Origin of the sequence: Bradyrhizobium sp. NC92 (genome assembly GCF_025200865.1) — a bacterium.
Taxonomy (GTDB): domain Bacteria; phylum Pseudomonadota; class Alphaproteobacteria; order Rhizobiales; family Xanthobacteraceae; genus Bradyrhizobium.
In genome coordinates, this window is sequence record NZ_CP104171.1 from 8,064,195 (window position 1) to 8,120,230 (window position 56,036).

A 56,036-nucleotide genomic window follows, 5' to 3' on the forward strand; every position below is an offset into this window, starting at 1 on the left:
CATGGAAGGCGCCTTCGAAGGTGATGATGCGATAACGCTCCGGATGGCCCTTGGAGAAGTGATGATGGCGGACGAGCTTGACCACACCTTCCAGCGCCTCGGCGCCGGAATTGCAGAAGAATACGAAGTCCGCGAAGCTCTCATTGCAGAGGCGGCTTGCGAGCTTCTCGCCATCGGGGCTCTGGAACAGGTTCGACATGTGCCAGAGCTTCGTCGCCTGCTCCTGCAACGCCTTGACCAGCGCGGGATGAACGTGGCCGAGCGCATTCACCGCCACGCCCGAGGTGAAATCGAGATAGCGATCACCATTGGTCGCGATCAGCCAGCAGCCTTCGCCGCGCTCGAAACCGAGGTCGGCCCTGGCGAAGACGGGGAGCAAATGCGGCGCGGCGCTGTTAGTCATGACGTCACTTGAATGTTGCGGACGGTGTGAGGCACGCATTGCGCAACGCACCATTGACCGGCCCCGGAAAACGAAACGTGCCGCCTTTTAAGGGCGGCACGTGGCACTATCTTATGCCTGGAAAGACGGGTGTCAATGCCGCCCGGAAAGCCTCGCGAAACGCTGAATCCGTAGTCTTGCGGTGCCGATTTTGCGGGTTTTTCACCACGGAACATGTGGAAGCGAGTCGGCGGACTCTTGCGCGGGAGTCACGCCATATTGTAGCGTTTGGACTGTCAGATACGACATCTCGTGCAGCAGTTCTGATCCCAAAAGTCCTCATGTACCGGCGTAAACGTTCGGGCGTCTTGAGCGCGCCCGGCGAGCCTTAAGGGATTCTGGCGGCACGGGTTTTTCAAGGCTTTAGGCAATCGCGGCGAAGGCTCCAGGATGGCAGGCGCGCTGCGAGGGAAAGGGTGCAATGACGGTTTTGACCTGGTCCGATGATCGCGTCGAGCAGCTGAAGAAGCTCTGGGAGGCCGGACTTTCGGCCAGCCAGATCGCGGCGGAGCTCGGCAATGTGACCCGCAATGCCGTGATCGGCAAGGTGCACCGGCTCGGCCTGTCCGGCCGCGCCAAGAGCCCTTCATCGGCAGCACCGCGGCCGCGCAAGGCACGGCCCGCGCAGCACATGATGCGCGTGACGCGACCCGTTGCGCGCGGCAACACCGCGCTGGCGCAGGCCTTCGAGGTCGAGGTGGAAGCCGAGCCGGTTACCTACGACAACGTGGTGCCGATGAGCCAGCGCCTGTCGCTGCTGGAATTGAACGAGGCGACCTGCCACTGGCCGGTCGGCGATCCCTCGAGCCCGGATTTCTTCTTCTGCGGCGGCAAGGCGCTCTCCGGCCTGCCCTATTGCGCCCAGCATTCGCGCGTGGCCTATCAGCCCGCAGCGGACCGCCGTCGCGCACCGGCGAAGCCGAGCACGCGCTGAGCTTGCGGAATTAGTTGGCTGCACATACGGCAGCCGTCACACGATGACGGCTGAACTCACTCGGTGCCATCCCGCGAAGGCGGGGATCCATAACCACAGGGCGCAATTGCTGCGCGAGATGGTCACGCCGGGTCTTCGCCAAACAAAGTCCTTGGGTTGATCGCGACGAGCGCAAGCGCTCGCGCTGAGATCCCGGGCTCGCGCTGGGCGCGCCCCGGGATGACGGTTGAGGGTGTAGCCGCAGCTCACCACACCAACAGCTCGCAGATCTTACGTCTGCTCGGCCTTCGCGAAGCGATCATCCAGCGCGTAGCCGGCGCCGCGGACGGTGCGGATCGGGTCCTGCTCGCGGCCGAGATTGAGCAGCTTGCGCAGGCGGCCGATATGGACGTCGACGGTACGCTCATCGATATAGATGTCGCGGCCCCAGACGCTATCGAGCAGCTGCTCGCGCGAGAACACGCGGCCGGGATGCTCCAGGAAGAACTCCAGCAGGCGATATTCGGTCGGGCCGAGATCGATCGGCCGGCCCGAGCGCGCCACGCGGCGCTTGTCGCGGTCGAGCTCGATGTCGCCATAGGCGAGCACGGTGGCGAGCCGCTCGGGGCTGGCGCGCCTGAGCAGACCCTTCACGCGCGCGAGCAGCTCCGGCACCGAGAACGGCTTGACGATGTAATCGTCGGCGCCGGTTGCGAGGCCCCGTACCCGCTCGCTCTCCTCGCCGCGCGCGGTGAGCATGATGATCGGCAGCTGCTTGGTCTCGGGACGGGTCCGAAGCCGCCGGCACAGCTCGATGCCCGACAGGCCCGGCAGCATCCAGTCGAGCACGATCAGATCGGGAATGTGCTCCTTGAGGCGGGTGTCGGCGTCGTCGCCGCGCATCACCGTCTCGACGTCATAGCCGTCGCCTTCGAGGTTGTAGCGGAGAAGCTCGGTGAGAGCTTCCTCGTCCTCTACCACCATAATGCGTGCGCCCATGTTGTCGTCGCTCCTTAGGTATTCGGCACCGTCGTGGCGAAGGTCGTCATGTCGCCCTTCGGCCGCTTGTCGGTGATCGCCTGGCCCTCGATCATGTAGAACACGGTCTCGGCGATGTTGGTGGCGTGGTCGCCGATCCGCTCGATGTTCTTGGCACAGAACATCAGGTGGATGCAGAACGAGATATTGCGCGGATCCTCCATCATATAGGTGAGGAGCTCGCGGAACAGCGAGGTGCAGATGGCGTCGACTTCCTCGTCGCCCTTCCACACCGCCATCGCCGCCGGCAAATCGTGCGCGGCATAGGCGTCGAGCACGCTCTTGACCTGCTGCTGCACGAGGTCTGTCATGTGCTCCAGGCCGCGGAACAGCTTGAGCGGATGGAAATCCGTCTCCAGCGCCGCGACGCGCTTGCCCATGTTCTTGGCGAGATCGCCGATGCGCTCGAGATCGGTCGCAACGCGCATGGCGCCGACGATCTCGCGCAGGTCGACGGCCATTGGCTGGCGGCGGGCGATGGTGAGCACGGCGCGCTCCTCGATGCGCTTCTGCAGCGCGTCGAGATCGGCGTCGGTGGTGACGACGCGCTGGCCGAGTGCCACGTCGCGGCGGATCAGCGCGTCGACGGAATCGACGATCATGCGCTCGGCGATGCCGCCCATCTCGGCGACCAGGCGAGTGAGCTCCTGAAGATCGCTGTCGAAGGCCTTTACGGTATGTTCAGAACCCATATTCCGTCTCCTCAGCCGAACCGGCCGGTGATGTAATCCTGCGTGCGCCGATCGCTCGGCGACGTGAAGATCTTGCTGGTGTCGTCGAACTCGATCAGCTCGCCGAGATACATGAAGGCGGTCTTGTCGGAGACGCGCGCCGCCTGCTGCATGTTGTGGGTGACGATCGCGATCGTGTAGTTCTCGGACAATTCCTGGATCAGTTCCTCGACCTTGGCGGTCGAGATCGGGTCGAGCGCCGAGCAAGGCTCGTCGAACAGGATCACCTCGGGCCGCACCGCGACGGTGCGGGCGATGCAGAGGCGCTGCTGCTGGCCGCCGGAGAGCGACAGGCCGGAGGCATTGAGCTTGTCCTTGACCTCGTTCCACAGCGCGCCGCCGCGCAGCGCCTTCTCAACACGGCCGTCCATCTCCGACTTCGAGATCTTCTCGTACAGACGAATGCCGAAGGCAATGTTCTCGTAGATTGTCATCGGGAACGGCGTCGGCTTCTGGAACACCATGCCGACCCGGGCCCGCAACAGGTTGAGGTCCAGCTTGGCGTCGAGGATGTTGGTCTGGTCAAGCAGCAGCTGGCCGGTGGCGCGCTGGCCCGGATAGAGGTCGTACATCCGGTTGAAGATGCGCAGCAGGGTCGACTTGCCGCAGCCCGACGGGCCGATGAACGCCGTGACGCGGTTGGTGCCGAGCGTCAGATTGATGTTCTTCAGCGCGTGGTGCTCACCGTAGTAGAAATTCAGGTTGCGCGCGGTGACCTTGGCGGGCGCCTCGGGCAGCGGCTGCGAGCCGGGATGAACGGTCGGCGCGCTGACGGAAACAGACATTTCACTCATTTTGCAGTCCTCTCGGCGCCAAGGATGCGCGCGCCAATGTTCAGGGCAAGCACGGTCAGGGTGATGAGCAGCGCGCCGCTCCAGGCGAGTTGCTTCCAATATTCGTAGGGGCTCTGCACGAAGTTGTTGATGGTGACAGGTAGGTTCGCCATCGTCTTGTTCAGGCCGAGGCTGAAGAACTGGTTCGACAGCGCCGTGAACAACAGCGGTGCGGTCTCGCCCGCGACGCGGGCGGTCGCCAGCAGCACGCCGGTGATGAGGCCGGAACGCGCGGCACGATAGGCGATGCGCTTGATCACCAGCGAGCGCGGCAGACCGAGCGCAGAGGCCGCCTCGCGCAGCGGATTCGGCACCAGCAGCAGCATGTCCTCGGTGGTGCGCACGACGACCGGGATCACGATGACGGCGAGCGCGAGGCTGCCCGCGATCGCCGAGAAGCCGCGCATCGGCACCACCACCGCCCCGTAGATGAACAGGCCGATGATGATCGAGGGCGCCGACAGGAGAATGTCGTTGATGAAACGGATCACCGAGGTCAGCTTGTCGTTGCGACCGTATTCGGCAAGATAGGTACCGGCGAACAGGCCGAGCGGCGCGCCGATGCCGACGCCGATCACGGTCATGATCAGTGAGCCGACGATGGCGTTGAGCAGACCGCCTTCGTTCGATCCGGGCGGCGGCGTGTTCTCGGTGAAGACCTGGAGGTTGAGCCCGGCCAGGCCGTTGTAGAGCAACGTCATCAGGATCAGCGCGAGCCAGGTGACGCCGAACGCAGCGGCTGCGATGCAGAGTCCGCGAATGACGATGTCCCAGCGGCGGCGGCGCGAATAGATCGGGTTCATGGCTTCACTTCCCCGCCTTGGTTTCCAGGCGCAGCAGCATCAACCGGGCGGCCGCGAGCACGAAGAACGTCAGCACGAACAGCAGGAGGCCGAGCAGGATCAGGCCGGACTGGTGCAGGCCGTCGCTCTCGGCGAACTCGGATGCGATCGCGGCCGAGATCGTGGTGCCCGGGGCGAAGATCGACGAGGAGATCCGGAACGAATTGCCGATGATGAAGGTCACCGCCATGGTCTCGCCCAGCGCGCGGCCCAGCGCCAGCATGACGCCGCCGATGATGCCGACGCGGGTGTAGGGGATCACGACGCTGCGGACGACTTCCCAGGTGGTGCAGCCGACGCCATAGGCGGCTTCCTTCAGCACCGGCGGCACCGTCTTGAACACATCGACCGAGATCGAGGTGATGAAGGGCAGCACCATGATGGCGAGGATCAGGGCGGCGTTGAACAGGCTGAGATAGGACGGGGGACCCGCGAAGATCGCGCCCAGCACGGGAACACCGTCGAACACCCTGATCATGAAGGGCTGGAAGGTGTTGGCCAGGAACGGGCCGAGCACGAAGAAGCCCCACATGCCGTAGATGATCGAGGGGATGCCGGCGAGCAGCTCCACCGCCATGCCGATCGGGCGGCGCAGCCATTGCGGGCAGAGCTCGGTGAGGAAGATCGCAATGCCGAGACCGACGGGAATGGCGATCAGCATCGCGATGAAGGAGGTGACGAGCGTGCCATAGATCGGCCCGAGCGCGCCGAGCACCGGCGGATCGGCGGAGGGCGCCCAGCGCTGGGTCCACAGGAAGGAGATGCCGTATTCCTTGATCGCCGGGAACGCACCGACGATCAGCGAGATGATGATGCCGCCGAGGATCAGCAGCACCGAGATCGCGGACAACCGCGTGATCCAGTAGAAGGTGACGTCGCCGAGCTTGAACGCGCTCAAGGCCTTGGCGCGATCATATGGACCGGCAGCATCAATCACATTGCTCTCGACAGCCATCTCAGCCACGCCGATCCCCTGTGCCCGTTTTATATACGCTTGTTGTTGGTGGCGGTCCCGTGCCCCGGATGCGGTGCAGCGCGAAGCGGTGCGCCGCTGATCCGGGGCCTGGTGCTTGTAGGTCCCGGCTCTAGCGGAGCGGCACACTGGACGATGCTTCGCATCGCCAGGGCCGCACCGCGTCCGGGACACGAGAGCTCTACTTAGCTCTTGATCTCGGCAGCCCAGGTCTTCTCGATCAGCTGGACGACGCTGTCCGGCATCGGGATATAATCGAGCTCTTCAGCCGCCTTGCCGCCGTTCTTGAAGGCCCAGCGGAAGAACTTGATGGCTTCCTGCGAGGCCGCCTTGTCGGTGGCGGACTTGTGCATGAGGATGAAGGTCGCCGCCGTGATCGGCCAGGACTTCTCGCCGGGCTGGTCGGTCAGGATGACGTAATAGCCGGGTGCCTTGGCCCAGTCGGCGTTGGAGGCGGCTGCCTGGAAGGCCTCGACGGTCGGCTGCACCGGCTTGCCGGCCTTGTTGACGAGACCGGTGTAGGTCAGCTTGTTCTGCTTGGCATAGGCGTACTCGACGTAACCGATCGAGTTCTTGGTCTGGCTGATGTTGCCCGACACGCCTTCGTTGCCCTTGGCGCCGACGCCGACCGGCCACTCGACCGCGGTGCCCTCGCCGACCTTGCTCTTCCAGTCCGCGCTGGCCTTGGAGAGGTAGTTGGTGAAGTTGAAAGTGGTGCCCGAACCGTCCGAACGGCGGACCACGGTGATCGCCTCCGAGGGCAGCTTCGCGTTCGGATTGAGCTTCTTGATCGCGGCATCGTCCCACTTGGTGATCTTGCCGAGATAGATGTTGGCCAGGGTCTCGCCGTCGAACACCAGCTCGCCGGGCTTCACGCCCTCGAGGTTGACGACAGGGACGATGGCGCCCATCACCATCGGCCACTGGACGAGGCCGTCCTTCTCGAGCTGCTCGGCCTTGAGCGGCGCGTCGCTGGCGCCGAAGGTCACGGTCTTGGCCTGGATCTGCTTGATGCCGCCGCCGGAGCCGATCGACTGATAGTTCAGACCGTTGCCGGTCTCCTTTTTGTAGGCGTCAGCCCACTTCGAATAGATCGGGAACGGGAACGTCGCGCCGGCACCCGTGATGTCGGCAGCAAAGGCTGCCGTCGCCGATGCGGCGACCAAGCCAGCAGCGACGAGAGTTTTGAGGAAATTCATGCTGGTCTCCATACAGGGGAGCGAAGCGCCATCCGCGCCCGATCGCGCTCCCCGTGCCGCCCGTTTAGGAGCGGTCGGCTGTGCTTTTACGAAGGTTTCGTGACAGCTGGATGACACAGTCAACCGACTGAAATCGCTTGATTTTTGGGTCTAAGCCGGCGTCTTGGCCTGGGGAAAACAGGCGGTAAAAGTGGCGCCCTGCCGGGGCACGCTTTCGATCAGAAGCCGACCGCGATGACGGTTAAGAATATGTTTCACCAGCGATAATCCGAGCCCGGTGCCGCCCTGCGAGCGGCTGTCGCCGACATCCACCCGGTAGAAGCGCTCGGTCAGCCGGGGCAGGTGCTCGGGCGCGATGCCAGGGCCGAAATCGCGGACCATGACCCGGATTTCCTGAGTTCCATCAGTGGCCGCGCTCGATGTCAGCGACACGATGACGCGTCCGCCCGAGGCGCCATATTTGAGCGCGTTCTCGATCAGGTTCTCGAACAGGCGGAGCAGTTCCTCCCGGTCGCCCGCGATCATCACCGGCGGCTCCGGCAGGTGGATGTCCACCTCGACCTGACGCTCGCGCGCCAGCGGCTCGAGCCCGTCGGCGACCTGGCGGATGATCGGGACGAGATCGACCAGGGTGTCCGGCCGGACATGGGCCGACAGCTCGACCCGCGACAGCGACAAGAGATCGTCGATCAGGCGCGCCATGCGCGTAGCCTGATTGTGCATGATGCCGAGGAAGCGCTCGCGTGCCTTGGGATCGTCCTTGGCCTGACCCTGGAGCGTATCGATGAAGCCCGACAGCGCCGCCAGCGGCGTGCGCAGCTCATGGCTGGCATTGGCGACGAAATCGGCGCGCATCTCCTCGACCCGGCGTAGCGGCGTCTGGTCGTGGAAGGTCATCAGCATGCATTTGTCGGTGCCGCCGAAGCTGGTCGGCACCGGTACCGGCGTGATGATCAGCTCCATCCAGCGATCGACCGGAACATGATCGAGATAGGTCGCGCGCCGCGGCTCGGTGGTCGCGATGGCCTCGCGCAGCGCGGTGATGATCTCCGGCGAGCGCAGCGCGAACTGGGCGAGCTCGTTCCGGCGCAGCGCCGGCGCGAGCTGGGCGGCCGCGGCATTGAGGTGGACGACGCGGCCGGCGCGGTCGAGCAGCACCGCCGGATCCGGCATGCCGGCAACCACCGCGGCCACCGCCGCGCTCTCGACCGGGTTGATGCGCCTGACGTCGTCGCGGGAGGCGGCGGGATCGTGCAGCCGCCACGGGATCAAGGCGGCCGCCGCGATGCAGAGGAACACGATTGCGGCGTGCAGCGCCGACAATTCGCCGAGCGAGACAACGACGGACAGCGCCAGCGCCGCGGCGATCAGAATGATGGTCGAGTGCCGCAGCCGGTCGGACCAGGGCTGGGCGGAGGGAGAAGAGGGGGCGTCGATCGCCATCGGGGCGGGCTTCTCCTGGGGGCTGTCCTTAAGGACCTGACATCGGTCAGGCGCCGCTGTCGCTGCGCTCTCTCACATAGGCGGCTTCAGGCGCAGGACCGGGGTCCAGCTTGAGCGCCGCCTGTTGCAACCGCTTCGATCGGGCGCCGATGATAACTTCTCGAAACGTCAGCAAGATTACAGATAGGACGAACGGAGACAGATAATAGAGGACGCGGAACAGCAGCATGCCGCCCAGGAGCTCCTCCCGGTCCATCTGCCAGAGGCCGACCAGCATGGCGGCGTCGAACACCCCCAAGCCGCCGGGCGAATGGCTGGCGAAGCCGAGCAGGGTCGCCGAGACGAAGATCACCGCGACCACGACGAAGCCGAGATTGGGCTCGTCCGGGACCAGCACATACATCGCCAGCGCGCAGAAGCCGAGATCGACGATGCCGATCGCGATCTGGAGCAGCGTCAGCGGGCCTCCCGGCAGCACCACGGTCCAGGGGCCGCGGCCGACCACCCGCGGCTGGGTCCAGACCCAGACCACATAGCCGATCAGCGCCACGATGATCATCAGCGCCAGCGTCCGGTTCAGCCAGGCCGGCAGCTGGTCGATCGAGGCCGCCGCCTCCGGATGGTAGGAGATGCCGAGGCCGAGCACGGCGGCATTGCCCAGCCAGAACGTCAGGCCGGCGAGAAAGCAGATCTTTGCGACGTCGATCGCGTTCAGCCCGTAGGCCGAATAGATGCGGTAGCGCACCGCACCGCCAGTGAAGACGGATGCGCCGACATTGTGGCCGATCGAATAGCTGGTGAAGGCCGCGAGCGCGTTGATGCGATAGGGCACGTGGGCATGGCCGATCGCGCGCGTGGCGAAGAGGTCGTAGAAGGTCAGCGTGAAATAGCCCGCAGCGACGAACAGCGCCGCCATCGCAATCTGGCTCGGCTCGGTACTCTTGATCGCTTCGAGGACCTCGTTGAAATCGATGCCCCGCAGCATGTGGTAGAGCACATAGCAAGCGATGCCGATGACCGCGATGCTGATCACAACTCCAAGCTTATGCAGGATTTGCTTCTGGCGCAGAAACGTCGTCACCCTGCGTATGGCTTCCAGCATCTAGACCTCGAACAACGCTTCAACGGCCAGGGTGGCCGGCGGACAGGCGGACGCGCAGGCATTCAACGAACCCGCGCTGCCGGCGCCGGCATCGCGCATGCCCCCCGCCCCTCCACTAGCGCGTTTTCGGCCGAAGTGGAATTCGGCAATTCGAACAAAAACGCGTGCCTTCAATATTTTAGGCAGGGTAGCGGCTCCCGGTGCAGGGGTTGGCGCTTTCGGCGGCAAGGCCTGGCGCGAATCTCCATGGCGATCCTGCGCAGGGGCCATGAAGTTTTGATGATTTCGGCCGCACAATGTTCCGTCACGCCTTAAGCCGACGTCAATCTATGGGGCCCGCCCGTCTGTTGAAAGAGGGGGCAATCCCGGCATCGTTCCCGGATTTTCCGATGCACCGGAAGGTCGCGGGCTCCAGACCGCACTCAAGGCGCGGTCAAATAGCCGCGGCCATAGGCGCCGGCCTGATCCTCGAAGATCGCCATGGCCGTGGTCATCCGCCTGAAGCCCAGGCGTTCGTAAAAGCCTTCCTTGCCCGGCACGGCGTAGAGGATGATCTTGCGATGGCCGCGGCAACGCGCAAGCAGACGTTCGATCATGTCGCGGCCGAGACCCCGCCCCTGATGGTCCGGGTGCACTGCGACATCACAGAGATAGGCGCAGTCGCGGCCATCGGCGAGTACGCGGCCTGCGCCGACGAGGCGCCCCTGCTCATAAGCGAAGGTTCGAAACATGCTGTTGCCAAACACGAGCGCGAGATCGGCCGGTGTCTTGGTGCCGAGCGGTGCGATGCGGTAGAGCGCGGACAGCTCATCCCAGTCGACACCGGCGAGATCGTCGGACCAGACAATCGACATCGCAAAAGCCTCCCCGGCTCAGTCCCGGGCGGCATTGACGGCCGCCACGATTTCGTCGCCGTCAGGAAAATGACCTTTGCTGCGGCTGGCGACAATCCGGTCGCCGAGCTTCACCTGGAAAACGCCGCCCTTGCCGGGGACGAGATCCGATTCCAGCCCCAGCTGCCGGCGCAGCGCCGCGGCCGCCTCCTTGGCGCGCTTCTCGTATCCACACGGCCGGCAATAGATGATGGTCACGTCGGACATCTCATCCTCCTTCAGGCCGCAAGCTGCGGACGCACCGCTTCGATGCCGGCGATCCAGCCGCCGACCGATCGGCCGATCGCATCGGGGTGATCCTCCTGGAGGTAGTGCCGACCGGGCCCGAGGCGGACGAGCGCGCAGTGCTGCAGCGAGGCCGCGAAGGTCTCGGCAAATGCGGGAGTGACGACGGCTCCCGGCTCGCCCGCGAACAGTAGCTTCGGATAGGCGGACGCTTTCAACGACGCATGAGCCGATTGCATCGCGTGATAGACATTGGCGGGCTCGCCGGCGATCGGCAATTCACGCGGGAATGCAAGAACGGGACGACGGCTGTCCGGCGTCGGAAAAGGCTCGCGATAAGGCGTCATCTCGTCTTCGCTCAAACTTCGCATGATGCCGCCGGGCAGCACGCGTTCGACGAAGGCGTTCGCCTCCAGGACCATCGCCTCCCCCTCGCCTTGCGTCCTGAATTTTCGGAAAGTTTCGCGCGCAGCTTCCGTCTGGTGGAAATCCTGCCAGGTCGGCATCGGCCGGATGAACTCCATGAAGGCAAGCCCGCGCACGAACGCCGGCCGACGCGCCGCAAGATGAAATGAAAGGGCCGTGCCCCAGTCCTGCGCAACGAGATAGGCCGAATTGATTCCGAGCTCTTCGATCAACGCGTCGAGATAGCGGACGTGGTCGAAGAAGCGATAGGCGATATCGGGTTTGCCGGACCGGCCGAAGCCGATGAGATCGGGCGCGATGCAATGCGCCACCGGCGCCACCAGCGGCAGGATGTTTCGCCAGATATGGGACGACGTCGGATTGCCGTGAAGAAAGAGCGCGACCGGCGCATCCTTCGCGCCCGTCTCGCGATAAGCCATCGTGCTTCCCAGCACGGAGGCGCTGCGGATCTGAATCTCGGCTTGCTGGCTCATGTCGGCTCCTTGAAGACGGTCTTGAAGGCGATGGTCTTGAATCGCTCGAGCGCGCGGGGCGTGCGGTCGACCTTCATGCGCAGGATCGCACCCTGCCAGGACGCGAGCAGGAAGTCGGCAAGCTCCTCGGGCTCGAATTCGGAATCGATCTCGCCGCTTTCCTGCGCCTCGCTGATGCAGCCCGCGAACGGCATGCGCCACTCGGCAAAAATTTCGGCGAGGCGGGTGCGCAGCAGCTCGCTGCTGCCGGCCGCTTCCAGACTGAGATCGCCGATGAGGCAGCCGCGTCCGTAGCCGTCGGCCTCGAGGCGGCCGGTGATGATGTCGAGATAGCATTTGAGCCGCGCCCGCGGCGTCAGCGAGGCGTCTTCAAGGGCCTCCGCCACCAATCCCTTCGTGATCTCGAAATAGCGATCGAGCACCTCCGAAGCGAACGCTTCCTTGGAGCGAAAATGATTGGTGAAGGACCCCTGCGGGGCGCCCGCCGCGGCGGCGACATCGCGCACGCTGGTGCCGTGATAGCCGGTCCGGAACATGACCTTGAGGCCGGCGTCGAGGATGGCGTCTTTGAGCGAGGGCTTAGGCATGAGCAAATAATACGTACGTACGTATTATTGTCAAGCGCAGCCTTTCCCGACTCTTCATGACCTCGCTGGGGGAGAGAGGGCGCTCGGCGGCGGGGCTTCAGCCTGCCCGCATGCTGCGCGCGACCACGCGATCGCGCAGCCAGGCGCCGATGGTGCAGCCGACCAGGTAACAGGCGAACATGATCAGGCCGAGGTCGAGCCAGTAACCGAAGCGGCCGGGGACCACATGGGCGAGGGAGGCCGCGACCAGGGCGGCGGCAAGCACGGCGAGCCAGCGCGCGGTCACCTTCGAAGTGCCGTTGCCGCGCTGGACCACCGAGATCCAGCCCATGCAGAAGCCCAGCAGCAGCGAGCCGATCAGCCAGCCCAGATGGAACGAGACGAGATAGGGCATCGTCACCTCACCAGAAATTCGATGCGGCGGTTCTGCGCCTTGCCTTCATCGGTGTCGTTGCCGGCGACGGGCTGCGTGCTGCCATGGCCGACCGCGGTGAAACGGCTGGCGGGCAGGCCCGCTCTGACCAGATAGTCGATCACTGCTTGAGCGCGCTTTTCCGAGAGAGCCTGGTTGAAGGAATCCTCGCCATCGGCGTCGGTATGTCCGGCGACCTCGATATTGGTGGTGGGGCAGCGCAGCGCCGTCTCGATGAGACGATCGAGGATGCCGGCCGAATCGGGATCGATGTCCGCGCGCTTGTTGGCGAAGCGGATCTTGCCCTTGGTCAGAAGCTCCGAGAACAATTGCTGGCACACGGTACCGTCGACCGGGCCTGCGGCGGGCTTCACCGTGATCTCCGGCTTGTATTGCCAGTTCTTCGGGAAGTCCTTGCCGAGGCCTGCGCGGATCTCGTTGGCGGCGCCTTCGTAGAGCGCATCGCCCGAGAGCTTCACCTCGCGGTCGGAGACGACGAGCGTTCCAGTCGACAGCCGCGACAGCGCGCCGAGCGCCGCGACGACAGCCGTGTTGAAGGAGCCGGGTGCGCCGATGCTGGCCTTGAGATTGTCGACGACCTTTTCGGTGAAGAACTTTCGCGAGGCGCTGGTGGCAATTGCGGCGTGGACGTTGTTGTCAGGAACGTAGCCGGTGAGCGTCACCGTCGCGGCTACCGGATCCTTGTAGGCCTGGAAGATGTAGGGCGGCGCCTTGATCTCGTTGGCGGCGATCGAAAAGCCCTCGGGCAGGTTCTTCAGCGCAGCCGCGATTGCCTCGCGGCCGCCGAGCTCGCGCGCCATGCCCGACAGGTTGACCTTGGTGTCCGTGATCGTGATCTTGCCGTCCTTCAGCTTGCCGATCTGATCGAGCAGCAGCATCGCGGCGGCCTCGAACCGCGGTGGCGCCCCGCGCGCCAGCCCCATCTGGTCGGCGACCTCGACGCCACCGACTTCCTTTCGGGCCGCCTCGGTCAGCCGACCCTTCATCGACGGCAGCGGCGCGGAGCCCGACAGCGTCACCCGCACCACGTCGCGCTCGGCGTTCCAGACGAAGGGCTTGGCCTCAGGAACGAGGCGGGTCCGATCGTCGACCAGCCGCACGCCGGGCACGGTTTCGACCGCCATCACCGCGTCGCGGCGCCCCTCCTCGGAGAAGGCGTCCGCGGCCAGGCTGACGTCGCGGCCGTCGACCGCGATCCGGGTCTTGTCCAGAACGGTGTCCTTCAGCGCAGCCGAGCTGCGGGCCGACAGATCGGCCTCGACCGGTAAGGTGTTATTCCAGGCCGCAAATCCCCACATGACGGCAAGGGGGATGAGCCCCGGCCACCATTTACCGGCCCACGAGAAAAGCTTCTGCATTCGACGACCCGAACTCTGGAAACGGAGACAAAACAAACCCTTGGCAGGCTGTCAAACCGGAAATGGCACTGTTCCGAAGGCCCGGGTGGGACAATTGGAATAACTTTTTCTTCAAGGGTTCTTCCGTAAGTTGAGGGCGGAATGCCAAAGTCCCCCACCCGGTCATGAAACAACTGCGTAACAACGTCATCCGCGCCGGGCTGGGAGCTCTCTATTTCAGCGGGGCGCACCACCTGTTGCGCCCGCTTTTGTCGGGCGTCGGCGCCATTTTCATGCTGCACCACGTGCGGCCGGCGCGCGAGGCCGCGTTCCAGCCGAACCGGCATCTCGAGGTCACCCCAGAATTCCTGCGCGCCACGCTGTGCCATTTGCGCTCGCGCGACATCGACATCGTCAGCATGGACGAGCTGCATGAGCGGCTGGTGGAAGGCCGGTTCGACCGCCGCTTCGCCGCCTTCACCCTCGACGACGGTTATCGCGACAATCTGCATTACGCCCTGCCGGTGCTGCGCGAATTTGACGCGCCGCTGGCGGTCTATGTCGCAAGCGATTTTGCCGACGGGACCGGGCGATTGTGGTGGACGGCGCTGGAGGCCGTGATCGCCAAGACCGACCAGATCGACGTGCAGATCGGCAATTCCGCGCTGCGGCTCGATGCGACCACGATTGCGGCGAAGCAGGCGGCGTTCGACCGCCTGCACGACTGGCTGCGCGCGCTGCCGGGCGAGCACGATCTTGCGCGCGAGATCGGGGCGCTGTGCACGGCCTACGGCGTCGACATGGAAGCGCTGTGCCGCAGCCTCTGCCTGTCCTGGGCCGAGCTCAAGTCCTTTGCCGCCGATCAGCTGGTCACGATCGGCGCGCACAGCGTCAGCCATTGCAATCTCGCCAAGCAGGCGGAAGACATCGCCGCGCAGGAGATGGCCACGAGCCGCGCGCGGATCGAGCAGGTGCTGGAGCGCCCCGTGCTGCACCTCGCCTATCCCTATGGCGACCGCGACGCCGCGGGCGCGCGCGAATTCGCCCTTGCCGCATCCGCCGGCTTCAAGACCGCGGTGACGACACGGCCCGGCATGCTGTTCGCGGAGAGCGCCGACTACATGACCGCGCTGCCCCGCGTCTCGCTCAACGGCAATTATCAGGACGCGCGTATCCTGCCGGTGCTGACCTCGGGCGCCGCGACCGCGATGTGGAACGGCTTCCGCCGCATCGCGGCGGCGTAGGCCTCATTCTGCGCACGTGAGGACAAGCGCGCCTTCCTTGACTCCCCTTCCCGCTCCGCCCACAACCAGCGGCAACAAAGGGAGGAACACATGTTCAACGATCTGTTCTCGCTCAAAGGCCGCATCGCGCTGGTGACCGGCGGCTCGCGCGGCATCGGCAAGATGATCGCGGCGGGATTTCTCAGCGCCGGCGCGGCGAAGGTCTACATCACCGCGCGCAAGGCCGGACCTTGCGAGGAGACCGCCAAGGAGCTCAGCGCGCAATATGACGGCGAATGCATCGCGCTGCCGATCGACATTTCGAGCATCGAAGGCTGCAACAGGCTCGCCGGCGAGATCATCAGGCTGGAGCCGAGGCTCGACATCCTCGTCAACAATGCCGGCGCGGCCTGGGGCGCCGAGTTCGACGAATTCCCGGAGAGCGGCTGGGACAAGGTGATGAACCTCAACGTCAAGGCGCCGTTCTTCCTGACCAAGGCGCTGGCCGGTCCCTTGCGCGCGGCGGCGAGCGCAGAGCGGCCGGCGAAAGTGATCAACATCGCCTCGATCGACGGCATCTTCGTCAATCCGATGGAGACCTACTCCTACGCCGCGAGCAAGGCCGGGCTGATCCATCTGACCCGGCGCATGGCGGTGAAGCTGATCCCCGACCACGTCGTGGTCACCGCCATCGCGCCGGGGCCGTTCAAATCCGACATGAACCGCGCCGCGCGCGATCACGGCGACGAGGTCGCAACGCGCGTGCCTGCGGGCCGCATCGGCACCGATGAGGACATGGCGGGCGCCGCGATCTATCTCGCCTCGCGCGCCGGCGATTACGTGGTCGGCGCGACCATCGCGGTCGACGGCGGCATCGTCTATGCGAATGCGGGGATCAAGGGTAGCGGGTGGGATAGCTGAAGGAGGCGATCGGTACTCCGCTCTCGCCTCATACTCCGCTGTCATGCCCCGGCTTGACCGGGGCATCCAGTAAGCCGCGGCCTCGCGGCTCTATGACGACAGTCTCTGGAATACTGGATCGCCCGGTCAAGGCCGGGCGATGACAGTGAGTGCGTGGCGGCCATCGCATCTCGCTAGCAGCCGTTACGACTCGATCTTCACGTACTCGAAATCGCCGGGCTTGTTGTCGATGCCGACTTTCGGCGGCGAGATCCAGGAGGCGAACTGGCCGGTCTCGGTGACGGGCTGCATCAATGACGTGATGAAGTCACCGTCGCTGGCCGACGGCAGCCATTCGTCCTTGCGCTTGGCCCAGGTGGCATCGTCGATCAGAATGCCGTCGGGCGTCGCATGCACGTCCTTGAACTCGCCGATGTGGCGATGGAAGGCGACATTGGGCAAGGTCAGCTTGAAATCGTAGCCCGCGGTCGAGATCACCTTGTTCCAGCGCAGCATACCCTTGACGCAATCCTGGCTGTAATCGTCGCGCAGGCGCATGTTGAGCGCGGTCAGCGCCGGCTCGTCAACCAGCTTGACCTCGCCGTTGATCAGCTTGAGCACCGGATAGGTGGAGTTCTTGAGCTGGTGATCGTCGTCGATCTGGGTCTCGTGATAGCGACCCTTGATGCCGGCATTGAAGGCGTTGGCCGCGTTGGTCGAGACTTCCGAGCCGAACAGGTCGAGCGACAGCGTATAGTGCAGGTTCAGCTTCTTCTGGATGGTCGGCAGATCGATGACGCCGAGCGCGCGGACTTTCGCGATGTCGGTAGGATCGGTGATGCCGGCCGCCTTCATCGCATCGCAGGTGCGCTGCACGACGCGGGTGATGCCGGTCTCGCCGACGAACATGTGGTGCGCTTCCTCCGTCAGCATGAAGCGGCAGGTGCGCGACAAGGGATCGAAGCCGGACTGCGCCAGTGAGTGCAGCTGCATCTTGCCGTCGCGGTCGGTGAAATAGGTGAACATGAAGAAGGACAGCCAGTCCGGCGTCGCCTCGTTGAAGGCGCCCAGCATGCGCGGCGCGTCGGCGTCGCCGGAGCGGCGGCGCAAGAGATCGTCGGCTTCCTCGCGGCCGTCGCGGCCGAAATATTTCTGCAGCAGGTAGACCATCGCCCAAAGATGGCGGCCTTCCTCGACATTGACCTGGAACAAATTGCGCATGTCGTAGAGCGAGGGCGCGGTCTTGCCGAGATGGCGCTGCTGCTCGACCGAGGCCGGCTCGGTGTCGCCCTGGATCACGATCAGGCGGCGCAGCATGGCGCGATGCTCGCCCGGGACTTCCTGCCAGGCCGGCTCGCCATAATGCTCGCCGAACGGCACGACGCGGTTCTCTTCCTGCGGCGCAAGGAGAATGCCCCAGCGATATTCGGGCATGCGGACATAGTCGAACTTGGCCCAGCCGCGCGGATCGACCGAGTACGCCGTGCGCAAATAGACCAGCGATTCCTGGAAGCCTTCCGGCCCCATGTCGCTCCACCAATCCATGTAGCCGGGATGCCAGCCTTCCAGCGCTTTCAGCACCTGGCGGTCTTCGGCGAGATTGACGTTGTTGGGAATCTTGGTCGAGTAGTCGACGTTCATGATGTTCATGTTCATGGCCGTGCTCCTTGGTCTGTCCCGTGTCCCGGACGCTGCGCTAGCCGCGAAGCGGTGCGCTGCAGAGCCGGGACCCATTGTCTGGTCGCTCTGGGTCCCGGTTCTGCGCAGCGGCATTGCATGCCGCAGCGCGCCCGGGACACGATCGTCATTAAACCCGCGTCATATCGAATTTCGGCTTCTGGCCGCTGCCGTAGCGGCGTAGCGCGCCTTCCTCGCCGACGGCGTTCGGGCGCTGGAAGATCCAGTTCTGCCAGGCGGTGAGGCGGGCGAAGATCTTTGATTCCATCGTCTCGGGACCGACGAAGCGCAGGCTCGCTTCCATGCCGGTGAGGCTGTCGGGCGAGAAGCTGGCGCGCTCCTCGAGAAACACGCGGACCTCGTCGTCCCAGTCGATGTCGTCGAGCGCGAAGGTGACGAGGCCGAGCTCTTCGGCCTGCTCGGCATCGAGGCTGGTGCCGAGCGTCGCTTCCGCCCGCTCCAGATCGGACGGGTCGGCCTGGAAGCGCGATTGCAGCCGCGTCAGGCCATGGCTCATCGGATACGGGCCGAAATTCATCGCGGACAGCTCGATCGAGGGCGGCGGGCGGTTGTCGCCCTGGCGCGTGCCGATCAACATGTAGGAGCGGTCGGCGGCGAAGACGAGCTCGGCGAGCGTGCCGGCAAAGCAGGAGCCGGGCTCGACCAGCGTCACCAGCGTGCGCGAGGTGACGTCGACGCGCTTGAGCACGCGCTTCCAGTAATGCCTGATCTCGTTGACCAGCCAATGCGCCTTGTTGGCTTCGAGGAAAGCATCGCAGGCCAGCACATGGGCGCGGTCGCCATGGCTCTTGAAGACGAGCATGGCGATCTCGAGCTCGTTGATGCGTAAGTGCAGGATGGCGTCGTCGAGCTCGCGCGCCACCTGCAGCGGCCAGAACGAGGCGCCTTGCGCCATCATGCCGTCGATGTCGGCGGGCGGCGCGGTCTCCGGCGCCTTGATGGAGATGGTGGCGATGCGGGCGGTGCGATCGATGTCGACGGTGACGAGGCCGTAGCGGATGCTGTTTTGGTCGATCAGACGCTTGAGCGGCGTCAGCGCGATGCCCTTGCCGCTGCCCTTGCGGGTCGAGGCCGCCGCAAACTCCTTGGCGCGCTCGGCGATCTTGGCCTCGAGCTTGGAGTTCGGCGCGATCTCGTCGACGAGGCGCCATTGCACGGCGCGCTTGCCCTTCACGCCTTCCTCGATGGTGCAGAAGACATCGGCGTGGTCGCGGCGCACCTTGCGCTTGTCGACCACGCGGGTCAGACCGCCGGTGCCCGGCAGCACCGCGAGCAGCGGCACTTCGGGCAGCGCTACTGCGGACGAGCCGTCGTCGGCGAGGATGATGTGATCGGTCGCGAGCGCCAGCTCATAGCCGCCGCCGGCGGCGGAGCCGTTCACGACCGTGATGAAACGCTGGCCGGAATTCTCCGAAGAATCTTCCATGCCGTTGCGGGTCTCGTTGGTGAACTTGCAGAAGTTTACTTTGTGGGCATGCGTGGAGCCCGCGAGCATGCGGATGTTGGCCCCGGCGCAGAACACGCGGTTCTTGGCCGAGCGCAGCAGGACGACCTTCACCTCGGGATGCTCGAAGCGCAGGCGCTGGACCGCGTCGGCCAGCTCGATGTCGACGCCGAGATCGTAGGAATTGAGCTTGAGCAAATAGCCCTCGAACAGGCCGCCATTCTCGTCGACGTCCATGGTCAGCGTCGCGACGTCGCCCTCGACCGCGAGCTTCCAATGCTTGTAGCGGGACGGTTCGGTCTGGAAATCGATGAATGTCGCGCCGCCTGCGAGGCGCCGATCTTCCCCGGCCATGAGCCACCCTTAAGCTTGGTTATGCATTTCGAGCCTTAGATGCACAATAGTGCATCTTGCCCAGTCAGTCTAGCCCGAATCTCGGACTCACATGCACTTTGCTTCATCTCGATCGCATGCGCCTCATGCGGCCTGAAGCCCTGGATCGTCCCGCAAGGCGGCCTTTGCGAACTGCGTGATGGCATCGAGGGTGGGTCCCGGGACCTCGCGATGGGGGGAATGCGCCGCGCCGGCAAAGACATTCAGGTCGACCGGGCAGTAACATTCCTCCTGCGCGATCTCGGCCTGGCGCAGCGTCCCATACTGATCATCTGCGCCCTGCACGATCATGACGGGCACGCGGATGTAGGCGAGGTATTCGGAGATATCCCAATCGCGGAATTTCGGATCGAGCCAGGCGCCGTTCCAGCCCTGGAAGGCATTGTCGACGTCCTTGTGCCAGCGCGCGAGCTTTGACCTGAGGTCCGTGATCTCGAACGTCGTCTTGATCGCGGCGATGGATTTGATCGAGATGTCCTCGACGATGAAATGTGGCGCGATCAGCACGAGGCCGTTGAGGCGATGATCCTGATGCGCCCCGGCATAGATGGTGGCGATCGAGGCACCATCGGAATGGCCGAGCAGAAGGCCGCGCTTGAACTGAATCGCATCGAGCAGCTTCGGCAGCACGTCCAGCGCCTCGCGGTGCATGTAGTCGAGCGGCCGCGGCAGCGCGACCGGGCTGGACTGGCCATAGCCTGCGCGCGAATAGGCGAAGATGCCCGCGCCCGTGGCCTGCTGGAGCTTCTCCGGGAAATCGCCCCAGAGGCCGACGGAGCCGAGGCCTTCATGCAGCATGACGATGGTAGGGGCGTTGGGGACCAGCGGCGCGAGCCATTTGTATTCGAGGCTGACGCCGCCGATGTCGAGGAAGCCGGTGGGGGTGAGATTGGTCATGGTCGAATTCCCATTCCTAGCCAAATGCCGAGATGCCCACCCTCCCCTGGAGGGGGAGGGTCGATTCACAGCGAGCGCAGCGAGATGTGAAGCGGGGTGGGGTGACAGCCTCTCCGCAGATGCAGTGCCCGTGTGGAGAGATCACCCCACCCCGTCACGCGTCTCGCTACGCTCCATCGCGTGCCGACCCTCCCCCTCCCCTGGAGGGCAAGCAAGCGCCACACGCTCAATGCGCCCCTTCCCGCAGCTTGAACCGCTGGATCTTGCCGGTCGCCGTTTTCGGCAGCGAGTCCACCACGTAGATCCAGCGCGGATATTTCCAGGGGCCGATCTTCTGCTTGACGTGCTCCTTGAGCATCTCCTGCAAATCCGTCGTCTTGGCGCCGGGGCGCAGCACGACGAAGGCCTTGGGCTTTAGGAGTCCTTCCGGATCGGCCTCGGGCACGACGGCAGCTTCCAGCACCGCCGGATGCGTGATCAGCGCGCTCTCCACTTCGAACGGCGAGACCCAGATGCCTGAGACCTTGAACATGTCGTCGGCGCGGCCGCAGAAGGTGTAGCGGCCATCCGCGTCACGGACATATTTGTCGCCGGTGCGGGTCCACGGTCCCTCGAAGGTTCGGCGGCTCTTGTGACGCTGGTTCCAGTAGCCTTCGCCGGCCGAGGGCGCATCGACCAGGAGCTCGCCGACTTCGCCGTCGGCAACATCCTGCCCGGCTTCGTTGACGAGCCGCACCGCATAGCCTGGCACCGGCTTGCCGGACGAACCGTATTTGATATCGCCGGGCGCATTCGACAGAAAAATGTGCAACAGCTCGGTCGAGCCGACGCCGTCGAGAATGTCGACGTTAAAGCGTGCCTTCCAGCTGTTGCCGACCGATTCCGGCAGCGCCTCGCCCGCGGAGGTGCAGATGCGCAACGCCTTGCCGCCGCGCTCGCTCTTCATCGTCTCGTCATTGAGCATCGCCGCGAACAGCGTCGGCACGCCGTAGAAGATCGAGGGATCGTAGCGGTTCATCAGGTCGAACATGCGCGCCGGGGTCGGCCGCTCGCTGTTGAGGATCACGCTGGCGCCGACCGACATCGGAAAGGTCAGCGCATTGCCGAGGCCATAGGCGAAGAACAATTTCGCCGCGGAGAGACACACGTCGCTCTCGCGAATGCCGAGCACCTGTTTTGCGTAGGTGTCGGCGGTCGCCTGCAAATTGGAATGGATGTGGCGCACGCCCTTGGGCATGCCCGTTGATCCCGACGAATACAGCCAGAACGCCGGCTCGTCCGGATGCGTCGCGGCGGTGGTGAACTGGTCGCTCTCGGCGGCCAGCTCTTCGGCAAGCTGCTTGTGGCCGTTCTGCTTGGCGCCGGAGACCACGACATGCTCGAGATCAGGCATGCGGCCGACGACGTCCTTGATGACGGGATAGAGCGCTTCGGACACGAACAGCACGCGCGCGCGGCAGTCGGCGAGGATGTAGGCGTATTGGTCCGCGGTCAGCAGCGTGTTGAGCGGTACCGGCACGATGCCGGCGCGGATCGCGCCCAGGAACACGATCGGGAAATCGACCGTATCGAGCATGATCATCGCCACGCGCTCCTCGCGGCGAACGCCGAGCCGGCGCAGCATGTTGGCGGCGCGCCGGGTCTGTTGCTGGAGCTCGCCATAGGTGAGCCGCGAGACGGTGTCATCGAAGGCGAGCTTGCTGCCCCTGCCCTCCTCGACGTTACGGTCGAGCAGCCAGGTCACCGCGTTGTAGGATCCCTCGCTCACGGACATCTCTCCCGAATTTAGAATTATAATTCATAGAAAGACACCACGGCGGCTTGCTGTCAATGCCAGCAGGCACTATGTTTCATTAAAACGCGCCGCAGGACACCTGTAAAGAAGGCTCATGACCGAAAGTCCCGACGCCGAATCCCGCTTCCTCGAACAGCTCGGCCAGCGTGTGCGCACCATGCGCGCGCTGCGCGGCATGTCGCGCAAAGTGCTCGCCAAGGTATCGGGAATCTCGGAGCGCTACATCGCGCAGCTCGAGAGCGGCAAGGGCAACGTCTCGATCGTGCTGCTGCGCCGCGTCTCCGACGCGATGGGCGCGCATCTCGAAGACCTGCTGCCTAGCGCGGATCCGACGCCGGACTGGCAGATGTTTCGCGACCTCTTGCGCAAGGCGACTCCGAGCCAGATCGCACAAGCAAAAGATCTGCTCACTGGGGGCAGCGCCTCCGCGCCGCGGCGCGCGCCATTCTGCGGCATCGCGCTGATCGGCTTGCGCGGCGCCGGCAAGTCGACACTTGGGCGGATGCTGGCGAAGAAAATCGGCTGGAGCTTTGTCGAGCTCAACAAGGAGGTCGAGCAGCAGAACGGGCTTTCGGTCGCCGAGATCATCGCGCTCTACGGCCAGGAAGGCTTTCGCCGCATGGAGCAGGCGGCGCTGCAACAGCTGCTGGCGCGCAACGAGCTGATGGTGCTGGCAACCGGCGGCGGCATCGTCTCCGAGCCCCTGACCTTCGACAAGGTCCTGAGCTCGTTCTACACGATCTGGCTGAAGGCCGAGCCGGAGGAGCACATGGCGCGCGTGCGCCGCCAGGGCGATCTGCGCCCGATGGCGGATGATCGCTCGGCGATGACAGAGCTGCGCAACATCCTGCTGAGCCGCGAGCCGCTGTATTCGCGCGCGACCGCGGTGGTGGATACGGCGGGGCTGTCGGTCGACGCCGCCGCCGCGCGCCTGATCGATGCGGTGCGCCCGGTGCTGCAGAACGAGGCCCGCAGCTTCGGCCTGCGCAGCGTGGCGCTGTAGAGAATGACCGACACCACCACCGCAATCTCCATGTTCGAGCGGATCGGCGGCCGCGCCACGATCGACGCCCTCGTCGACCGCTTCTACGACCGCATGGACACGCTGCCGGAGGCGAAGATCATCCGCGCCATGCACGCGGACGATCTCGGCCTGATCAGGGACGTGCTGAAGCGCTATCTCACCGAATGGACCGGCGGCCCGCGGCTCTATACCCCCGAGAAAGGCCATCCGCGGCTGCGCCAACGCCATTTCGGCTTTGCCATTGGCGACGCCGAGCGCGACGCCTGGATGAAGTGCATGCGCGGCGCGATGGAGGAGACGATCACCGATGCCGCCGCGCGGCAGGACCTCGACAAGGCGATATCGGGCCTTGCGGATTGGATGCGCAACCGGCCGTGACAGGGCCGCCTTTGGCGCAGTTCGACGGCGTATCACGTACCCTGCACCGGGTCATTTGAGTTCCGCCGCGATCGCCTGCTAAGCTCCAGACATGACCGAGATCCTCCGTGACACCGTGCGCGCGGACGCGAGCACACGCGAGATGGCAGGCGTGCTCTACAAGGCGGTGGAGCGCGAGGCGGACCAAAGGTAGCGTGCGATGGACGCGCCTCCCGATGTCGTTCGTCGACCGCCCTCGCCGCGCCTTGCGCGCCTGGTCTCCAGCATTTCGTTCTACCGCGAGCGCGGCATCGGCCTGGCCGCCTTCCGGCACGCCGCGCCGCTTACACTGCCTCTGCTGGTGAATTTGGGAACGCCCTTCCGTATTGCACTCGGACACCAACCTGACACCGCCGATGCGCGGCCGAGTTTCGCGGCGGGTCTGTTTCCCGGACCGGTCGTTATCGAATCCGACGGACACGCCGAATGCGTTCAGGTCGATTTCACGCCGCTCGGGGCGTATCGTTTCTTCGGAGGAGCCGTGCCCGATCTGACCGCACGGATCGTCGGACTCGACGACATTTGGGGGCGGCACGGTAGCGACCTCCGCGCGAGGGTGGCCGAGGCGACCGGCTGGCAGCGACGATTCGAGATCGTGGAAGACTTCGTGCTTCGCCACGCCGTGCATGAGCCTTCGCCTGAGATCGCTTTCGCGTTGCAGACGCTCTGGCGAGGCGCGGGCGCGGTCAGAATCGCCGACATTGCCTCCGACATCGGCTGGAGCCGCAAGCATCTCACGCGCCGCTTCCACCACGAGATCGGCGTTCCGCCAAAGACGCTGGCCCAGATGCTGCGCTTTCATCGAGCTTGCATCCTGGCCCGGACGGACGGCGCAGGCGGCTGGGCGGCCATTGCCGCGGAGGCCGGCTATGCCGACCAGGCACATCTTGCGCGCGATTTCCGCATCTTCAGCGGAGAGACACCGACCGGATGGGCCGCGCGGCTCGATGTCATCGATCCACGACTGATGCGCGACGGCGGAGGCTAGCGCCACGCGGGGCGAGACACGGGCAGGTCCCATTTGTTCAAGCCGGCTGGCTTGATCCGAACTAGGGTCGGTTTCGCAACAGACAAGGACTTGCACCGGACTTGGAACGAGCTTGGAGAGTGTCATGAACCCGCCGAACGTTTATGAAGCGCCGCGCCTCTTCCACACCATGCGCTGCAAGGATACGGAGGCGATGATCGCCTGGCTGAAGAACGTTCTCGGCTTCACCGAACGCGTGGTGTACCGCAAGGAGGACACGGTCGTTCACGCCGAGCTGGCGTTCGGATCGTCGATCCTCATGCTGGGCGCGCATCGCGACGACGCCTACGGCAGACAGGTTGGCGACATCGGCGGCCGGCGGACGGATGCCGTCTATCTCGCTGTTGATGAGCCCGACGCGCTCTATCAAAAGGTCAAGGCCGCCGGGGCGCAGATCGAGATGGAGCCCTACGCGACCGATTATGGCAGCCGCGATTTCGCCGCGCGCGATCCGGAGGGCGGGCTCTGGAGCTTTGGCACCTATTGGCCCAAAGTCGGCGAGCAGCCGCTTCCCGGCTAGCGGGCGCTCGCGTCGGACAACGCTCGGGCGCCGCTTGAGCCAGCCGCATCCGCGCCGAGAATGCGCGCTGGCCGACCGTTTCCCCGCTAGATCGACCAGTAATTCGGATGCGGGTAGGGCCGCGAGCGGTCGCCCCAGTCGAACGCGTCGCCATCGAACTCGCACGGGCCGCTGCTGAGTTCGTCCAGCGTCTGCTCGATCTGGAACGCCTGCCGTGCCGGATCGTATTTCAGCGCGCTCCACTGCAGCGGATAATGGTGACGTGTACCGAGCAGCCCGCCGGTCTTGATCACGGCATAGGCGACCGTTCCGCTCATCTTGTCGAGCATCAGTCGCTCGATCGTGCCGAGCTTCGTGCCGTCGCGTCCGTAGACGGCGACGTGCTCCACGCGATCACTGGGAACCATGGTGTGTTGCATGGCGTGCTCCCTGGTCTTGTGTGGAGCGCATTATAGCTGAGTAGGGTGGGTTAGCGAAGCGTAACCCACCTCTTTAGTTTCCGCGTGGACGGAAGTGGTGGGTTACGCCTTCGGCTAACCCACCCTACACGCTTACAGCAACTGCGAACGCACCGCCTCCGCACCGTCCCGCAACAGCGGCAGGAAGCGGTCGATCAGCTCCTGCGCCGGCACGCGGTCGACATGCGCGCCCATGTTGATGGCGGCGACGATCACGCCGTCGTAGCGGCGGACGGGGACCGAGATCGAGCGGAAGTGCGGCTCGGCCTCGCGGTCGACCAGCGAATAGCCCTGGGCCCGGTCGGCAGCGATGCGCGCGAGCAGCGCCTTCGGATCGGTCACCGTCTGCGGCGTCAGCGCCTCCCGTTTCATCGTCTTCAGCCGGGCAGCGAGATCGGCGTCGTCGAGTTGGCCGAGCATGGCGCGGCCGACCGAGGTGCAGAAGGACGGCAGGCGGTAGCCGATCTCGAGGCCGCCGGAGAACATGCGCGCCGGACTGCTGCGGGCGATGAACACGACCTCGTCGCGGTCGAGCACGGCCAGCGAGGAGATTTCATTCGCCGCCGTCGCAACGCGATCGAGCACCGGTTGCAGCACCGCGACGAGCTGGTTGGATCGCAAATAGGACGCGGCCAGCGTCAGCACATGCGGCGTCAGCGAGAACAGTTTCCCATCGCCGCTGACGAAGCCGCCGCGCTGGAGCGTGAACAGCATGCGCCGCGCCGTCGCGCGCGGCAGATCGGCAGTGCGGGCGAGATCGCTCAGCGTCATCGGGCCGGCATTTGTGCCGAAGCACTGCAGCAGGCGCAGCCCGCGGTCGAGGGCCTCGACGAAATCCGTTGCGCGCTCGTCAGTCTCAGTCCGCTTCAGCTTGGGCATGTCAGGGGAAAATCCTGCAAAATAGTACTTGCTGGCGCTCCAGCTCATGTCATAATTCGCCCATTCGTTCAATAGGCGAACAGAACGCTTCTCCAGAAAAGGACGCGACCGCCATGATGAGCCAGGAGCAGAACGACCTGATCACCCGCACCGGGCCGAAGGATCCGTGCGGGAAGCTGATGCGGAGCTATTGGCAGCCGGCGGCGCTGGTGGACGAGCTGGAGGGTGCGCGGCCGATCCGTTCGGTGAAACTGCTCGGCGAGAATCTGGTGCTGTTCCGCGACGAGACCGGGCGCTTTGGGCTGATCGACCGCCACTGCGCCCATCGCGGCGCCGACCTCGCCTTCGGACGGCTCGAGCATGGTGGCCTGCGCTGCGCCTTCCATGGCTGGCTGTTCGACGCCACCGGCCAGTGCATCGAGACGCCGGCCGAGCCGAAGGATTCCAAGCTTTGCCAGAACATCCGCCAGCGCTCCTACCCCGTCGTGGAGAAGAGCGGCATCCTCTGGGCCTATCTCGGCGAGGGTAAGCCGCCGGCGTTCCCGGAGCTCGACTGCTTCATTGCACCAAGCAGCCATACCTTCGCGTTCAAGGGCCACATGGCCTGCAACTGGCTGCAGGCGCTGGAGGTCGGCATCGATCCCGCCCACGCCTCCTATCTGCACCGCTTCTTCGAGGACGAGGACACCTCCACCGCCTACGGCAAGCAGTTTCGCGGCGCCTCCGCCGGCAGCGATCTGCCGATGACGAAGATCCTGCGCGAATACGACCGCCCGATCATCAATGTCGAGCACACCGAATATGGCCTGCGCCTGATCGCGCTGCGCGAGATCGACGAGGAGCGCACCCATGTGCGCGTCACCAACCAGCTGTTCCCGCACGGCTTCGTCATCCCCATGAGCACGGAGATGACGATCACGCAGTGGCACGTGCCTGTCGATGACGAGAACTGCTATTGGTACGCGATCTTCACCAGCTATTCGAACCCGGTCGACAAGCAGAAGATGCGCGACCAGCGGCTCGAGCTCTACGAGCTGCCCGACTACAAATCGCGCAAGAACCGAGCTAACGATTACGGTTTCGATCCGCACGAGCAGCAGACCGCGACCTATACCGGCATGGGCAACGACATCAACGTCCACGACCAATGGGCGGTGGAATCGATGGGCGCGATCCAGGATCGTACCAAGGAGCATCTCGGACAGAGCGACAAGGCGATCGTGCAGTATCGCCGCCTGCTGCGGCAGGAGATCGAGAAGGTCTCCGGCGGCGAGAGGCCGATGCTGTTTCTGGACGCGGCCAACGCGCGCAGCATTCAGGGGCCAGCGACGATGGACGGCATCGGACCGACGCGGGGCTGGGAGACCTATTGGATGGAAGTCGACGTCAAGCGCCGCCGCGGCGCGCCATGGACCGCGCCGGTGCCGAAGGAGATCGCGGACAACGTGCACCGGCTGACGGCGGCGGAGTGACGTCTATCCTCGTCATTGCGAGCGAAGCGAAGCAATCCAGTCTGTCACCGCGGATGCATTTCTGGATTGCTTCGTCGCAAGAGCTCCTCGCAATGACGGAGAATGTGGCGCATGCCTCGCGCCTCACGACTGGAGGAGTAGCAAAGTGACTTTCGTCGCGCGACATGCGCTGTGGTCGGATGAGCAGAGGGACGCAGCCCAGCGCATGCGCCGCATCGCCGAGGAGAAGAACCTCGAGGTCATCCGCCTCGCCTTCCCCGACCAGCACGGCATCCTGCGCGGCAAGACCATCGTCGCATCCGAGGCGATCGCCTCGCTGGAGAGCGGCTGCTCCATCACCACCACCATGCTGGCCAAGGATACCTCGCATCGCACGGTATTCCCCGTGTTCACGGCAGGCGGCGGCTTCGGCATGAAGGAGATGGAGGGCGCGGCCGACGTGCTGATGGTGCCTGATCCCACCACGTTTCGCGTGCTGCCGTGGGCGCCCACCACGGGCTGGGTGCTGTGCGACCTTTATTTCAACGACGGCCGTCCCGTGCCTTTCGCGACGCGCGGGCTCTACAAGCGCGTCCTCGGCGAGCTCGGCACGCGCGGCCACGATTTCGTGGCGGGGCTCGAAGTGGAATTCCACATCTTCAGGCTCGACGATCCGCATATGCGCGCGGAAGACGCAGGCCAGCCCGGCACGCCGCCCTCGGTCAGCCTGCTCAGCCACGGCTACCAATATCTCACCGAGCAACGCTTCGATCAGATGGAGCCGGTGCTTGAGATCCTGCGCCGCGACATCGTCGCGCTGGGGCTGCCGTTGCGCTCGGTCGAGGTCGAGTTCGGCCCCAGCCAGTGCGAATTCACGTTCCAGCCGAAGAAGGGCCTGGAGCCCGCCGACAACATGGTGCTGTTCCGCAGCGCGGTGAAGCAGATCGCGCGCCGCCATGGCTATCACGCCACCTTCATGTGCCGGCCGAAGCTGCCGAACGTGTTCGCGAGCGGCTGGCACCTGCATCAGTCGATCGTCTCGCGCGCGAGCGGCGACAATCTGTTCATGGCCCAGGAAGCGGCGAAGGATGGCGGCGAGCCGCTCAGCGCGTTCGGCAAATCCTACCTCGCCGGCCTGCTCGATCACGCCCGCGCCTCGACATTGTTCACCACGCCCACCATCAACGGCTACAAGCGCTATCGCTCCTATTCGCTGGCGCCCGACCGTGCGATCTGGGGCCGCGACAATCGCGGCGTGATGATCCGCGTGCTCGGCGGCGCCGGTGATGCGTCAACGCGCCTGGAGAACCGCATCGGTGAGCCCGCGGCCAATCCCTATCTCTACATGGCCTCGCAGATTCTCTCCGGCCTCGACGGCGTCGACCGCAAGCTCGATCCCGGCCCCTCGGCCGACACGCCCTACGAGACCAAGGCGCCGCCATTGCCGAAAAGCTTGCGCGATGCGGTCTCAGCGCTCAAGGACGACCCGTTCTTCCGCGAGAAGCTCGGGGCGGAGTTCGTCGACTACTACACCCACATCAAGAACGCCGAGATCGACCGCTTCCTGTCGGAAGTGACCGACTGGGAGCATCGCGAATATTTCGAGGTGTTTTGAGCAGGTCGGGCTCGCCGGCGCCGGCGCCTCACTTCAGCCGAATCGTGTCCACCCGACGGCACTGGACGCAAAAATAAACGTGCTCCGCAGGCAGTGTGACTATTCCAGGTAGTGTCGCCAGGAACTTCATCGGGCGCCTGCATTTTGAGCAGATGAGGATCGGCGGATAGTCTTCGCGATCGGAACTCATACAATAACCGGGTCTGAAAGCCGCCCGCACGATACTGCCGCGCCGCGCTCGCTTCATCTCGGGACAACTACCGGCCTCTATCGGAATCCGGTCCGGCCTCGATAGGCGCGCTGCTTCACGCCGGCGTGAGGCGGCTTCTTCCGGAATGTTCCGACGACATCGCGCCGGCCCCGGACGAAGCCATTTTCCTCATCCGGCGAAAAACGCCGGAAAGGCAGGCGGCGTATAACGCCTTCCAATGATCAACAACGGAGTTCGGTCATGTGGAGTCAGCTTTTCAGCCTGATCTATCGCCTGTCCTGCCGGACCACCCTGGTCGAGATCGGCGTGCACCGCCTCGCGCGTTGAGCCCACGGGAATTAGGTAAGATCGATTGACCAGATGACGGGGATTTCCATGCGCAAGCTGATCCTGATCGCTGCGATGTCGCTGCTCGCAAGCCAAGCCCACGCCGGAGGCTCGCGGAGCCTCAGCCTGGCGGCGGCCAATCCGAACCAGCCGGCCACCGAGCAGCCGGCCGCCACGCCGCCGCAGGCGACGCAAGCCTCACCGGCAAACGTCCAGACGCCGGCCGCGCCCGCCGCGACGACACCGACAGCCGCAGCTCCGGCGCAATCAACCACCACGCCGGCGGCAAAGACGACCGAAACGCCAAAGCCGAAACGCCGGCAGCCGTCCGTGGAAGCCCGCGTGATCCGCGAACTGCACCGCCACGGGATCTATTGGTAATCGTCCGGCCGCATCCGCCCGGTAGCTACGCTCACCAGCGATAGCCGAGCGTGGCGATGACGGTGAGCGGCGCACCCCGGTAGCAATAACCGACCTGACAGGTCGTGTAGTGCACATTGAACAGGTTCTTGGCGTTGACCTGGAACTGAAGCCCTTTCAGCTCCTTCGCCGCCTGGCCGAAATCGTATTTCAGCGCCGCGTCGACCAGCGTCACCGAGCTGTTCCTGAACGTGTTCAGATCATCGCCATAGCTCCAGGACATGTAGCGCGCGCCGGCACCGACGCTCAGGCCCGCGAAGGGGCCAGCCAGCGGCAGGGCATAATTCCCCCACAGTGTCACGGTGTGCGGAGGATTGCCGGACGGAAACTTGCCGACCAGCGCGCTGTCGCCGGCCTGCTTGGTGACCATGTCGAGATAGGTGTAGGACGAGGTGATATCGAAACCATTGCCGAGGCTTGCAAGCCCCTGCAATTCGAAGCCGCGGCTTTGAATCTCGCCGCGCTGGATCGTCACGCCCGCGCCCGTCGTCACCAGGCCGCCATCCTGGGTCAGGTCGAACAGCGCGGCGGTGATGAAGCTCCGCGTCCCCAGCGGCTGATACTTCACGCCGATCTCGGTCTGCTTGCCGGTGGTCGGCTTGAAGAAGGCGCCCGACGGATCGACGCCGAGATTGGGAAAGAACGACGTCGAATAGGCGACGTAGGGCGCCACACCGGAATCGAACACATAGGTCAGTCCTGCCCGCCCGCTATAAGCCTGATCGGACTGCGCCTGTCTCGTCAGCGCGAGCAGGTCCTCGTTCGTGGTGCGGACCCAGTCGCTGCGGCCGCTCAGCGTCAGGATCCAGTGGTCGAGCTTGGCCTGATCCTGAATGTAGATGCCGGACTGGGTTTGCCGCTGCGCCGTGGAGGACGAGATCGCGGGATCCGGAATCGATTCCGGCGCATAGACCGGCGCAGCCAGATTGAGATCGGACACGCCGAAGCCGAACCCCTGCTTGTCGGTGAACCTCGACGACGTATAATCGGTGCCGACCAGGAGCGTGTGCTGCACGGGGCCAGTGGAGAGCCTTGCCTCGACCTGGTTGTCCATGATGGCCGATTGCAGCGTGTCGTGGACGTAGCCGGTATAACGCGACACGACATTGCCGACGGGAACACCGAGAAAGCCGACGTAGCGCGTGACCGCGTCGAGATCGACGTAGCGGAATTTCTGGCGAACGGTCACGGCGTTGTTGAACGCGTGCTCGAACAGATAGCCGACCCGCCCCTGCTCCTGATCGAGCGAATTGTAAGACGGGCTGCCCGTGAAGATATCCGTGGTGGTGCCGGTCCCCGCCGAATAAGTGAACATCGAGCCCGGCGTCTTCGATCTCTGATAGGCGCCGAGAAGCGTGAGGGTTGTCGATTGGTCCGGTCGCCAGGTGACGGCGGGAGCGACATAGGTGCGATTGTCCTTGCCCCCCGGCACGAACACGTCGGCGTCTCGCACCACGCCGGTCAGCCGATACGAGAACTGGCCGTTGGGATCGATCGGCCCCGAGACATCGAAATTGCCCTGGACGCGATCGCGGTCGCCGAACAGCGTCTGCACCTCGTGGAACGGCTGGCTGGTCGGCAGCTTGCTTTGCAGATCGATCAGTCCGCCTGGCGAGCCGAGGCCGTAAAGCGCCGAGCTCGGGCCGCGGACCACGGTGATGCTGTCGACCCCATAAGGCTCCGTCTTGAACACGCCAAGGCCGGCGCCGACGAGACGCAGGCCGTCGAGATAGATGCCGTTATAGGTGATGTCGAAGCCGCGGATCGAGATGGCGTCGAAGCGCGGATCGTAGCCTGAGGCATCGATGCGCACGCCCGGCTCATAGCCGACTGCTTCCGTCAGCGTCTGCACGGCGCGGTCGCTGAGCTCCTTGCGCGTCACGACCGAGATCGACTGCGGCGTCTCCAGCAGGGGCGTGTTCGTCTTGGTGCCTGCGGAGCTGCTGTTCGCGACGTAGCTGTTCTCGCTCGACGTCGTGGCGCGACTGCCACCTGCCTCGCGCGCATCCCGGCTTCCGGCTTGCCTGGAGGCGGCATCGCGTTGCGCCGCGACACGACCGCGCTGCGATGGTGAATTGCGCTGGGTAGACGGGGCGCGCGGACGCACCTGGCTCGGCGCCTCCACGGTGACGGGCGGCAATGTCGCGGCCGTTGATCCCGAATTGGTCCCGGAGACCTGTGCGAGGGTCGGCGTCGACTGCAAAACCGCGCCCAGACCGGCCACACCCAGACCAGCCTTCATCACCCGTTCCCAACCGAACGTTTGCCCGTCGCCACGCCTCATCGTCTTCCCCAAGCTCCGTCTTTGGACAACCCGGGAGTAACCAGATCGAGGCGCACGCCGCCTTTGCGACCGCGCAAATCGCCTTTGATTCCACGTGGAGGCTTTCAAGACTGAGGCCTGAGGCCGCGCATCGCGTGCTGCTGTTACTGGCAGCGGCTCGGCGAATGACCGAAGCGCCTGCGAAAGGCCGTCGCGAAGTTCGCCGGATGGGTGTAGCCGACCCGATAGGCCGCCTCGGTGACCGACAAGCGCTGGTGTATCAGAAGGGATCGTGCGGTATCGAGCCGGCGCGCCCTCAGATAATCGATGGCGCTCTCGCCATAGGCGATCTGGAATTTCTGATTGAAAGATCGCCGGCTCAGGCCTGCGTTGCGCGCCAGCTCGTCGATGCTCCAGGGATAGGCAAGGTCGGCGTCCATCCGCTCCTTGACCGATTGCAGCCGCATGCGCTGGAGATCTGTTGCCGGATCAACCGCGATCCGGCCGCACTCACCGAACAAGACATGAACGATGATCTCGGCGGCATGCGCCGACAACAACAATCGCGCCGCGCTTCCGGCGACCGGCGGCGAGAACATTTCCGCCGCGACCGCCCGCACCCGCGCTGATGCGGTCCGCGAGACGATGACCGCACCAGATCTCTCGTCCTTGAACAGCGCCCGAAACGCGGCGCCGAGTCCGAGTTGATCGATGGAAGCTTCGGGCAACGCGAGGCCGATGGCGGGCCGCTTCCCACACCGCACTGAGCGTTTCACGGCGAGGGACTCCCGCACAGCCATCACGCCCATCCGCCTCTCGCCGATTGAGCGCGTCAGAGTGCCGCGGCCAGTGTCGGCTTCATCGAACGCCACCGAGATGAACAGACCCGGCGCCGCGATTGCAGGCCCGCCGGCGTCTGCTCGAAACTCCCCTTTGACGAACACACAGCCCGGATAATCCAGCCATTGGGCGGTCCCTCGCTGTGCGGAACCGATGTCGTCCTGAGGCAACCCGACAATTTGCTCGTAAAAGTCCCGCATCGAATCCACAACGCCGCGCCTTCTTTGACGGCTGACGGCGGCGCGCTCAAGAGCTCAGCGCGCAGTTTGGAGGATTTCGAAATTGGATTTGCTCGAAGGAAGCTTGCGTTGCGCCGGGAGGGCACCGAACGCGTCAGATTCCCAGATATTTGTGCTGCAAGTCCGGCGCGGCCATCAGCTCGTCGGAGATGCCGCTCCACACCGTCTTGCCGCGCTCGATGATGTAGTGGCGATCGCAGATGCGGGCGAGATGATCGACGTTCTTGTCGACGACCAGGATCGACTGACCCCGGCTCTTGAGCAACGACAGGCAGTTCCAGATTTCTTCGCGGATCAGCGGTGCGAGACCCTCGGTCGCTTCGTCCAGGATCAGGAGTTTGGGATTCGTCATCAGCGCGCGGCCGATTGCGAGCATCTGCTGCTCGCCGCCGGAGAGCTGGTTGCCCATGTTGGACGCACGCTCGGCCAGGCGCGGGAACAGCACGTAGATGGCGGCGAGCGTCCAGGGATTATCGCTGTTGAAGCGATCGGCCGCAGCCGCGACCAGGTTTTCGCGCACGGTGAGGTTCGGGAAGATCTGGCGTCCCTCGGGAACGAGACCGACGCCCAGCTTGGCGATTCTGTAGGACGGAAGCTGCCGCACCTCAGCGCCCGCGAAACGAATGGTGCCTGCGTGCGCCGGCGTCAGGCCCATGATGGAGCGGATGGTGGTGGTCTTGCCCATGCCGTTGCGGCCCATCAGCGAGACCATCTCGCCCGGCTTGATCGACAGCGACAGGCCGAACAGCACCTGGGACAGGCCATAACAGGTCTCGATGTCGTCGACGTCGAGCAGCGTGTCAGCCATGATGCGTCACCACGTGCTGATCGCCGAGATAGGCGCGCTTGACGTCTTCGTTGGCCCGGATCGCGGCCGGATCGCCGGAGGCGATGACGCGGCCATAGACCAGCACCGAGATGCGGTCGGCGAGCGCGAACACCGCCGGCATGTCATGCTCGACCAGCACGATCGACACCTCCTTCCGCAGCTCCTGGAGCAGCTTCACCATGCGCTGGGATTCGGTGACACCGAGGCCGGCCATCGGCTCGTCCAGCAGCAGCAGCTTCGGCTTGCTGGCGAGCGCAACGGCAAGCTCGAGCTCGCGACGCTCGCCATGGCTGAGCCTGTTCACCACGACATCGGCCCGATGGCCGAGACCGACGCGGTCGAGCGCGGCGTGTGCGGCATCGCGCAAGGGTCGCTCCTTGCGCGCGTTGGCGAAGAAGCGAAACGAGGTGCCGGCATGCGCCTGCGCCGCCAGCGCGACATTGTCGGCGGCGGTGAAGTCGAGCAGCAGCGAGGTGATCTGGAACGAACGCGCAAGACCGAGCGCGCAGCGGCGATAGGCCGGCAAGTCGGTAATGTCCCGCCCCGCCAGCGAGACGCTACCGGAATGCGGCGCGAGATGTCCGGTGAGCTGGCTGATCAGCGTGGTCTTGCCGGCACCGTTCGGGCCGATGATGGCGTGCAGCTCGCCGGATGCGACGTCGAGCGAGACGTTGTCGGTCGCGATGATGCCGCCGAAGCGGCGCACCAGCTTTTCGACGCGGAGCAAGGGTTCAGCCACGGCCAGCCCTCCCGAGCACGCCCATGATGCCGCCGCGGCCGAACAGCACGATGAGCAGCAGCAGCGGCCCCATGATCAGCGCCCAATATTCGGTGATCTGCGACAGGAACTCCTCCAGCAGCAGGAACACCACCGCACCCATGATCGGGCCGAACAACGTGCCCATACCGCCGAGGATCACCATCACCATGAGGTCGCCGGAGCGGGTCCAGTACATCACGGCCGGGCTGACGAAATCGGTGTTGTTGGCGAGCAGCGCGCCGGCCAAGCCACACATGGTACCCGATATGACGAAGCAGACCAGCTTGTAGCGCTTGGCCGGGAAGCCGATCGCCTGCATGCGCTGCTCGTTGGAGCGCAGGCCCTGCACCACGAGACCGAAGCGCGAATTGACGATGCGCCAGATCAGGAAGACGACGCCGAACAGGCAGGCGAGGCAGAGATAGTAGAACTGCACGCGATTGCCGAGATTGATGAGACCGGAGAAGTCGCTGCGATTGTAGATCGTGAGGCCGTCGTCGCCGCCGTAACGCGCCAGCCCCGAGGCGACGTAATAGGCCATCTGCGCGAAGGCCAGCGTAATCATGATGAAGTAGACGCCGCGGGTGCGAAGCGAGAGCGCGCCGATCACGAGCGCATAGATCGCAGACGCGGCGAGCGCGACCGGAAACTGGATGAAGCCGGAACCTAAGCCTTCCTGCGCGAGCATGCCGACGGCGTAGCCGCCGATGCCGAGATAGGCGGCATGGCCGAAGCTCATCATGCCGCCAAACCCCATGATCAGGTTGAGGCTCGCGGCCGCCAGCGCCAGGATGATGATGCGGGTGAACAGCGTCAGGATGAAGATGTTGCCGGACAGCTGCGAATAGAGCGGCAGCAGCACGAGGCCCGCCAGCATCAGGGCCGTGACGGCCTTGCTCACGCTCAAACCCTTCATCGACGGTTGGCCGGAAACAGCCCCTCCGGCCTTACCACCAGCACGATCGCCATCAGGAGATAGATCAGCATGGAGGACAGCGCGGGTGCGGCGGTGGACGCGGCGGCGCCGCTCAGCACCTGGCGGAGCAGGTTCGGCAGGAAGGCGCGGCCGAGCGTGTCGATCATGCCGACGAAGATCGCGGCGAGGAAGGCGCCGCGGATCGAGCCGATGCCGCCGATGACGATGATGACGAAGGCGAGGATCAGGATGTTCTCGCCCATGCCGATCTGCACGGTGAGGATCGGCGCCTGCATCAGGCCGGCGAGGCCCGCGAGCGCGGCGCCCAGGCCGAACACCAGCGTGTAGAGCAGCTTGATGTTGATGCCGAGCGCACCGATCATCTCGCGGTTGGAGGCGCCGGCGCGGATCAGCATGCCGATGCGGGTGCGCATCACGCCGAGATAGAGCAGGAGCGCGACCAGCAGCGCCACCGCGATGATGGCGAGCCGATAGGCGGGATAATGAATGCCGGGCAGGATTGGCACCGGCACCGTGAGCCAGGCCGGCAGCGGCAACGCCAGGCCCGCCGGGCCCCAGATCAGCCGCACGGCTTCATTGAAGAACAGGATCAGGCCGAAGGTCGCGAGCACGTGGTCGAGATGGTCGCGGCCGTAGAGATGCCGCAGCGCCGTCACCTCCAGCACGATGCCGAGCACGAGCGTGGCTCCCAGCGCCATCAGCGCGCCGAGCAGGAAGCTGCCGGTCCACGCCGCGAAGGTCGCGGCGAAATAGGCGCCCATCATGTAGAGCGAGCCGTGCGCAAGGTTGACGAGATCCATGATCCCGAACACCAGCGTCAGGCCGGCGGCGAGCAGGAACAGCAGCAGGCCGAACTGCAGCCCATTCAAGAATTGTTCGACGACGAGCAGCATCAAGACTCTTTCAGGCGCGCGCAGCGTTGCGCCGATGTTCGAACACAGTCGCCATCAGTGAAAGAGCTCCCCCTGCCTCTTCAAGGCCGAAAAATGGGTAATGGCAGTATCGTTCCTAGGCAAGAGCGATTCGACACCAGACATGCACTTTGTTGCATCTCGGCACATGCGGATTGCACCCGGCAGCACGATCTAGAAAACATTTTAGGCTTAAAACAATTCGGAGCAATAGAGGATTTTAGGCATCCGGCGCTTCTTCGTGCAGCAAAGGGGCGCCGATATGCGCCTTGCAATGCAAAAAGGCTGCCGCCCGCCGTGAGGCAACCTGCCGCACTCAAATGACATCACCCTCTCACCGGCTGGCGATGAGAGGGTGCGATCATGTTGCGCCTAGTGCGACGTCATCTGCCGGGGGAGCTCCTCCGGCTCGGTGAGGACGCTGTTGGCCGTCGATGCCTCCAGGGCCGCCATCCGAAACAGATAGGCGAGCGTCGTCAATCCGGTGTCTTCCGCCATCTGCGCCAGCTCGAGCGCCATGTCGGACATGTAGCCGAGATCCTCGTCCCGGATTTGCGCCATGATCTGGCTGTCCCGCATCACGTTCGACATTTCAGGCGCTCTTTCGTTGCGCGGCAGCATGACCGCGGAGGTTGGCACGGGCGATGCAGTCGATCCGCGGACCGTCCTGCTGGACGATGCTCGTCATCCCAATACGGTCGCGCACGACATCGAGCGACTCCTGGCGCATCTCGATGGTCGCCGCCATGGTCCAGGAATTCTCCACCAGCGCCGGCAATCCCAACGGCGTCACGACAAATCCGATGTCGTGGAACCGCGGCAACCACCACGTCTCCATGACGAGGCAGAGCCGTTCGATGCCCTGATCGAGACAGAATTCCTGCGCGGCCGCCATCAATTGTAAATTGAACTCGCCATCGCGGCGCTCGCGCGTGACGAAGAAGCGCGACCACTCCCAGACCAGCGGGTCCGCAGGGCAACCGCGCACCGCGGCGAGATGCGGGAAAACCTCGCTCATCATCGTCGGCCGGGTGGTCGGATACAGGCGGGAGCCGCCGAGCACACGGCGGTTTTCGAGAGCCAGCAGGTAGACCGCGTCCTCGTTGTCGTAGGTGTCGATCTCGCGGCCATCGGGCTTGCGAAGCGCCTCCCATTTCCGCTCCTCGACGAAAATCTCGTGACGAATTCGGAAATGCTGTTCGAGAACGTCCTCGTATAGGTGCCGATTGACGCAAGAAATCACATGAATCATGAAGTCCCCCATGGCTTGAAATGGGGGCAGCCTCAGCGAAAAAGGAAAAATCGACTATTGGGAAATTTCCCAGTAGGCGAAGATTTCAGGGAGTGATGATTCTGTGGCGGATCGCGATGGCGACCGCATGCGTCCGGTTGACGGCGCCGAGCTTGCGCGCAGCAGTTGCAAGATGCTCTTCGGCGGTGCGTTGCGTGATGTGCAGGATCTCGCCGATTTCCCAGGCAGACTTGCCTTGCGAGGCCCAGGCGATCACCTCGCGCTCGCGGGGGGTAAGACGCGTGGACGGATGCGGCACCGGCTCCAGCAAACGGCGGATGTGATCGAAGCCGTACATCCCGATCAGGTGCAGCGCCGGCTTGCTGCGCGCATTGAGATCGAGGTGGACGCCGCCGAGCGAGACGCCGGCCTCATAGCCAGTCAAGCCGTGGATCGGCACGACGAAGCCGCGCGACATGCGAAAATCGGCTGCGCGCCGCATCACCTCGACCGCACCGGGCTCCAGCTCCGGATCGTACGGCGCTTCGGACCATTCGAAAGGGTTCACCGTCTGCCGGCATTTGCGAACCACGGGATCGACCCGGTCGTAGCTCTTTTCGGTATAGAGGCTGAACCACTCCGCCGGCCACTTCTTGGCAAGCACCATCTGGGAAAAGCGCTGCTCGGGATTCGGCAAGCCCGTCACGATGATATGTTCGAAACCGTAGCGACCGAACGCGGTTGCAAGCGCGTCCATGGCGTCCGAAACCTTGGTATGGGCTGCGAGCCCTTCGATGAAATCGAGCGCCTCCCGGCCATAATCAACGGCGGACATCGTAAGTTTCCTGACCCTCGCCGCTCCCGTATAGCACGTATTCGCAGACTGCCTCAATTCGCTATGGCAGTAGTTTCCCGGTGCTCATCCGTTCTGAAGATTTAAACTACTTGTGGCAGAATTGACGCCACGATACACCTGAAGGCGTCGAAGCGGGAAACCAACGATGGAAGACGAGGATATCGCCCTCAACAGTGTGCTCGGCCTGGAATTGAACCGCGTGTTTTTTGCCGTCCGCGAAACCGCAAACAAGCAGAAGATCATCGAGTTTGCGCGCGAGGTGCTGCAGAGCGAGCGCGCGGAGCTGGCCGGGAGCGTGTTGCCGGAAGGGCCAGCGAGCTAGAGTGCCGTTGCAACAGCCGAAGCAACAGATCGCGCCACGAGAACGCCTCTCCATCTGAACGCGCGGATTTTAGTCGAACACTCTGACCGGGAAGTTGCTTCGTCATCATCCGCAACGAGCCTGCTGCGCTCTTACCCTCCCCTGGAGGGGTCCGGGACGAGCGTAGCTCGCCCGAGGGTCGTCTCATATTGAGCGCAGCGAAATGTGAGACGGGGTGGGGTGACGGTCCCTCCGCGACGAACAGTGCCCGAGTGGAGAGATCACCCCACCCCGCTCGCGCTTCGCGCGATCGACCCTCCCCCTCCAGGGGAGGGTAAAGCACCGCGCCTCCGTCCACATCGACACACACTTGCCGCTGGATGACATCGCATCTCTCGTGAGATGATCGCCGCCACGATCTCTTGTCGATGCCAGGGACATTTCAAGGCCATGATGACGCTGCGCCAGGTCGAAGTGATCCGTGCCGTGATGGTGACGGGCACCATTGGCGGTGCGGCGAAGCTGCTCAACGTCTCGGCGCCGGGGATCAGCCGCCTCGTCAAATACACCGAGCGCTCGCTCGGCATCCGCTTCTTCCAGCGCCAGAATGGGCGCTACTTCCCGACGCCGGAAGCCGAGAACATTTTCGAGCAGATCAACGGCGTCTACAAGAAGGTCGACGACCTCTCCGAGATCATCTCCAAGATCGGCCGCGGCGGCCTCTCGGAATTACGCATCGGCTCGGTGCCGAGCATCTCGCAGGTGATGGTGCCGCGCGCGATCGAGCGCGTCCGCCGCCGCTATCCCGATCTCGGCATCGACATCAACATCCTCAAGCTCGAGGAAGCCATCGACTACCTGATGCTCGGCCGCGGCGAGTGCGTGGCGATGAGCTATCGGCTCGAGCATTCCGGGCTCGACTTCATGCCGCTCGCCTCGGGCGAGCTCTATTGCATCGTGCCGCCGGGCCACGAGCTCTCCGGCCGCAAGCAGGTCTCGGCCGCCGAGATCACGCGCTATCCACTGATCGGCATCGATCCCAACGATCCCTATGGCCGCATCATGGCCGAGATCTTCGCGCGCCATCGGCTCGACTACAACATCACCATCCGCGCACGCTTCGGCACCACGGTCTGCGCGCTGGTGAAGGCGGGGCTCGGCATCGCCATCATCGACCAGTTCACGGTGGCCCATGGCGGCTATCCCGGCATCGAGCTCTTGAAGATCGCCGAGCCGACGCGGTTCGACACCTATGTCGCGGTCAAGCGCGGCACGCCGCTGTCGCTGCACGCCGAATACTTCATCGAGGCGCTGCGCACCGAGATGCGCGCGGTCGAGCCGTCCCGCGGCAGTGGCAAGGCCGCCCCGGCCCGCGGACGAAGGAAGTAACATGATGTTAGGTTTGCAGGACAAAAGGGTAATTGTGTTAGGCGGGGGAAAGACTATCGTCGCAGCTGGAATTGCACAGATTTCCCCGCTAATGGCCGGGGCCGGATGCTCCCAACGAAACGATCGCGAACCATGTCGAAACGCGGATACGCCGCCAGCAAGAAGCTCCTCACCGGCCTGATCGGCGCGCCGATCGCGCATTCCGCGTCCCCCGCCATGCACGAGCGCGCCGCCGAGGCGCTCGGCCTGCGGGGCCATTACCAGCTCATCGAGGTCGCCGGCGCCGATGCGGCCGGGCTGCGCATGATGCTGGAGGGCGTCCGGCGGCTCGGCTTTGCCGGCGTCAATGTCACCTACCCCTATAAGGAAGCGGTCGTGCCGCTGCTCGACGCACTGGCGCCAGGCGCGGCCAGCATGGGCGCGGTCAACACCGTCGTCGTCCGGGATGGCCGGCTGACCGGCCACAACACCGACACCACGGGTTTTGCGCGGGCGGTGATGCCGTTGCTGGCGTCGTCCGGCAACGCCGTCGCCGTGATCGGCGCCGGCGGCGTCGGCAAGGCCATCGCGTTTGCGCTGGCGAGCCTGAAAGTAGCCGACATCCGCATTTTCGACAGCGAGCCGGCGCGCGCCGAGAAACTGGCCGCTCTGCTCGCCTCGCGCGGCGCCCGCGTCGCCACCAGCGTCGAGGACGCGCTCGAGGGCGCGACCGGTCTCGTCAACGGCACCCCGGTCGGCATGCTGCCGAACCATGACACGCCGGTGCCGGTGGGGCTGCTCAGAGCGGACCTTTGGGTCGCCGACGCCGTCTATTCGCCGTTGATCACGCCGCTGCTGGCCGCAGCGCGAGAGAAAGGCGCCCGGATCATGACCGGCCGCGAGCTCGCGATTTACCAGGCCGCCGACGCCTTCGAACTGTTCACAGGCCTTGCCCCATCGACCGAGATCATGGGAGAGGCTTTTGACGCCGTGATGGCTGCGCGCAGCGCGGCCTATCAGGCAGCTTGAGGCGAAGCGGCCGGATACAAGGCCGCTTGCAAGATTTGAAACGGGAGGAGAGGACGATGAAATCAACGCTAGTGGTGGGCGCATTGCTCACCGTCATCACTGCAACGGGCGCCTTTGGCCAAGCGATCAAGCTCGCCAATGTCGCGGAGCTCTCGGGCGGCGGCGCCACCGTCGGCACGAACTGGAAGAACGGCATCGATCTCGCGATCGAGGAGATCAACGCCAAGGGCGGCGTGCTCGGCCGCAAGCTCGAGGTCAGCCACGCCGACTCGCAGTCCAACCCGGGGGTGGCGCGCGCCCAGGTGCAGAAGGCGCTCGACGCCGAGCCCTATGTGCTGCTCGGACCCGGCTATTCCGGCTCGGTGAAGGTGACCGCGCCGCTCGCGGCCGAAGCCGGCATCGCGCAGATCATGGGCGGCGAAGCCGCCGAGCTGACGCAAGGCGGCAACAAGTTCCTGTTCCGCACTTCGTTCGGCCAGCAATCCTCGATGCCGAAGGTCGCAAAGTACATCCACGACGAGATGAAGGCCAAGACGGTCGCGGTGGTCTGGGTCAACAACGACTTCGGCCGCGGCGGGCGCGACGTGATGATCAAGGAGCTCGACCGGCTCGGCTCCAAGGTCGTCGCCGATCTCTCCACCGAGGCGGGTCAGGCCGACTTCGCCGCCGACGTCGGCAAGATCAAGGCCGCCAATCCCGATGCCGTGTTCGTCTACCTGAACGAAGAAGAGAGCGCGCGCATCCTGAAGGAGCTGAAGCGCCAGGGCGTCACCGCGCCGCTGATGGGCGAGACCACGCTGATCGGCCAGAAGGTGATCGAGCTCGCCGGCGATGCCGCCAACGGCGCGCGCGGCCATGTCGGCCTCACCACCGACGCGCCGGTCGACCTGATCAAGGCGTTCCGCGAGAAGTTCTCCAAGAAGTACAATTACGTCCCTGATCATAACGGCCTGAAGGGCTACCTCGCCGTCTACATGGTGAAGGCCACCACCGAAAAGATGGGCAAGGTCGACCCGAAGAAGTTCGCCGACACGCTGCACGGCCTCACCATCAAGGCCGCGGACGAGCCGGGCATCCTGATGGACGTCACCTTCAGCGACACCGGCGACATCGACCGCCAGAGCTTCCTGGTCGAGGTGGTCGAGGGCAAGCAGGTGGTGAAGCAGGTGCTGCCCAAGCTGAAGTGAGGGTGTTCGCCTCTCCCCGCGTGCGGGGAGAGGGAGAAGAGAGAGGGAAAATGTCCAGCCTATTCGATCTTCTGGTCGCGGGACTCGCCACCGGCGCCATTTACGCGCTGGTTGCGGTCGGTTTCACGCTGCTGTGGCAGACCTCGCAGACCATCAATTTCGCGCAAGGCGAGTTCGTGATGCTGCCGGCGTTCCTGATGCTGGCGGCGATGCATGTCGGCGCGCCGTTCTGGCTCGCGATCATTCTCGGCATCCTCTTGTCGATGATCCTGCTCGGCCTCGCCTTCAAGCTGCTGCTGGTGGACCCGATGATGCGCCATGGCGTGCTGCCGCTCGCGATCGCGACCATGGCGCTCGCGATCGGCATCAAGGAGGCCGTCAAGCAATTCTTCAGCGCCGAGGCTTCGCCGTTCCCCTCGATCGTGCCGACCGGCGACGTCTCCATCCTCGGCCATGCCGTGTCGCTGCAGAGCATCGGCGTGCTCGCGGTCGCCATTCTCGCCGTTCTCGGCCTGACCACGCTGCTGAACCGTACCTCGCTCGGCCACCAGATGCAGGCGGCGGCGCAGAACCCGACGGTAGCGCGCATCATCGGCGTGCCGGTCGAGCGCATGATCCTGCTGACCTTCCTGATCAACGCCTTCCTGGTGGCGCTGGCCTCGCTGCTGATCACGCCGATCTACCTCGCAAAATTCTCGTCCGGTGAGGTGCTGGGCCAGGCCGCCTTCATCGCCGCGATCGTCGGCGGCTTCAACCAGGTGCGCGGCGCGATCGTCGGCGGCCTCTTGATCGGCGTGCTCGACAATCTCGCGGCGGCCTATGTCTCGACGCAGTACCGCGCCGCCGTGCCGATGATCTTCCTGATCGCCGTCATCCTGTTCCGGCCGCAGGGCTTGCTCGGCCGTGCCGAGGAGCGCACCGTATGAGCGGCTTCGCCAAACCCCTGAAGATCGCGCTCGGCCTCGCCATCATCGCCGCGCTGATCATCGTCCCCATGAACTTCAACCGCTACGGCCTGTTCATCCTGAGCCAATGGGCGGTGATGAGCATCGCGGCGATGGGGCTCAATCTCACGCTCGGCTATGCCGGCCAGGTCTCGCTGGCGCAGGGCGCCTTCGTCGGCATCGGCGCCTATGCGGCCGCGATCATGACCACGCATGGCTGGCCGCTGCCGGCGGCGATCCTGGTCGCGATCGGCTTGAGCTTTGCGATCGGCTGGGTGCTCGGCTATCCCGCGCTGCGCGTGCAGCACCATTACCTCGCCTTCGTCACCCTGGCCTTCTCCACCCTGGCCTTCCTGGTGTTCCGCAACGAGAGCTGGCTCACCGGAGGCATCTACGGCATCTCCAACATCCCGCGCCCGCACATCTTCGGCATCGCGACCAACAAGCCGCTGCCGTTCTACTATGTCTGCCTCGGCTCGCTCGCGATCGTCTCATTGGCGGTGTGGTGGCTGATCCGTTCGCCCTGGGGCCGCGCCTTCATGGCGCTGCGGGAAAATCCCTTGCGCGCGCAATCGCTCGGCGTCGACACCCGCCGCTACACGCTGATGGCCTTCGCGATCGGCTCGGCGCTCGGCGGCGTCGCCGGCGCGCTCTACGCGCCGTTGACGCAATATATCGATCCGGTGCCGTTCAACCTGTCGCTCTCGCTCGACCTCCTGCTGATGGTGATCGTCGGCGGCGCCGGCTTCTATTTCGGTCCGTTCCTCGGCGCGATGATCGCGGTGTTGCTACCGGAATGGCTGCGCTTCACGGAAGGCTATTACCTGATGCTCTACGCGGTCGCCGTGATGCTGCTGCTGATCTGGTCGCCGACGGGCATTCTCGGAATCCTCGATCGCTATCTCGCCGAACGCCGCACCAAGGCGGCCTCCGCGCTGCGCGCCGTCGCAAAGTCGCGCCTGGAGACGGTGCAATGAGCGCGGTTCTCGAAGTCACCGACATCAAGAAGAGCTTTGGCGGCATTCACGCCGTCAACGGGGTCTCGTTCGACGTGCGCGAGGGCGAGATCCTCGGCCTGATCGGGCCGAACGGCTGCGGCAAGTCCACGCTGTTCAACTGCATCCTCGGCCAGCTCACGCCGACAGGCGGCGAGGTCAAGCTCGACGGGCAGGTCGTCACGGGCCTGCGCCCCTCCGAGCTCAACAAGCTCGGCGTCAGCCGCACCTTCCAGCTGCTGCAGGTGTTCCCAAAGCTGTCGGTGCGCGAGAACCTGATCCTCGCCGGACAGGAGCACCAGGGCAACATGGCCTCGCGCCTGATCGGCCGTTCCGATGCCGGGCTGACCGAGGCCGCCAACCAGATGATCGGCTTCTTCAAGCTCGACCATCTCGCCGACGAGCCAGCCGGTGGTCTCTCCTACGGTCAGCAAAAGCTGCTCGATGCCGCCATGGCCTTCATGGGCGGCCCGCGCCTGGTGCTGCTCGACGAGCCCGCCGGCGGCGTCAACCCGTCGATGCTGGCGGACCTCAGGGAGCGTCTGGTCGCGATCAACCGCGAGAAGAACGCCACCTTCGTCGTGATCGAGCACAACATGGAGTTCGTGATGTCGCTGTGCTCGCGCGTGATGGTGATGGCGGAAGGCAAGGTGCTGGCGATGGGCCGGCCCGACGAGGTCCGCAAGAACTCCGCCGTGATCGAAGCCTATCTCGGACATTAAAGCGCGATGGAGATTGGAATGAATTGTCATCGCGCTTTGGTTTTATTGTTTGAGCATGATCTTGTCGGAAAACCGCTGCGCACTTTTCCGGATCATGCTGTAGGGAGCGAGCGATGAGCGACCCGATCCTCTCTGTCCACAATCTCGTCGGCGGCTACGGCAAGATGACGATCTTGAACGGCACGACGTTTGCCGTTCCTTCAGCCACGATCACGACGATCATCGGCCCGAACGGCGCCGGCAAGTCGACCGTGTTCAAGGCGATCTTCGGCCTGCTCAAGCTGCGTGAGGGCAAGATCAGCTTCGCCGGCCGCGATGTCACCAGTTTGAGCCAGCGCGCGCTGCTCAATGCCGGCATCTGCTATGTGCCCCAGGGCCGCAACATCTTCCCCGAGCTGTCGGTGCGCCACAACATCGAGCTCGGCGGCGTCGCGGCCGACAAGGGCCTCGACCTGCCCAAACGGATCGAGGCGGCGCTCGACCTGTTTCCGGCATTGCGGCGCAAGTCCGCGCAGCAGGCCTCGACGCTTTCCGGCGGTGAGCAGAAGCAGCTCGAGATCGCCCGCTCCCTGCTGCTCGAGCCGAAGCTGGTGCTGGTCGACGAGCCTTCGATCGGCCTGTCACCGCTGATGGTGCAGCAGACCTTCGACATCCTCAAGAGCTTGCGCGACCGCGGCGTCACCATCCTGATGATCGAGCAGAACGCACGCTCGGCGCTGGAGATCTCCGACATCGGCATCGTGCTCGAGCTTGGCCAGACCCGCATGGTCGACGACGCCAGGCGCATTTTGAATGATCCGCGCATCGGGCAGCTCTTCCTCGGTGGCGCCATGGAGGAGAGTGCAGCATGAGCGCGAAAATGCGGATCGCCGTGGCCGGCGCCGGCCTGATCGGCCGTCGCCATATCGAGGTGATCGCGGCATCAAAGGACTGCGAGCTCGCTGGCATCGCCGACCCCTCGCCCGCCGCGACGGATTTGGCCCTGGCGCACAACGTGCCCTGCTATCCCGATCATCGTGCGCTGCTCGGACAAGCGAAGCCCGACGGCCTCATCATCGCCTCGCCCAACACGCTGCACTTGCCGATGGCGCTCGATTGCGCCGAAGGCGGCGTGCCGGCTTTGATCGAGAAGCCGGTGACCGAGACGGTCGCCACCGCACAGCGCCTGTGCGCAGCGGTGAGACGCACCGGCGTGCCGATGCTGGTCGGCCACCACCGCCGGCATAATCCCATCATCAAGTCGGCGCGCGAAACGGTGGCGGGCGGCAAGCTCGGCCAACTCACGGCCGTGGTCGGGCTGTGGCTCCTCAAGAAGCCCGATGATTATTTCAAGGTCGCCTGGCGACGCGAAGCAGGCGGCGGGCCGCTGCTGCTCAATCTCATTCACGACATCGACAATCTCCGCTTCATCTGCGGCGAGATCGTCGAGGTGCAGGCGCTGACCTCGAACAAGGTGCGCGGCTTCGCGGTCGAGGACACTGCCGCGCTGCTGCTGCGCTTCGCGAGCGGCGCGCTGGGAACGGTGACCGTGTCGGATGCGACGCCGGCGCCGTGGAGCTGGGAGCTCGCCTCGGGCGAGAACCGGGATTATCCCAAGCAGGACCAGCCCTGCTACATCTTCTCAGGCACCGCGGGTTCGCTCTCCGTGCCGAACATGGAGCTGTGGTCCTACGCACAGCAACCCGGCTGGTACGCGCCGCTGTCGCGCGCGACCATCGCGCCGCCCGGGTTCGATCCGCTGGTCGAGCAGCTCCGGCATTTCTGCGCCGTGATCGCCGGCCGCGAGCAGCCGCTGATCTCGGTCGAGGATGCGATGGGAACGCTTGCCGTCGTCGAAGCCGTCAGCGAGGCCGCGCGCACCGGGCAAACGATCTCGCCGGGGCAGATCATGGAGCAGGCCGCATGAACAAGCGCTCGATCGCCACCGTCTCCCTCTCCGGCGCGCTCGACGAAAAGCTCCGCGCCATCGCCGCCGCCGGCTTCGATGCGGTCGAGATCTTCGAGAACGATCTGCTGTCATTCGGCGCCGGCCCGCGCGACATCGCGAAGATGTGCGCGGACCTCGATCTCGAGATCTGTGCGTTCCAGCCGTTCCGCGATTTCGAGGGCATGCCGGAGCCGCAGCGCGCGCGCAACTTCGCCCGCGCGGAGCGCAAGTTCGATCTGATGCAGGAGCTCGGTACCGATCTCCTGCTGATCTGCTCCAACGTCTCGCCCGCCTCGCTCGGCGGCATTGACCGCGCTGCTGACGATTTTCGCGAGCTCGGCGAGCGCGCCGCCAGACGCGGCTTGCGCGTCGGCTACGAGGCGCTGGCCTGGGGCCGCCACGTCAACGATTATCGCGACGCCTGGGAGATCGTGCGCCGCGCCGATCATCCCGCGATCGGCGTCATCCTCGACAGCTTCCACGCGCTGGCCCCTAGCTTTCCGACCCGCGCCATGGCCTCGATCCCCGGCGATAAGATCTTCCTGGTGCAGCTTGCCGACGCGCCGAGGCTCGAGCTTGACATCCTGTCGTGGAGCCGGCACTTCCGCTCCTTTCCCGGCCAGGGCGACCTGCCGGTCGGCGAGTTCATGGCGGCGGTTGCGGCGACCGGCTATGCCGGGCCGCTGTCGCTGGAAATCTTCAACGACCAGTTCCGCGCCGGCTCGGCCGCACAGACCGCGGTCGACGGCCTGCGCTCGCTGATCCTGCTGGAGGACCAGCTCGCACCGGATTGGCCGAATTTTGCCGGCAAGCCGCTGGCCCCGAAGGCGAAGAGCCGCGGCACCGGCTTCATCGAGTTTGCCGTCAACGAGAGCAAGGCCGGCGAGCTTGCCCGCCTGTTCTCACAGCTCGGCTTCCGCAAGAGCGGCCAGCACCGCAGCAAGGCGGTGGAGCGCTGGTCGCAGGGCAAGGTCGAGCTCGTCGTCAATTGCGAGACCGACGGCTTTGCGCATTCCCACTATGTCACCCACGGTCCCGGCGTCTGCGCCATCGCGCTCGACGTCGACGATGCCGGCCGCGCCATGCAGCGCGCCGAGACGCTGAAGGCGCGCACCTTCTACCAGCCGGTCGGGCCGGGCGAGCTTGAGATCCCCGCGATCCACGGCGTCGGCGGCAGCCTGCTCTATTTTCTCGACCAGGCCGGCAAGAACTGGGACACCGATTTCGAGCCAGTTGCAAGTGACGCAAGCGCCGATGCCCTGCTCGCCGTCGACCATATCGCGCAGTCGATGCCCTATGACGAGATGCTGTCATGGCTGCTGTTCTACACCGGCATCCTCGACCTGAAGCGCCTGCCGCAGATGGAGATCGCCGACCCCAGAGGCCTCGTGCAGAGCCAGGCCGTCATCAACGGCGACCAGAGCTTGCGCTTCGTGCTCAACGGCTCCTCCGCCAACCGCACCCTGCCGGCGCGCTTCATCTCGGAGTTCTTCGGCTCGGGCGTGCAGCATGTCGCCTTCGCATGTCAGGATATTTTTGCGACCGTCGCCGCGATGCGCCAGCGCGGCGCGGGTTTCCTGGACATCCCCGACAACTACTACGACGACATCGAAGCCAAATACGATCTTTCGCCCGAACTGATGGCGCAGCTGCGCGCCAACCACATCCTCTACGACCGCGAGGGCGACGGCGAGTTCTTCCAGGTCTACACCCACATCTTCGACGAGCGCTTCTTTTTCGAGATTGTCGAACGCAGGGATTATCAGGGCTTTGGTGCGGCCAACGCCGGCATCAGGCTCGCAGCGCAGGCGCGCGAGGTGCGCCCGGCCAGCATGCCGAGGGTGTAGGACACTCTCTCCACGCCGTCATTGCGAGGAGCTCTTGCGACGAAGCAATCCAGAATCTCTCCGCGGAAAAATTCTGGATTGCTTCGCTGCGCTCGCAATGACGGAGGAGATAGTTAGGAGGCCCTCTCCCCGCTTGCGAGGAGAGGGAGAGGCAAAGCCTCACTTCATCTTGCACTTGTCGTGGAAACGATCCTGGTCGTTCTCGACAATGGTGGCGACGGTCTTCAGGGCGAGCTGGCCTTCGGAATCCTTGACCACGTCCTGCAGGTAGAAGTTCTGGATCGGAATGTGGTTGTTGCCGAACTTGAACGCGCCGCGCACCGATTTGAAGTTGGCCTTCTCCATTTCGGCCTTCATCGCGTCCTTCTTGGAGGTGTCGCCCTTCACGGCGACGACGGCGCTGTTGATCAGATTCGCGGCGTCGTAGGACTGCGCGCCGTAGAAGGTAGGCCGCAAGCCGGGATACTTCTTGCGGTAGTCGGCGACGAAGCGCTTGTTCTGCTCGTTGGGGAGGTCGTTGACCCATTGCTGCGCGCCGGGCACCCCGAGCGCGTTCTCCTTCTGGAGCGGCAGCGAGAGCTCGTCGATGGTGAAGGCGGTGTAGAGCGGCATCGTGCTCTTCAGCCCAGCCTGCGCATATTGGTTCAGGAATTGCACGCCCGCAGCACCTGGATAGAACACGAAGATCGACTCGGCGCCAGAGGCGCGCGCCTTGGAGAGCTCGGCGGAGAAGTCGAGCTGGCTCGGCCATACCGTGTATTCCTCACCCACGACCTGCCCCTTGAAGGTGCTCTTGACGCCCGCCAGCATGTCCTTGCCGGCGGCGTAGTTCGGGCCGATCAGGAACACCGATTTGACGCCCTTCTGGTTCATATAGGTGCCGACCGCCTGCGGCGTCTGGTCGTTCTGCCAGGAGGTCGAGAACACGTAAGGCGAGCATAGCTCGCCCGCGAGCTGCGACGGACCGGCATTGGCCGAGATCAGGAAGGTCTGCGAGTCCACTACGGTCTTGAGCGAGGCCAAGAGCACGTTCGACCAGATGTAGCCGACGATGAAATCGACCTTGTCGGATTGCACCAGCTTCTCGGTCTTCTGCTTGCCGACGTCGGGCTTCTGGCCGTCGTCCTCGTAGATCACCTCGACCGGCTTGCCGTCCATCTTGCGGCCGAGATGATCGAGCGCGAGCTCGAAGGAATTGCGCATGTCGTTGCCGATCACGGCGGTCGGGCCGCTGAAGGTCGAGACGAAACCGATCTTGATGGTGTCGCCGGCGGATGCCGGGCCTGCCAGCACCAGCGCCGCTGCGCCCGCCAGCCAGAATGCCGTCCTCATAACAACTCCCCTCCTTATTATCGGTCCCGGAAGCGGGGTGATCGCCGCTCCAGGCCTGTCTCTATTGAAACGCAAAATCTGTCGCGCCGCCAATGGCTCAGCGCCTGCCTTTGCACCATATTTCGCCCCGATCGGAGATGGCAAGAAATATAATTCTACTCACTTGGACGGAGGCTGCGGCGCTTTTTCGCGCCGGATCGATACATCAGGCCTATGCGACGATTGATGACCTCTATTGGACCGCGGGGCCCAATCCGCACTTAAATGAAGAGGCGCAGCAGCGAGATTCGAGGGTTAAATCATGGCCGCAAATCCCCACCGCGTCGTCATCGTCGGAGCCGGCTTCGGCGGGCTGGAGGCGACTTACCGGCTTGCGGGCGCGCCGGTGGAGATCACGCTGATCGACCGCCGCAATCACCATCTGTTCCAGCCGCTGCTCTACCAGGTCGCGACCGCCTCGCTCGCGACCAGCGAGATCGCCTGGCCGATCCGCCATCTCATGCGCGACCGACGCGAGGTGACGACGCTGTTTGCGACCGTGAGCGGCGTCGATGCCGAGCGACGCCGCGTGCTGATCGATGACGGCAGCGAGGTGCCTTACGACACGCTGGTGCTGGCCACCGGCGCGCGGCATGCTTATTTCGGCCACGACGAATGGGAGGCATGGGCGCCGGGCCTGAAGACGCTGGAGGATGCGACCACCTTGCGCCGTCACATCCTGGTGGCGTTCGAGCGCGCCGAGCGCGAGACGGATCCCGCGCGACGCGCGGCGCGGCTGACCTTTGTCATCGTCGGCGCCGGCCCGACCGGCGTCGAGCTCGCTGGCACCATCGCCGAGATGGCGCATCACACCCTGCCCGGCGACTTCCGCAACATCGACACGCACAAGGCCCGCGTCGTGCTGATCGAGGCGGGTCCGCGCGTGCTCGCCGGCTTTCCCGACGAGCTCTCGGCCTATGCGCAGGCCTCGCTGGAAAGGATCGGCGTCGAGGTCGTGCTCGGCCAAGCCGTCACCGAGATCAACCGCGAGGGCGTCGTGTTCGGTGGCAAGCTGCTCGAGGCGAAGACACGGATCTGGGCCGCCGGCGTGCGCGCCTCGCCCGCCGCCGAATGGCTCGGCGCGCCCAGCGATCGCGCCGGGCGCGTGCTGGTCGAGGCCGACCTCACCATTCCAGGCCATCCCGAGATCTTCGCGATCGGCGATACCGTCAGCATCAATGCCTGGGACGGCAAGCCGGTGCCCGGCATCGCGCCGGCCGCCAAGCAGCAGGGTCGTCATGTCGCGGAGACCATCAGAGCGCGCCTGCGCGGCGCTGCGACCGGTCCGTTCCGTTACAAGCACGCCGGCAGCCTCGCCCAGATCGGCAAGCGGCTCGCCGTGATCGATTTCGGCCGGGTCAAGCTGCGCGGCGCCATCGCATGGTGGATCTGGGGCATCGCCCACATCTACTTCCTGATCGGCCTGCGCCACCGCCTCAGCGTCGCGCTGAGCTGGCTCTGGATCTACGCGCGAGACCAGCGCGCGGCGCGGTTGATCACGCAGGGGTCGAGCAAGGTGGTGTAGGCTTCTCGTGTCCCGGACGCGGCGCGGCATGAAATGACGCGACGCAGAGGCGGGACCCACAACTATGGGCCCCGGCTCTGCAGCGCAGCGCTACGCGCCGCACTTGGTCCGGGGCGAGCGCCTGCCGACGCGTGACGAGCTAGGGCGCCTTGCAAACGAAATTCGCGGCGTCCTCGCTGTCGCCCTGGCCGGAATACGCGGCGTAGCTCGGATACGGGCAGAGCGGCCGCGTGCGGCCCGGGCTCCAGGACGCAGGGACTTCCTTGTTGGCGGGACTGGCCGACGCGATGATGCGGTCGGGCGCCTTGCCGTTCTCCACCCAGTCGGTTAGCGCGGCCAGCGCATCGAACTTGTCCAGGGTGACGCCGCCACCGCAATGCGTTTCGCCGGGAATCGCGAACAGGCGCGCGACCGTGTCGGCGTGCCCCTGCAGGTTCTTGTTCAGCCGATCGTACCAGCGGATGGTGTCGTTCACCGAGAACACTGGATCGGCCTGGCCGTGATAGATCAGCATCTTGCCGCCGGATCTCTGGAGCGATGCGAGCTTGGGATCATCGATGTCGGGCGGCGTCATGAAGTCCATGGCCGATTCCGTGAAGGTCGCGTCCTTGGCGAAAATCTTCGGCGCGTCCTTGTCGAAGTCATAGGCCTTCAGTGCCTCGACCAGCTTCTCATTGCTGCCTTCGACCACGACTGGCGGTGTCGAGAAGATGTAGTTCAGCGACGCTGCGCCCATGGTGGCGATGATCGGATAGTTATTCCAGGGCGCGATGGGGCTCTCGACCTTCCAGGTGCGCCAATTGCCCGTGCCGATGCCACCATCGAGAGGCCAGTCGGAATAGAGCGCCTCACCTTTCGAATTCTTCGGTCCGGCGAGGCTCATCTTCAGGGCGTCGACCTTGGCTTCGGACAAGCAGGTGCTGTTCTGCCCCGGCGCGCAGACCAAGCTCTTGAGATCGAAAGCCTTCTGACAGGCCGCGAGATTGGCCGTCAGCCCATCCTTGACGCCGTCGAGCGCATCGCAGGCCTCCGTAATGCGAGAGGAAACGAGCTGAGCGTCCTCCTTGGTGATGGACTTGCGCAGATCGGGATCAGCTTTCAGGAAGGCCTGCACGTCCCAGGCGTGCTGGATCGCAGCGCGCGGGAGGTCGAAGCCAGGATTGCCGACGAGGAACCCGTCGTAATTTTCCGGCATGCGCGACGCCGCCACCATGGCATGACGCCCACCGTTCGAGCATCCCGCCATATAGGAGCGATCCGGCTTGCGCCCGTAGTGAAGGGCAATGATTTGCTTTGCGACCGGCGACAGCGTCATGTCGGCGGCATAGCCATAGTCGCGCCGCGCCTGCGGATCGAGGCCGAACGCCGCGCCGGCAGTCAGGCCCAGCGACTTGTTCGCCGGGTCCGAGCCGGAATGACCACTGTCCGACGACAGCACCGCAAAGCCGCGCGCCAGTGGCACTTTGCCACCGAAGGCTAACCCCTCGGGCAGGCTGCCAAGAGCGGGCACGATCACGCCGTCATTGCCGCCATTCACCTGATGCAGGAAGCGGCCGTTCCACTCGGCCGGCAATCGCAATTCGAACCCGATCGCGTAGGATTTCCCATCGACGCCGGTGCGCTGGTTGGCAAGGCCCGTCACGATGCAATGCTTCGGGAGACCGTTGGCCGCGTCCTGCGTTTTGGACCCGGTGATCTCGACACCGGAGATGCCGAGCGAAGCGGTGGCGACCGGCGAGCAGGCCTCGCCCTCGGCCCGAGCCAGCGCGGTCGATGCCAGAAGCGCGGCCAGCGCGACGGTTGATATCAAGCCAGTCCTCATGGCGAACCTCCCTATTTAGTTATATCTTATAATTATTACCTCCATTTCCTAGTTTGACAAGTACCGCCGAACGGCGTCGGTACAACACCTTTTACTTCACCAGCTCGCATCCGCCTTCCGCCAGCGGGCGGAACGCCTGATCGGCGGGAATGGTCGAGACCAGCTTGTAATAGTCGTACGGATATTTCGACTCCTCCGGCTTCTTCACCTCGAACAAGTACATCGGATGCACGACGCGACCGTCCTGGCGGATCGTGGTGTCACCGAACAGCTTGTCCTTGCCCTTGAACTTCTTCATCTCGGGCACGACCTGCTTGGCATTGTCGCTGCCGGTGGCCGCGACGGCGTTGAGATAAGCGAGCGTGGAGGCGTAGACGCCGGCCTGGTTGCCGCTCGGCATCTTGCCGTTCATGCCGGGCCGCGCGGCAAAACGTTTTGCAAATGCGCGGGTGTCGTCGTTCATGTCCCAATAGAAGGCTTCCATGAGCTGGAGGCCCTGCGCCACCTTGATGCCCATGCCGTGAACATCGTTGATGAAGAGCAGGAAGGCGACGAGCTTCTGCCCGCTCTGCTGGATGCCGAACTCGGCGGCCTGCTTCACCGCGTTGATGGTGTCACCCCCTGCATTGGCGAGCCCGATCACCTGCGCCTTCGAGCTTTGCGCCTGCAGCAGGAAGGAGGCGAAATCGGAGGTGCCGAGCGGATGCTTGGACGAGCCCAGCACCTTGCCGCCGTGTCCCTCGATGTATTTCTGCGCCTCCGCCTCGATGCCCTTGCCGAGCGCGTAATCGACCGTGAGGAAATACCAGTCCTTGCCGCCGCGCGACATCATCGCGGCCGCCGTGGTGTTGCCAGTTGCCCAGGCGTCGTTGACCCATTGGATGGTGTTGGGCGAACAGGCCTTGCCGGTGAGATCGGAGCTCGCCGTCGAGGACGCCAGGAAGGTCATGCGGCTGTCGCGCAGCAGCGCGTTGATGGAGAGGCCGACGGCCGAGTTCGGCACGTCGACGATGGCATCGACGCCCTCAACATCGAGCCATTTGCGCGCGATCGCATTGCCGACATCGGCCTTGTTCTGGTGATCGGCATAGACGATCTCGACCTTGATGCCCTTAGCCCCGCCGTTGAAATCTTCCGCGGCCATGCGCGCGGCCTCGACCGAGCCCATGCCGTTGGTGTCCTGGAAGATGCCCGAGATGTCGTTGAGCACGCCGATACGCACGACGTTGTCCGATATTTCCGCGCTCGCCGCGCCGGTCACCAGGCTCGCGGCCAGCGCGAGCGTCCACTTCAGATGCTTCATCATTCCCTCCCCTGTGTTGGTTGCCGGCCGTTGCCGGCGAATCGAGAATCAGATCTGCCGCTCCGGCAGTCTCAGCACGAGCCCGTCGAGCTCGGACGTAACGGTGATCTGGCAGGACAAGCGGCTGTTCGGCCGCCGCTCGGCGGCAGTGCCGTCGAGCAGCGCGTCCTCATCGTCGGCGATCGCCGGGAGGCGCGCGAGCCAGCTCTCGTCGACATAGACGTGGCAGGTTGCACACAT

55 protein-coding genes (2 of these 55 cut by a window edge) are annotated in these 56,036 nt (G+C 64.7%); 21 read left to right on the forward strand and 34 right to left on the reverse strand.

Translation table 11 applies throughout. From position 1 onward, the window contains the following. On the reverse strand, positions 1 to 403 hold the start of the coding sequence (locus N2602_RS37495) for an aspartate aminotransferase family protein (RefSeq protein ID WP_260381219.1). Its footprint begins 806 nt before the window's first position; only the first 403 of its 1,209 coding nucleotides appear in the window; its start codon is at positions 401 to 403; the stop codon falls past the left edge of the window. A gap of 460 nt (positions 404 to 863) precedes the next feature. Here N2602_RS37495 and N2602_RS37500 point away from each other — a divergent pair, with 460 nt between their 5' ends. After that, entirely contained in the window at positions 864 to 1,376 is a 513-nt protein-coding gene (locus N2602_RS37500; protein WP_025033426.1) for a GcrA family cell cycle regulator, read from the forward strand. A 270-nt stretch (positions 1,377 to 1,646) separates the two neighbouring features. Here the strand turns inward: N2602_RS37500 and phoB are convergent, their stop codons facing one another. From phoB to N2602_RS37570, 14 genes are all read right to left on the reverse strand, one after another. Continuing rightward, positions 1,647 to 2,354: a phosphate regulon transcriptional regulator PhoB gene (phoB, locus tag N2602_RS37505; RefSeq protein ID WP_008143479.1), complete on the reverse strand. Its 708-nt coding sequence runs from the start codon at positions 2,352 to 2,354 to the stop codon at positions 1,647 to 1,649. Positions 2,355 to 2,368: 14 nt separating this feature from the next. After that, positions 2,369 to 3,085: a phosphate signaling complex protein PhoU gene (gene phoU, locus N2602_RS37510; RefSeq protein WP_025033425.1), complete on the reverse strand. Its 717-nt coding sequence runs from the start codon at positions 3,083 to 3,085 to the stop codon at positions 2,369 to 2,371. An 11-nt stretch (positions 3,086 to 3,096) separates the two neighbouring features. Then, the gene (gene pstB, locus N2602_RS37515; protein WP_260381220.1) at positions 3,097 to 3,918 is read right to left on the reverse strand and encodes a phosphate ABC transporter ATP-binding protein PstB; all 822 of its coding nucleotides are present in this window, start codon (positions 3,916 to 3,918) and stop codon (positions 3,097 to 3,099) included. Beyond that, the gene (gene pstA, locus N2602_RS37520; protein ID WP_172786121.1) at positions 3,915 to 4,760 is read right to left on the reverse strand and encodes a phosphate ABC transporter permease PstA; all 846 of its coding nucleotides are present in this window, start codon (positions 4,758 to 4,760) and stop codon (positions 3,915 to 3,917) included. Before pstA ends, pstB begins: the two co-directional genes overlap by 4 nt. Before the next feature lie 4 nt (positions 4,761 to 4,764). Continuing rightward, entirely contained in the window at positions 4,765 to 5,754 is a 990-nt protein-coding gene (pstC, locus tag N2602_RS37525; protein ID WP_172786229.1) for a phosphate ABC transporter permease subunit PstC, read from the reverse strand. A gap of 203 nt (positions 5,755 to 5,957) precedes the next feature. After that, positions 5,958 to 6,971, reverse strand: coding sequence for a phosphate ABC transporter substrate-binding protein PstS (gene pstS / locus N2602_RS37530; RefSeq protein WP_172786122.1), 1,014 nt, complete (start codon positions 6,969 to 6,971; stop codon positions 5,958 to 5,960). 150 nt (positions 6,972 to 7,121) lie between these two features. Continuing rightward, entirely contained in the window at positions 7,122 to 8,414 is a 1,293-nt protein-coding gene (locus N2602_RS37535) for an ATP-binding protein (RefSeq protein ID WP_172786123.1), read from the reverse strand. 46 nt (positions 8,415 to 8,460) lie between these two features. Further along, on the reverse strand, positions 8,461 to 9,516 hold the full coding sequence (locus tag N2602_RS37540) for a lysylphosphatidylglycerol synthase domain-containing protein (RefSeq protein ID WP_172786124.1): 1,056 nt from the start codon (positions 9,514 to 9,516) through the stop codon (positions 8,461 to 8,463). 422 nt (positions 9,517 to 9,938) lie between these two features. Next, on the reverse strand, positions 9,939 to 10,370 hold the full coding sequence (locus N2602_RS37545; protein ID WP_260381221.1) for a GNAT family N-acetyltransferase: 432 nt from the start codon (positions 10,368 to 10,370) through the stop codon (positions 9,939 to 9,941). Between the two features lie 18 nt (positions 10,371 to 10,388). Further along, positions 10,389 to 10,616, reverse strand: a complete 228-nt coding sequence (locus N2602_RS37550) for a SelT/SelW/SelH family protein (RefSeq protein WP_172786126.1) — start codon at positions 10,614 to 10,616, stop codon at positions 10,389 to 10,391. 11 nt (positions 10,617 to 10,627) lie between these two features. Then, the gene (locus tag N2602_RS37555) at positions 10,628 to 11,533 is read right to left on the reverse strand and encodes a haloalkane dehalogenase (RefSeq protein ID WP_260381222.1); all 906 of its coding nucleotides are present in this window, start codon (positions 11,531 to 11,533) and stop codon (positions 10,628 to 10,630) included. After that, entirely contained in the window at positions 11,530 to 12,120 is a 591-nt protein-coding gene (locus tag N2602_RS37560) for a TetR/AcrR family transcriptional regulator (protein WP_260381223.1), read from the reverse strand. The genes N2602_RS37555 and N2602_RS37560 overlap by 4 nt, the downstream gene beginning before the upstream one ends. Before the next feature lie 97 nt (positions 12,121 to 12,217). Then, positions 12,218 to 12,514: a hypothetical protein gene (locus N2602_RS37565; protein WP_212256054.1), complete on the reverse strand. Its 297-nt coding sequence runs from the start codon at positions 12,512 to 12,514 to the stop codon at positions 12,218 to 12,220. A gap of 2 nt (positions 12,515 to 12,516) precedes the next feature. After that, the gene (locus tag N2602_RS37570; protein ID WP_172786130.1) at positions 12,517 to 13,911 is read right to left on the reverse strand and encodes an OmpA family protein; all 1,395 of its coding nucleotides are present in this window, start codon (positions 13,909 to 13,911) and stop codon (positions 12,517 to 12,519) included. A gap of 164 nt (positions 13,912 to 14,075) precedes the next feature. Here N2602_RS37570 and N2602_RS37575 point away from each other — a divergent pair, with 164 nt between their 5' ends. After that, positions 14,076 to 15,134 carry a polysaccharide deacetylase family protein gene (locus N2602_RS37575; protein ID WP_260381224.1) on the forward strand — a complete coding sequence of 353 codons (1,059 nt, stop codon included), beginning with the start codon at positions 14,076 to 14,078 and terminating at the stop codon, positions 15,132 to 15,134. Between the two features lie 90 nt (positions 15,135 to 15,224). Beyond that, complete coding sequence (locus N2602_RS37580) at positions 15,225 to 16,034, forward strand: SDR family oxidoreductase (RefSeq protein ID WP_260381225.1); 810 nt, start codon at positions 15,225 to 15,227, stop codon at positions 16,032 to 16,034. 183 nt (positions 16,035 to 16,217) lie between these two features. Here N2602_RS37580 and boxB read toward each other — a convergent pair whose 3' ends face one another. The 4 genes from boxB to N2602_RS37600 all read right to left on the reverse strand — a co-directional run bounded on the left by boxB (position 16,218) and on the right by N2602_RS37600 (position 22,213). Then, positions 16,218 to 17,669 carry a benzoyl-CoA 2,3-epoxidase subunit BoxB gene (gene boxB, locus N2602_RS37585; protein WP_172786133.1) on the reverse strand — a complete coding sequence of 484 codons (1,452 nt, stop codon included), beginning with the start codon at positions 17,667 to 17,669 and terminating at the stop codon, positions 16,218 to 16,220. A 151-nt stretch (positions 17,670 to 17,820) separates the two neighbouring features. Further along, positions 17,821 to 19,509: a 2,3-epoxybenzoyl-CoA dihydrolase gene (gene boxC, locus N2602_RS37590; RefSeq protein ID WP_260381226.1), complete on the reverse strand. Its 1,689-nt coding sequence runs from the start codon at positions 19,507 to 19,509 to the stop codon at positions 17,821 to 17,823. Positions 19,510 to 19,632: 123 nt separating this feature from the next. Next, complete coding sequence (locus tag N2602_RS37595; protein ID WP_260381227.1) at positions 19,633 to 20,445, reverse strand: alpha/beta fold hydrolase; 813 nt, start codon at positions 20,443 to 20,445, stop codon at positions 19,633 to 19,635. A 226-nt stretch (positions 20,446 to 20,671) separates the two neighbouring features. Then, positions 20,672 to 22,213, reverse strand: coding sequence for a benzoate-CoA ligase family protein (locus N2602_RS37600; protein WP_260381228.1), 1,542 nt, complete (start codon positions 22,211 to 22,213; stop codon positions 20,672 to 20,674). A 121-nt stretch (positions 22,214 to 22,334) separates the two neighbouring features. Here N2602_RS37600 and N2602_RS37605 point away from each other — a divergent pair, with 121 nt between their 5' ends. From N2602_RS37605 to N2602_RS37620, 4 genes are all read left to right on the forward strand, one after another. Next, complete coding sequence (locus N2602_RS37605; RefSeq protein WP_212256038.1) at positions 22,335 to 23,243, forward strand: helix-turn-helix transcriptional regulator; 909 nt, start codon at positions 22,335 to 22,337, stop codon at positions 23,241 to 23,243. A 3-nt stretch (positions 23,244 to 23,246) separates the two neighbouring features. Beyond that, positions 23,247 to 23,642, forward strand: coding sequence for a group II truncated hemoglobin (locus N2602_RS37610; RefSeq protein ID WP_260381229.1), 396 nt, complete (start codon positions 23,247 to 23,249; stop codon positions 23,640 to 23,642). 199 nt (positions 23,643 to 23,841) lie between these two features. Continuing rightward, a complete protein-coding gene (locus N2602_RS37615) occupies positions 23,842 to 24,669 on the forward strand; it encodes an AraC family transcriptional regulator (RefSeq protein ID WP_260381230.1) in 828 nt (275 codons plus the stop codon). 124 nt (positions 24,670 to 24,793) lie between these two features. Then, on the forward strand, positions 24,794 to 25,228 hold the full coding sequence (locus N2602_RS37620; protein WP_260381231.1) for a VOC family protein: 435 nt from the start codon (positions 24,794 to 24,796) through the stop codon (positions 25,226 to 25,228). 86 nt (positions 25,229 to 25,314) lie between these two features. Here N2602_RS37620 and N2602_RS37625 read toward each other — a convergent pair whose 3' ends face one another. Continuing rightward, a complete protein-coding gene (locus tag N2602_RS37625) occupies positions 25,315 to 25,647 on the reverse strand; it encodes a PRC-barrel domain-containing protein (RefSeq protein WP_172786141.1) in 333 nt (110 codons plus the stop codon). A gap of 132 nt (positions 25,648 to 25,779) precedes the next feature. Next, complete coding sequence (locus N2602_RS37630; RefSeq protein ID WP_172786230.1) at positions 25,780 to 26,565, reverse strand: IclR family transcriptional regulator C-terminal domain-containing protein; 786 nt, start codon at positions 26,563 to 26,565, stop codon at positions 25,780 to 25,782. Between the two features lie 113 nt (positions 26,566 to 26,678). Between N2602_RS37630 and N2602_RS37635 the strand changes: the two genes are divergently transcribed. The 3 genes from N2602_RS37635 (at position 26,679) to N2602_RS37645 (ending at position 30,550) form a co-directional block, all read left to right on the forward strand. After that, a complete protein-coding gene (locus N2602_RS37635; RefSeq protein ID WP_260381232.1) occupies positions 26,679 to 28,037 on the forward strand; it encodes an aromatic ring-hydroxylating dioxygenase subunit alpha in 1,359 nt (452 codons plus the stop codon). A gap of 145 nt (positions 28,038 to 28,182) precedes the next feature. Then, complete coding sequence (locus tag N2602_RS37640) at positions 28,183 to 29,631, forward strand: glutamine synthetase family protein (RefSeq protein WP_260381233.1); 1,449 nt, start codon at positions 28,183 to 28,185, stop codon at positions 29,629 to 29,631. Between the two features lie 586 nt (positions 29,632 to 30,217). Next, entirely contained in the window at positions 30,218 to 30,550 is a 333-nt protein-coding gene (locus tag N2602_RS37645) for a hypothetical protein (RefSeq protein ID WP_172786231.1), read from the forward strand. A 31-nt stretch (positions 30,551 to 30,581) separates the two neighbouring features. Here N2602_RS37645 and N2602_RS37650 read toward each other — a convergent pair whose 3' ends face one another. From N2602_RS37650 to N2602_RS37690, 9 genes are all read right to left on the reverse strand, one after another. After that, on the reverse strand, positions 30,582 to 32,831 hold the full coding sequence (locus N2602_RS37650) for a TonB-dependent siderophore receptor (protein WP_260381234.1): 2,250 nt from the start codon (positions 32,829 to 32,831) through the stop codon (positions 30,582 to 30,584). Between the two features lie 185 nt (positions 32,832 to 33,016). Continuing rightward, positions 33,017 to 33,628 (reverse strand): helix-turn-helix transcriptional regulator, encoded by a 612-nt coding sequence (locus N2602_RS37655; RefSeq protein ID WP_260381235.1) that lies wholly within the window; start codon positions 33,626 to 33,628, stop codon positions 33,017 to 33,019. A gap of 397 nt (positions 33,629 to 34,025) precedes the next feature. Beyond that, positions 34,026 to 34,739 (reverse strand): ABC transporter ATP-binding protein, encoded by a 714-nt coding sequence (locus tag N2602_RS37660; RefSeq protein ID WP_260381236.1) that lies wholly within the window; start codon positions 34,737 to 34,739, stop codon positions 34,026 to 34,028. Further along, the gene (locus N2602_RS37665; protein WP_212256023.1) at positions 34,732 to 35,499 is read right to left on the reverse strand and encodes an ABC transporter ATP-binding protein; all 768 of its coding nucleotides are present in this window, start codon (positions 35,497 to 35,499) and stop codon (positions 34,732 to 34,734) included. Before N2602_RS37665 ends, N2602_RS37660 begins: the two co-directional genes overlap by 8 nt. Further along, the gene (locus tag N2602_RS37670; protein ID WP_172786147.1) at positions 35,492 to 36,436 is read right to left on the reverse strand and encodes a branched-chain amino acid ABC transporter permease; all 945 of its coding nucleotides are present in this window, start codon (positions 36,434 to 36,436) and stop codon (positions 35,492 to 35,494) included. The genes N2602_RS37665 and N2602_RS37670 overlap by 8 nt, the downstream gene beginning before the upstream one ends. Then, positions 36,433 to 37,350, reverse strand: a complete 918-nt coding sequence (locus N2602_RS37675) for a branched-chain amino acid ABC transporter permease (RefSeq protein WP_018644491.1) — start codon at positions 37,348 to 37,350, stop codon at positions 36,433 to 36,435. The genes N2602_RS37670 and N2602_RS37675 overlap by 4 nt, the downstream gene beginning before the upstream one ends. Before the next feature lie 390 nt (positions 37,351 to 37,740). Next, positions 37,741 to 37,959, reverse strand: coding sequence for a hypothetical protein (locus N2602_RS37680; RefSeq protein ID WP_172786148.1), 219 nt, complete (start codon positions 37,957 to 37,959; stop codon positions 37,741 to 37,743). Between the two features lies 1 nt (position 37,960). Continuing rightward, entirely contained in the window at positions 37,961 to 38,620 is a 660-nt protein-coding gene (locus tag N2602_RS37685) for an acyl-homoserine-lactone synthase (RefSeq protein ID WP_172786149.1), read from the reverse strand. Positions 38,621 to 38,705: 85 nt separating this feature from the next. Continuing rightward, a complete protein-coding gene (locus N2602_RS37690; RefSeq protein WP_172786150.1) occupies positions 38,706 to 39,434 on the reverse strand; it encodes a LuxR family transcriptional regulator in 729 nt (242 codons plus the stop codon). Between the two features lie 166 nt (positions 39,435 to 39,600). On the opposite strand from N2602_RS37690, the gene N2602_RS37695 reads away from it, so the two are divergent. From N2602_RS37695 to N2602_RS37740, 10 genes are all read left to right on the forward strand, one after another. Beyond that, positions 39,601 to 39,777, forward strand: coding sequence for a hypothetical protein (locus tag N2602_RS37695; RefSeq protein WP_172786151.1), 177 nt, complete (start codon positions 39,601 to 39,603; stop codon positions 39,775 to 39,777). A 429-nt stretch (positions 39,778 to 40,206) separates the two neighbouring features. Continuing rightward, complete coding sequence (locus tag N2602_RS37700) at positions 40,207 to 41,145, forward strand: LysR family transcriptional regulator (RefSeq protein WP_172786152.1); 939 nt, start codon at positions 40,207 to 40,209, stop codon at positions 41,143 to 41,145. 132 nt (positions 41,146 to 41,277) lie between these two features. Then, positions 41,278 to 42,153 carry a shikimate dehydrogenase gene (locus tag N2602_RS37705; RefSeq protein ID WP_260381237.1) on the forward strand — a complete coding sequence of 292 codons (876 nt, stop codon included), beginning with the start codon at positions 41,278 to 41,280 and terminating at the stop codon, positions 42,151 to 42,153. 56 nt (positions 42,154 to 42,209) lie between these two features. After that, positions 42,210 to 43,340: an ABC transporter substrate-binding protein gene (locus N2602_RS37710; RefSeq protein ID WP_260381238.1), complete on the forward strand. Its 1,131-nt coding sequence runs from the start codon at positions 42,210 to 42,212 to the stop codon at positions 43,338 to 43,340. Positions 43,341 to 43,390: 50 nt separating this feature from the next. After that, entirely contained in the window at positions 43,391 to 44,266 is an 876-nt protein-coding gene (locus tag N2602_RS37715) for a branched-chain amino acid ABC transporter permease (RefSeq protein ID WP_172786155.1), read from the forward strand. After that, positions 44,263 to 45,261 carry a branched-chain amino acid ABC transporter permease gene (locus tag N2602_RS37720; protein WP_260381239.1) on the forward strand — a complete coding sequence of 333 codons (999 nt, stop codon included), beginning with the start codon at positions 44,263 to 44,265 and terminating at the stop codon, positions 45,259 to 45,261. Before N2602_RS37715 ends, N2602_RS37720 begins: the two co-directional genes overlap by 4 nt. Next, positions 45,258 to 46,001 carry an ABC transporter ATP-binding protein gene (locus N2602_RS37725; protein ID WP_172786157.1) on the forward strand — a complete coding sequence of 248 codons (744 nt, stop codon included), beginning with the start codon at positions 45,258 to 45,260 and terminating at the stop codon, positions 45,999 to 46,001. Before N2602_RS37720 ends, N2602_RS37725 begins: the two co-directional genes overlap by 4 nt. Before the next feature lie 113 nt (positions 46,002 to 46,114). Continuing rightward, positions 46,115 to 46,852: an ABC transporter ATP-binding protein gene (locus N2602_RS37730; protein ID WP_172786158.1), complete on the forward strand. Its 738-nt coding sequence runs from the start codon at positions 46,115 to 46,117 to the stop codon at positions 46,850 to 46,852. Then, positions 46,849 to 47,907 carry a Gfo/Idh/MocA family protein gene (locus N2602_RS37735; protein ID WP_260381240.1) on the forward strand — a complete coding sequence of 353 codons (1,059 nt, stop codon included), beginning with the start codon at positions 46,849 to 46,851 and terminating at the stop codon, positions 47,905 to 47,907. Before N2602_RS37730 ends, N2602_RS37735 begins: the two co-directional genes overlap by 4 nt. After that, positions 47,904 to 49,775, forward strand: a complete 1,872-nt coding sequence (locus N2602_RS37740) for a bifunctional sugar phosphate isomerase/epimerase/4-hydroxyphenylpyruvate dioxygenase family protein (protein WP_260381241.1) — start codon at positions 47,904 to 47,906, stop codon at positions 49,773 to 49,775. The genes N2602_RS37735 and N2602_RS37740 overlap by 4 nt, the downstream gene beginning before the upstream one ends. A gap of 159 nt (positions 49,776 to 49,934) precedes the next feature. On the opposite strand, the gene N2602_RS37745 is transcribed toward N2602_RS37740, so the two are convergent. After that, positions 49,935 to 51,107 (reverse strand): ABC transporter substrate-binding protein, encoded by a 1,173-nt coding sequence (locus N2602_RS37745; protein ID WP_172786161.1) that lies wholly within the window; start codon positions 51,105 to 51,107, stop codon positions 49,935 to 49,937. Between the two features lie 301 nt (positions 51,108 to 51,408). Here N2602_RS37745 and N2602_RS37750 point away from each other — a divergent pair, with 301 nt between their 5' ends. Continuing rightward, entirely contained in the window at positions 51,409 to 52,671 is a 1,263-nt protein-coding gene (locus N2602_RS37750; RefSeq protein ID WP_172786162.1) for an NAD(P)/FAD-dependent oxidoreductase, read from the forward strand. A gap of 139 nt (positions 52,672 to 52,810) precedes the next feature. On the opposite strand, the gene N2602_RS37755 is transcribed toward N2602_RS37750, so the two are convergent. From N2602_RS37755 to N2602_RS37765, 3 genes are all read right to left on the reverse strand, one after another. Then, the gene (locus tag N2602_RS37755; RefSeq protein WP_260381242.1) at positions 52,811 to 54,493 is read right to left on the reverse strand and encodes a tannase/feruloyl esterase family alpha/beta hydrolase; all 1,683 of its coding nucleotides are present in this window, start codon (positions 54,491 to 54,493) and stop codon (positions 52,811 to 52,813) included. Positions 54,494 to 54,584: 91 nt separating this feature from the next. After that, a complete protein-coding gene (locus N2602_RS37760) occupies positions 54,585 to 55,796 on the reverse strand; it encodes an ABC transporter substrate-binding protein (RefSeq protein ID WP_260381243.1) in 1,212 nt (403 codons plus the stop codon). Positions 55,797 to 55,844: 48 nt separating this feature from the next. After that, positions 55,845 to 56,036: the 3' portion of a (2Fe-2S)-binding protein gene (locus N2602_RS37765; protein ID WP_260381244.1), read on the reverse strand. 132 nt of this gene lie beyond the right edge of the window; 192 of the gene's 324 nt are visible here — the last part of the coding sequence; its start codon lies off the right edge, out of view; the stop codon is at positions 55,845 to 55,847.

Excerpts from the sequence above, each read along its gene's own strand:
- phoU (WP_025033425.1), bottom strand. The coding sequence starts at position 3,085 with ATGGGTTCTGAACATACCGTAAAGGCCTTCGACAGCGATCTTCAGGAG.
- N2602_RS37570 (WP_172786130.1), bottom strand. The coding sequence starts at position 13,911 with ATGCAGAAGCTTTTCTCGTGGGCCGGTAAATGGTGGCCGGGGCTCATC.
- N2602_RS37560 (WP_260381223.1), bottom strand. The coding sequence starts at position 12,120 with ATGCCTAAGCCCTCGCTCAAAGACGCCATCCTCGACGCCGGCCTCAAG.
- N2602_RS37605 (WP_212256038.1), top strand. The coding sequence starts at position 22,335 with ATGACCGAAAGTCCCGACGCCGAATCCCGCTTCCTCGAACAGCTCGGC.
- N2602_RS37690 (WP_172786150.1), bottom strand. The coding sequence starts at position 39,434 with ATGTCCGCCGTTGATTATGGCCGGGAGGCGCTCGATTTCATCGAAGGG.
- N2602_RS37610 (WP_260381229.1), top strand. The coding sequence starts at position 23,247 with ATGACCGACACCACCACCGCAATCTCCATGTTCGAGCGGATCGGCGGC.
- N2602_RS37755 (WP_260381242.1), bottom strand. The coding sequence starts at position 54,493 with ATGAGGACTGGCTTGATATCAACCGTCGCGCTGGCCGCGCTTCTGGCA.
- N2602_RS37725 (WP_172786157.1), top strand. The coding sequence starts at position 45,258 with ATGAGCGCGGTTCTCGAAGTCACCGACATCAAGAAGAGCTTTGGCGGC.
- N2602_RS37660 (WP_260381236.1), bottom strand. The coding sequence starts at position 34,739 with ATGGCTGACACGCTGCTCGACGTCGACGACATCGAGACCTGTTATGGC.
- N2602_RS37750 (WP_172786162.1), top strand. The coding sequence starts at position 51,409 with ATGGCCGCAAATCCCCACCGCGTCGTCATCGTCGGAGCCGGCTTCGGC.
- N2602_RS37595 (WP_260381227.1), bottom strand. The coding sequence starts at position 20,445 with ATGACCAATCTCACCCCCACCGGCTTCCTCGACATCGGCGGCGTCAGC.
- N2602_RS37685 (WP_172786149.1), bottom strand. The coding sequence starts at position 38,620 with ATGATTCATGTGATTTCTTGCGTCAATCGGCACCTATACGAGGACGTT.
- N2602_RS37700 (WP_172786152.1), top strand. The coding sequence starts at position 40,207 with ATGATGACGCTGCGCCAGGTCGAAGTGATCCGTGCCGTGATGGTGACG.
- pstC (WP_172786229.1), bottom strand. The coding sequence starts at position 5,754 with ATGGCTGTCGAGAGCAATGTGATTGATGCTGCCGGTCCATATGATCGC.
- pstB (WP_260381220.1), bottom strand. The coding sequence starts at position 3,918 with ATGAGTGAAATGTCTGTTTCCGTCAGCGCGCCGACCGTTCATCCCGGC.
- N2602_RS37680 (WP_172786148.1), bottom strand. The coding sequence starts at position 37,959 with ATGTCGAACGTGATGCGGGACAGCCAGATCATGGCGCAAATCCGGGAC.
- N2602_RS37710 (WP_260381238.1), top strand. The coding sequence starts at position 42,210 with ATGAAATCAACGCTAGTGGTGGGCGCATTGCTCACCGTCATCACTGCA.
- N2602_RS37615 (WP_260381230.1), top strand. The coding sequence starts at position 23,842 with ATGGACGCGCCTCCCGATGTCGTTCGTCGACCGCCCTCGCCGCGCCTT.
- N2602_RS37635 (WP_260381232.1), top strand. The coding sequence starts at position 26,679 with ATGATGAGCCAGGAGCAGAACGACCTGATCACCCGCACCGGGCCGAAG.
- N2602_RS37575 (WP_260381224.1), top strand. The coding sequence starts at position 14,076 with ATGAAACAACTGCGTAACAACGTCATCCGCGCCGGGCTGGGAGCTCTC.
- N2602_RS37540 (WP_172786124.1), bottom strand. The coding sequence starts at position 9,516 with ATGCTGGAAGCCATACGCAGGGTGACGACGTTTCTGCGCCAGAAGCAA.
- N2602_RS37545 (WP_260381221.1), bottom strand. The coding sequence starts at position 10,370 with ATGTCGATTGTCTGGTCCGACGATCTCGCCGGTGTCGACTGGGATGAG.
- N2602_RS37705 (WP_260381237.1), top strand. The coding sequence starts at position 41,278 with ATGTCGAAACGCGGATACGCCGCCAGCAAGAAGCTCCTCACCGGCCTG.
- boxB (WP_172786133.1), bottom strand. The coding sequence starts at position 17,669 with ATGAACATGAACATCATGAACGTCGACTACTCGACCAAGATTCCCAAC.
- N2602_RS37745 (WP_172786161.1), bottom strand. The coding sequence starts at position 51,107 with ATGAGGACGGCATTCTGGCTGGCGGGCGCAGCGGCGCTGGTGCTGGCA.
- N2602_RS37740 (WP_260381241.1), top strand. The coding sequence starts at position 47,904 with ATGAACAAGCGCTCGATCGCCACCGTCTCCCTCTCCGGCGCGCTCGAC.
- N2602_RS37720 (WP_260381239.1), top strand. The coding sequence starts at position 44,263 with ATGAGCGGCTTCGCCAAACCCCTGAAGATCGCGCTCGGCCTCGCCATC.
- N2602_RS37625 (WP_172786141.1), bottom strand. The coding sequence starts at position 25,647 with ATGCAACACACCATGGTTCCCAGTGATCGCGTGGAGCACGTCGCCGTC.
- N2602_RS37630 (WP_172786230.1), bottom strand. The coding sequence starts at position 26,565 with ATGCCCAAGCTGAAGCGGACTGAGACTGACGAGCGCGCAACGGATTTC.
- N2602_RS37620 (WP_260381231.1), top strand. The coding sequence starts at position 24,794 with ATGAACCCGCCGAACGTTTATGAAGCGCCGCGCCTCTTCCACACCATG.
- N2602_RS37535 (WP_172786123.1), bottom strand. The coding sequence starts at position 8,414 with ATGGCGATCGACGCCCCCTCTTCTCCCTCCGCCCAGCCCTGGTCCGAC.
- N2602_RS37650 (WP_260381234.1), bottom strand. The coding sequence starts at position 32,831 with ATGAAGGCTGGTCTGGGTGTGGCCGGTCTGGGCGCGGTTTTGCAGTCG.
- N2602_RS37565 (WP_212256054.1), bottom strand. The coding sequence starts at position 12,514 with ATGCCCTATCTCGTCTCGTTCCATCTGGGCTGGCTGATCGGCTCGCTG.
- pstA (WP_172786121.1), bottom strand. The coding sequence starts at position 4,760 with ATGAACCCGATCTATTCGCGCCGCCGCCGCTGGGACATCGTCATTCGC.
- N2602_RS37695 (WP_172786151.1), top strand. The coding sequence starts at position 39,601 with ATGGAAGACGAGGATATCGCCCTCAACAGTGTGCTCGGCCTGGAATTG.
- N2602_RS37670 (WP_172786147.1), bottom strand. The coding sequence starts at position 36,436 with ATGAAGGGTTTGAGCGTGAGCAAGGCCGTCACGGCCCTGATGCTGGCG.
- N2602_RS37730 (WP_172786158.1), top strand. The coding sequence starts at position 46,115 with ATGAGCGACCCGATCCTCTCTGTCCACAATCTCGTCGGCGGCTACGGC.
- N2602_RS37550 (WP_172786126.1), bottom strand. The coding sequence starts at position 10,616 with ATGTCCGACGTGACCATCATCTATTGCCGGCCGTGTGGATACGAGAAG.
- N2602_RS37715 (WP_172786155.1), top strand. The coding sequence starts at position 43,391 with ATGTCCAGCCTATTCGATCTTCTGGTCGCGGGACTCGCCACCGGCGCC.
- phoB (WP_008143479.1), bottom strand. The coding sequence starts at position 2,354 with ATGGGCGCACGCATTATGGTGGTAGAGGACGAGGAAGCTCTCACCGAG.
- N2602_RS37675 (WP_018644491.1), bottom strand. The coding sequence starts at position 37,350 with ATGCTGCTCGTCGTCGAACAATTCTTGAATGGGCTGCAGTTCGGCCTG.
- N2602_RS37735 (WP_260381240.1), top strand. The coding sequence starts at position 46,849 with ATGAGCGCGAAAATGCGGATCGCCGTGGCCGGCGCCGGCCTGATCGGC.
- N2602_RS37580 (WP_260381225.1), top strand. The coding sequence starts at position 15,225 with ATGTTCAACGATCTGTTCTCGCTCAAAGGCCGCATCGCGCTGGTGACC.
- N2602_RS37500 (WP_025033426.1), top strand. The coding sequence starts at position 864 with ATGACGGTTTTGACCTGGTCCGATGATCGCGTCGAGCAGCTGAAGAAG.
- pstS (WP_172786122.1), bottom strand. The coding sequence starts at position 6,971 with ATGAATTTCCTCAAAACTCTCGTCGCTGCTGGCTTGGTCGCCGCATCG.
- boxC (WP_260381226.1), bottom strand. The coding sequence starts at position 19,509 with ATGGCCGGGGAAGATCGGCGCCTCGCAGGCGGCGCGACATTCATCGAT.
- N2602_RS37555 (WP_260381222.1), bottom strand. The coding sequence starts at position 11,533 with ATGAGCCAGCAAGCCGAGATTCAGATCCGCAGCGCCTCCGTGCTGGGA.
- N2602_RS37760 (WP_260381243.1), bottom strand. The coding sequence starts at position 55,796 with ATGAAGCATCTGAAGTGGACGCTCGCGCTGGCCGCGAGCCTGGTGACC.
- N2602_RS37645 (WP_172786231.1), top strand. The coding sequence starts at position 30,218 with ATGCGCAAGCTGATCCTGATCGCTGCGATGTCGCTGCTCGCAAGCCAA.